Here is a 57,156-nt window from a genome sequence, read left to right as displayed (position 1 = left end):
ATTTCGTAAAGTCTCTTGTTTAATAACTTTATGTAGCTAAAATCTACGGTCGGGAGAACATCCTTGGCTCCAAAAAACTTTTTAACATCCATTTGATTGGCAAAACCTAATTTTTGTCTGTATTGCTTAAAATATTTAGTTGTTATTTCTTTTGCCATAAAATTATTTAATCAAGTCCTCTTTTTATTGATGCTAAACTGAAGTATTATGTTTTGATTATACCAAAAATCCGCTCGTTTGAAAAGCCAAAAAAACAAATATTTGACCCTTTGGGTAATCTAAAGTAATATCTCAATAAGATATAAAACTAAATATTCCTCAAGTCGCTCCTCTTATTAAGTCCACTGAGGCGCACAAGACTACCATCGGACTGGCACAATTCAGTGCTGGGTTTTGATTAGTAGTCTTTTTTTATTTCTAAACCACCAGCCTGAATAGCGTTGGCGGCTTTTTTATTTTCACAATCATGGACTTCGATAATACAGATTACAAAAAAATTCTTGAAAAATATGGACTTGACCCCTCAGAAAAGGAGATTATTGAAATTGCAAAAAATATCCAAGACATAGCCAATGTCTTTGTCCAGTTCGCTAAAAATAAAAATCAGACAAATTTAGAATCAACAGAAAACAGCCAGTTAGAACACAAAAAAAAGAATATGAAGATTTAAAGTTTAGCCAGATTGTTAATAATCAGTTTTTTACTAGCAACATCGTTTAGATTCAATAGCAGGTTCGCCTTGACGATGTTGTTGGTAAAAAATTGTTTAATTACAATAGAGCTCTAATAAAACTCTTAAAAACCTAATGGGGTGTGGTAAGGCGAACCCAGGATGCCGCCCATTAGTGCCACTAAGTATAGCTACCTGTTAGCTACTGTCTTAATAAAAGACAGCTGGGATAAAGGAATACGGACACTACTGACGATAAGGGGGTAGCATCGTAATTTCCGCGCAGTAGAGCGTTATGGTCTACATTGCTTTATCGTTAAACCGTAAAAAGATTGGGCGATAAAGAATTCGGGTTGGTGGGTGATGGATGAAAGTTTAACAGCTGGACATCATATTCCAACTACAGTCAATCAAGACCCTACCACGAAATAATGGATTCCTAGGGATTGCGGTACTCCAGGCTAATAGACAGGCTTTGGAAGCCGTTGCTATTCTAAACGGGGGTTGGTGTGTAAGGGAAGATGAAGAGAGGTTAGCCAACTAACTAGGGAAAATGGTAAAAGATGGTAGATGAATGCCCAGGTTGATCAGCAAGGAGCCTGACCACAGATAGTGCCTTAGCCCCTCGGTTAGCCCTTCAATATCAAACAAACCCATATAAAATTAACTATGCGATCTATTTATCGAGTATTCAATACAATATCAAACCAAAACCCATATTGGTCTAGTTTTACTTGTTTTGCCGAAACCGTCAAAGACAGAAACTTTGGTCGTCCGGCTATTGCTCAATGGTTCAACCGACTCATTGATAAGGGCGATTATGGCAAAAAACATCGATCAACGCTGGTCGAACAACTCTATCGGTTGTCCAACCCAGAAGAAAAGTAGCTGAGGAAGGCGATTTTTGATATAAAAACAGCCATATAAGGGGTTTTTCGATCCAAGATGACCTAATTCATACGATCCCAGACTGACTAGCGTAGAACGCCAAAATGGGATAGTTTAATATTCTGAAGATATATCCCCGTTCATCGCTCAAACGGTATAAACTACGTACTTGCCTGGCGTTTTTGGAGATCGTGTCGCAGATGCCTTTGAACGCTAAGTGTCCTCTTATGCTTCGGTCTTTTTTTTCTGGCTCAAAACACCTCAAAACCAACATTATAGCTAATCTCATAATGCCGATTATGTGAACCCAACTTCAATCCTCAAAAACGCTATAAAGCGTTTACCAGTGCGTGTTTATCCCCATTCGGACCTATTGACTCTCATCCGAAAATCGCTTAAAATGGAGGTAGAAACTTAAAAAATCTTTACTTGAATATTTGCCTTTTGGGCGCGTTGTTCGCGCCGTTACAAAACTTAAGGTCTTTTCTATTTGCCAAACGCTCTTTGGTTTTGGTATGATAGAACCATCTCAACCTTTTTAAGGTTGGGTCTCAGCCTTTCGAGGTTGAGGGCCCCGGTCGATTTTGTACGGCCGGGGTTTTTGTTTTGCGTCCAAAATATAATTTAAATTTTAGAAAGGAGCCAAAACATGAGAATAAAAATAAGCGATAAAATAAGAAAAACAAAAATTAGCGATCCTAAAAAGATAGCTAAGATTTTGACAGAAGTCCTTAAGTCAGAAGAAAAAGACGACAGAATGAAGGAGCATTTTTGGGCAGTATATTTGAACGCCAGAAATGCCATAACACGGATTGAATTAATAGGTCTGGGAGTATTGAATGCTGGCTTAATCCACCCAAGAGAAACCTTTAGACCTGCCATAACGGCATCATCTGCTAGCTTGATCATTTTACATAATCACCCAAGCGGAGAAATTGAGCCGTCAGAGGACGACTTGAAGACAACAAAAAGGATAGCGGAAGCTGGCAAAATACTGGGAATCGAATTGTTCGACCACATAATAATTAATTTAAAGAACGATTACTTTTCTTTTAAGGAAAAAGGGTTAATAACGGATTAATTGCCAATAAGTTCGTTTTATAACGCGCGCGCGATACGCGCTCCTAAATTATGGAAACAATAAAATTAACACAATCCATTAAAAATTTTTTGGAATATCTAAAAATTAGAGGCAAAAGTCATCACACGCTAATTAGTTATAGCCGTGGCTTAGATCTTTTTAAAAAGCAACTTGGCAATATTCCAATTGACCAAATTACTAAAAGAAATTTAATTAATTATCAATTGTGGTTGAGCAAATTAAAAGGCAAATCAAGCCAAAATTTGAGTTTAGCCACCCAATCGCATTATTTAATAATAATCCGCAGTTTTATTGCCCATCTTCAAAAACAAGATTATAAAATAGCTATTACGCCTCAAATCATTGAATTGCCTAAAATTAGTGACAGAGAAGTAACTTTTTTAGATAGGTCCGAATTGAGGAAATTACTAAAAGCTCCACTTAGATACCAAGCCAAGCCAATAATCAATTTGCGAGATAAAGCAATTTTAGAACTTTTATTTTCAACTGGGCTCCGGCTTTTCGAACTAACTAATTTAAATAAGGAACAAATTAATTTTAAACAAAAAGAGCTCGCAATCATAGGCAAGGGAGGCAAGATTAGACTGGTTTTTCTGTCCGGAAATGCCATTGATGGTCTTGAAAATTACCTTAAGGCAAGAAAAGATAATTGTCCTGCCCTATTTGTCCGTCATGATAGGGATATAATAGCCCGGCTATCACCTCGGGGCGTTCAATTACTGATAACCAAATATAGCAAATTAGCCAAGATTGTCAAAAAAGTCACGCCTCATACAATGAGGAGGTCTTTCGCCGTGGATTTGCTCAACAACGGCTGTAATCTTTACTTTGTCCAAAAATTACTTGGACATAGCTCAATTTCCACAACCGAAAGATACTTAAGTGTCTCAAACAATTTTCTAAAAGAAGCCTATCACAAATTCCACGACAAGCGGTTGACTAAAAAGAATAAAAAAGATAATCTATAATCAGACAATTTAATTTGCCTAAGTCTCGTCTCATAGGGATATGGCATAAAACCCCAATCACGATATTAAGCTCCTCATTGAGTACTCGTGATTGGGTCAATGGTCGAAAGGCTATTGGATGGTCCGAAAGGACTATCACTCGTGGGGGGCTTTGTGTTTTTGGACATAATTAAAATATAAATAAAAAAATATGAACGAAGAAAAAAAGAAAAGCGAAAATTTATCAAAACAAGAAGAAATAGAAATGGAAGAAAAAATGCGAGTAGAGGCGAGGGTTAAAGCAGAAAAAGAGATTAAGAAAAAAGAGCAAGAAAAGCAAGGTTATGGCTGTTTGGCTGTTTTAGGGCTTATCGTCTTTGTCATTGTTATTATTATTTTTATTGATGGAGATGGAAGCAAAAAGAAAGAAACAACTCAATCTCTTGCTCCTGAAAAATCTCAGATTATTACAGTATATCTTAAAAAAGAAGCATGGTTAAAAAACTGTAAAATAATCGCATACGGCATATCTAAACATCAAGAATCTGACTCTTGGCGTCAGCCATCACTAGGTAATAAATATATTGCAATTGATATAGAACTTACCAATATCACAGATAATCCTAAATATTACAGTACATATGATTTTGAGCTTTATGATAACCAAGGACATATTTATGAGAGATCTATTTACGAAAAAGAACCAAAATTTGAAAGTATTGAATTAGCGCCAACAAGAAAAATGAGAGGATATATCACCTATGAAGTGCCCAACAATATAAATCTGGATACTTTAGAGTTGGTCTATCTTGATGATTCATGGCTTTCTTCTGATTTTGAAACGGTAGTTATTAAACTTGAAGAAAGATAAAAAAGAACTAAAATAATTATGTTTTTAAGTTATATATTTGAATCTTTCTTTATAGGCATAATCATCTTTGGCGTTATTTGGGGCATGATATGCTTTTTTATAGCTCAAAGAAAAGAAAGGAGCGCTGGTGTTGCTTTCTTTATGGGCTTAATATTTGGATTTTTTGCTTTTCTCTATTATATATTTTGTAAAAGCGGAGGGAAGGTTTGCCCAAAATGCCAAAAAAGAATTTCATTAAAAGCTGAAATTTGTCCTTATTGTAGAACAAAATTTAATGTTTGATTTAGTTATTCATGAAAACATATCAAAAAATCTTAATTGGTATCATTGTCGGACTTATAGTCTTCCCTACTGTCACGCTGGGCGGCTCTTTCGTGGTTAGCTTGATTCAGGGCAAGACCCCAGCTGAGGCGGTCCAAATTATAGCCGAGCAGATGGATATTTTGATTGGACGAGTGGAAGTTGTAGAAACTAAACAAACCGAACAAGAGCAGACTGTCTCAGAATTACAAAATATTATTAATCAGCAAGCAAATCTTATTTTGAAGGAACAATCATGTAATGAAGCGAGAAATTATCTATTAGATAGGGGTTATTCGGGTTATCAAAGCATACTTGATGAAATATCCCACCAACTTAATGAAGTCGCTCGCTGGCAGAAAAATTTAGACCAGGCTACCTCTGAAATTCAAAGAATCGAAAATGACGATATAACCGTGATTGACCCTACTCATTATTGGGATCCAGATTTTGAACAATTTGAAGCTACCAAAACTGAATTAGAAATTTTACGCAGTCAGCGAGGGAGTAATATGCCAATTCCATTCTCTAATATTTCATCTAGCGAGTTTGAAAATATCCCAAGTGGCTGCTATACAAATCTAACAGCTGAATGTAAAGGGGAACTTTATAGGCATTTAGAACTTGAAAAACTCTATGTTTCAAGGAAAAGCCAAATAGAAGATCAACAATCCAGATTAGAGGAGGCTTCGGAAAAAGTCAGTGAGGCTATTTCTATCAAAGAGCAATATTTATTATTAGAACAAAAATGCGATTCGTTGTCTCAATAGCCTTATTATTCGCACCGTACTAAAACCTTGACCTTTTTATTTTTTCAACTAAAATAGTAATTAGTAATTCCTAATTCTAATGTGCACCATGGTGCACGCCAATCTATGAACAAAAAACTTATTAAAATTGGACAATTAGCCAAAGAAGTCGGGTCTACCGTCTCGGAAATTAAATTTTATACTCAAAAGGGGCTGTTGAAGCCATCCGGACATACGCCGGGAAAACATCGGCTTTATGACCATGAAAAATCCTTGAAAGTTATCGAGAAAATAAAAGAACTTCAAAAAGAAGCTCAAAAATTTCAACTCAAAAATATTAAAAAATTACTTAAATAAAAACTATGATTAAAAAACGCCCAAATATTGTTGGAATAGCGGGAGAATATTTTGTGGCTGCGGAATTATCTCAAAGGGGTTTGATCGCCACAATTACTTTGAAAAATACGCCTAAAGTTGATTTATTGGTTACTAACCCCGACAATGGTAAATCAATTTCAATCCAAACCAAAACCATGTCGGTTGAGAACAATCAAGGATGGAACTTAGCAAAAAGCACCGAAGAAGATGCAGGACTAATTAATCATTATGTTGTTTTAGTAGACCTTTTGGGGCCAAACAAACTACCAGAATATTATATATTCCCTCAAAAAACATTTTGTAAATATCTTTATCAAAAACATCGCAAATGGCTAAGAACCCCGGGCCGTGGCGGTCGTCCTCGCAAAGACAATTCCGTTCGTTGTTTTGACCCGCAAAGAAATAATAAAGATGATTTAGAATTTGGCAAACCTTACAAAAATAATTGGAAAATCTTAAATATTTGGTAAATAAAAATTAAGAACTCCGTTACCGCTGAGTATAAACAAACAAAGAACAATCCCCTACTTTTTGCCTTAAGTATGACTTTATGACTATTAACATACAAACATGAACCAATATTTTCTTTATGTTCGCAAGTCTTCAGAAGAGGAAGATCGTCAAATACTCTCAATTGATTCTCAAATTAGGGAATTAACTCAGTTAGCGCAAAAGGAAGGATTAAACATTGTAGAGATATTCAAAGAATCCAGGTCAGCCAAAGATATTGGCAGACCTGTTTTTAATGAAATGATGGAAAAAATAGAAACTGGAAATTGCGGGATCATCGCTTGGAAATTAGACCGACTAGCTAGAAATGAACTTGATGGAGGCAGAATTATTTATTGGCTAGGCAAGGGCACTATTTCAAAAATTGTCACTGCTGAAAAAACTTACGAAGGCGTTAATGATAAATTTCTAATGCAAATTGAATTCGGCATGGCTACAAAATATGTTGATGATTTAAGTTTTAACACTAAAAGAGGTTTTAGGCATAAGCTAACTACTAAAAAGGAATGGCCAGGTTTAGCGCCGATAGGATATATTAATATGGACGGAAAAGGCGTTATCGCGGGCAAAAGTTATGACAAACACAAACAACGGCTTTTAGAAAAGGAAAACAAAGTATTAAAACGGATAGAAATTGATCCTATCCAAGGTTCGATAATTAAGAAAATTTTTGAGGAATATGCCACCGGAAACTTCAATTTGGAAACAATGGCAGAAAAATCTTACCAGCTTGACTTAAGGGGTAAATTAAAAAATAAAAAAGTTAGTAAAAGTGTTTTAGCCCGATTACTTCGAAATCCATTTTACTACGGAATGATGGTTATGAAAAACGAACAATACGAAGGAAATCATGAACCGCTTATCAGTAAAGTAATCTTTGATCGAATCCAAGAAGTCCTCCGCCAGAATAGCCGCCCCATTTCTCAACGCTGGCAATTCGCCTTCAGAGGAATCATCAAATGTAGTTATTGCGGATGCTCAATTACAGCCGAAGAGAAAAAAGGACATGTTTATTACCACTGCACCCAAAAAAGAGGAAAATGTGCTCAACCCTATTTAAGAGAAGAAGAAATTGAAAAACAATTAAGGTTGAAAATAAAGGAAATCACTATTGGCGACATGGTTAAAGAACTTTTAATGACGGCTGTCAAAAAAAGCCACAATAACGAAAAAGAATTATATTTAAATAGTATTAAGTATTGGCAAAATATATTTAACAAATGCGAGGACAGACTAGATAGATTGCTTAATCTTTATACTGACGGCTTAATTGAAAAAGAAGAGTACGGCAAGAAAAAAAGAGAAATTTTAGACGCCAAAATGGAAGCCAAAGAAAAATTGGAAGCCCATGATAAAACCAATCAAGCGTGGCATGATTATGCGGAAAACCTAATTATCCAAACCAACCATGCTTATAAAGTGTTTGAGGAGGGCAGTATTGAAGACAAAAAAGCCCTTCTAAGGGCTGTTGGCAAAAACTTTATACTAAGAGATGGGTTACTGAATTTTGACCTTAAAGAACCCTTTAATTTCGTGGCAGAACTTAATAAAACTAAAGGTTCTAACCTGACCCATTGGCAGGCGCGGCAGGACTCGAACCTGCAGGACCGGTTTTGGAGACCAGCCGTTTAACCAATTAACGGACGCGCCCTTATTTCTTCAACTCTTTATGAATCGTATGCTTCCTACACCAATTACAAAACTTTTTCAGTTCTAATTTCTTTTGAACTGACTTTTTATTTTTGCGCGAGTAATAGTTAATTCTCTTACACTCGTCACATTGAAATTTGATTAAGTGATCTTGTGGCATATTTTTTATTTTATTTACTACTCAGAAGGCCTAACTTCCTCCTTGAGCCGATGCTCGGATTTGAACCGAGGACCATCTCCTTCTCGTACGCCCCTATTTTTTATAAGCACATATTAGAGGGATAGACTGTATCTTAAGCATACTTTGACACTGTGTCAAAGCTTAGCTTCCCTTGTCAGTCGTTCGGGCGTATCAATTTTGATTGACGCCACGGTCTTAACCCTGTACTGGGCTTTTAACCGTAATTCGGGATTCATTCCAGCGTTTCCGCTAAAATGGGCAAAATTTGAGATTTACCATGGAGGTGCTCTACCAACTGAGCTACATCGGCTTATTAAATTATTAAACTACAATACTTGTTCTAACATTTTTATAATCTCTTTCTTAAGTTTTTTATTGTGGCAATAAACTATTAAGACACCCGTTTGATTTTTATTTCTGTATGTGCCATCCCCTCTTGGTGGATGATTGATTATTTGTGTAAAATCATCTTTTCTTATTCCTAATTCTTTCATCCAAAATTTAATCGCCTTTTGCTGGTCAGCATCATTAAATATTTGGAGTTCATACTTTAGTTTTTCTTTCTTAACGCCGCATATTTGAATTAAAAACTCTATAAATTTCTTAATCAATCGTGAATCGGTATTTCCTAATCTAACAGATGAATAATCGCTTTTGTCCCCCTCGCCCCAATACAATCCTAACCCCATGCTCTTTAATTCTTTTTCTCTCAAACTTAATTTTTGTTTAATTTTAAAAGGATCTCCGTTTGGATTTTTCTTTACATAAGTGGCTTCGCTTCTTGTTCTTCTTAAAATACCATACTTGCTCATCCAATAAACTACCTTTTTGTATCCCCAATCCATTTTCTCCGATATTTCTTGCATAGACAATCCGTCCGCGTATAATTTTTTTAATTTCTGCTCGTTTATCATATTATTAAATTACCCCTTCAAAACTGTTTCTAATTCCTCCAGCATTTCTTTTGGCTTGCCTTTGCTGAAGCGGTCTCTGATTGGCTTGAGCAAATCAGATAAATATTCCGCGACAAATTTTTTGAGGTCTTGGGGGTGAAGTTCGCCTTTTTGGAAAAGTTCTTTTAATTCTTCAATATCTTTAATTTCCAAATTCCCTCCATGCGCTTCCTCTCGCCTTATGGTTATACTCTTTTCTCGCGTAAAAATCAAATATTCCGCCCAATCAATAATCGGATTGAAGTCAGTTTCCTTTTCTGGGCAAAAGGCCTTCATGACTTTTCGTTTTATCTCATCCTCGGAATCGTGAATAAAAACGGCGCTATCGGGCTTTGATTTGCTCATTTTCATTGATGACCAAAGTTCATGCTTGTCAATTTCCGAAGGAATGGGCCAAATCGCTGGCTTTTGCAGTCCTAAAATTAAATGATGATGGACAGCCGCCGGCTTAACGATTTCTTCCCCCGCCTTAAGCGGCATAATTGTCAGTTTTTTCGCGACATCGCGCGCGATTACTTGCGCCTTTCTTTGGTCCGACCCGGCGTGCGGAAAATGAATCTGCATCGCGAAAATATCAGCCACCTGCATTGCTGGATAAATCAATTTAGCGAAATCAACCGCCTGTCCTTCTTTCCGCCCTAAAATGTCAATACTCCTTTGCATTCTGCTCAAACTCGTGTGTTTGCTCACTTCAATCATCGTCTTCCAATAATCATCATTGCCGTGATACAATTCCGAGCCAAGAATAAAATTCAAATCTTCAGGATTGCCGCCAAGACATTCATAAGCGGCGCTCATTCCTTCCTTAAAATATCCAACCGCGACTCTTCCGATCGCCTCTCTGTCCCCGCCAAGTTTGTCGTTAATCCAAGTATGCCAGTCAGCCAAAAAAATATGGCACTTTACGCCCGCGTCATGGAAATCTTTAACTTTCTGCATGCACATTAAACCCGTCCCAAGGTGGATTTTTCCGGAAATTTCAAATCCGATGTAGTGATTAAGAGAAACATTCTTAGACAGAAGTTCCGCCAAATCATCCGGCGTCATAACCTCTTCCGTAAAGCGGGAAATAAGTTTTGTTTTTTCTTCTGTATTCATTTTATCCTGTCCAGCGGGTAGGGGTCGAACCTACTTAAACTGGTTTTACAGACCAGCGCATAAACCGTTCTGCCACCGCTGGGAACCCAGAGCCCATGGACGGATTCGAACCGCCGACCGACTGTTTACAAAACAGTTGCTCTACCCCTGAGCTACATGGGCCGATTCTTCCTCCGCCTCTTTCATCTCCCTTAAAATTTCTTTTACTTTTTTGTCCTTGGAGCCCAACTTGACCGCCATCTCCAACGACGCTTTCGCATCGGCGTGATTGTGCTGTTTCCAATAGAACAATCCCAAAAACTTATACGCGGTAATATTTTTAGGATTTTCAATAATCAGGTCAATCCATTTTTGCTCTTCCTTAATCGGTTTTTTTAAATCATCAAGAGCCATTTCGTCCATTTTCTTCTCAAACTGCGAATCGTCTTCTTTTTTATCGTTTATTCTAATAGAAACCTCATCGTTTGTCTTGTCGGACGAAACCGTTTGCTTTTCTCTCCGCTTCATCTCTCTTTGCCTGATCCACTCTTTGGACTTCTGGGCCATAATTTGCGACTGCGTCCTCAATCCCTTAATCCATTTGTTAAGCAAATTTTCTATTTTCAAAAACACGATTTTGATTCGCCTTAAAAGTTTTTCTAAAAAAATCATCAAATTAAATCCATGCTGTTTATAATCTATCCCCCGAAATCGTTCAATTACTCCCTTCTTTCTGGACAAAATCATAATCTCCTCCTCTGAAAGATTCGCCAAAACAGGGATTTTACGGTAAAGAATAACCCCTAAACCAATTAAACTAAAAGTAATGAGAAAATAAAGAATAATTGTGAGCATAACGAAAATTATATCTCCAACCTTGAAAATTCCCCTATTCTAATATTTTCTCCCAATTTAGCAATCGCGCCATTTATCAAGTCCTCAATTTTTTGCTTTTCGTCCTTAATAAAGGGTTGCTGTAAAAGTTCCTCCTTGTCTTTTGGGGCAATCGCCGCGATATGCATCGCAATATCGTGCGCCAGCGCTTTAAAGTCCTCGTTTCTAGCGACAAAATCTGTTTCGCAGTTTAACTCCAAAACAACGCCGATTTTGCCATTGTTGTGAATATACGCTTCAACTAAACCTTGTTTCGCTTCCCGACCCGCCTTCTTTAACGCTTTTGCTTTGCCTTTTTCTTTCAAAATCTCCAGCGCTTTTTTCATGTCGCCGCCCGCCTCTTCTAAGGCGTTCTTGCACTCCATAACAGAAACATTGGTTTCTTCGCGCAATTGTTTAATTTGTTCCATTGAAATCATAGTTTTATTTTAAGACCTTCTCGATCGCGCCTAAAATTAATTTCAAAGACGAAATCGCGTCATCGTTCGCGGGAATTGGATAATCCACCAGCGTTGGATCGGCGTCTGTGTCACACAATCCAACCGTCAAAATCCCCTTCGCCCTCGCTTCTTTTAACGCTAATTGCTCTTTGTGGGTGTCAATAATCAAAAGCGCGTCTGGCATTTTGGTTAAATTTTTGATGCCGCCAAACTGCAGGTCAAGCCGTTGTAATTGAACTCCGAAATCATGCTGTTCTTTCTTGGTGTATTTTTTCAACTCCCCTGTTTTCTGGTCATTTTCTAAATCACGGTAATGCTTGAGTCGTTTTGAAATAACCTTAAAGTTAGTCAGCGTTCCCCCGATCCATCTTTCCGTCACGAAAGGCATCGCGCATTCCTCGGCCGTCTTTTTAACAATATCTTTCGCGGCGATTTTTGTTCCGACGAAAATAATCGTTCCATTTTGCTTTTTGATTTGGCGCAAAAATTCCAATGCCTTCTCAAACTTCGCCGCCGTCTTTTCTAAATCAATAATGTGAACATTGCTGCGAGTAGTAAAAACATACGGCTTCATTTTTGGATTCCACTTGGACGCCCGATGACCGAAATGGACTCCCGCGCCAAGCATATCTTCCAAACTCGGAAGAGCGCTTTTGACCGTCTTGTCGGTCACCTTAACAACTTTTTTCTCAACAATCTTTTTTACAATCTTTTTTTTCATAAATTTAACAACCCCCTTTTGAAGTTTTTTTATAAGAGGCCTGCGGAAAGTATATCATAATTTAAAATTAAGGCAAGCACTTGCTCCCGTCCTCAGCTCTTGCTCAATCCATCTTTATCTGATATATTACCCGTAATATGAAAAAAGATATACATCCTAAATATTATCCCAAAGCAAAAGTCAAATGCGTTTGCGGCGCTAAGTTTGAATTTGGCTCAACTGTTCCTGAAATGGAAGTGGAAATCTGTTCCGCTTGTCATCCTTTCTATACAGGCAAAGAACGAGTCATTGAAACAGGCCAAATAGAAAAATTCAAACAAAGAATGGCCCAAAAGGATAAGAAAGCAGGACTCAAACTCAAAAAATAAAAAATGAGCAAAGGCATCATCATTGAAATCAGAGCTGGCGCCGGCGGAGAGGAAGCGGCGTTTTTCGCGTCCGATCTTTTTCGGATGTATTCCCGTTTCGCGGAAAAACAAGGTTGGAAAACCAATTTAATTGAAAGACACATTAAAGAAGCAGGCGGCTGCCGCGAAATCATTTTTGGAATAAAGGGCGATGATGTGTATGATAAACTTAAGCAAGAAGCTGGCGTTCATCGCGTCCAGCGAATTCCGACCACGGAAAAATCGGGAAGAATTCACACCTCAACTGCTTCGGTCGCTATTATGCCCGAAGTCGCCGAAACAGAATTAAAAATTGACCCGCGCGATTTAAGGATTGATGTTCTGCGTTCCTCGGGACCAGGCGGACAGCATGTCAATAAAACCGAATCCGCCGTCAGAATTATCCACAAGCCGACAGGTATTATGGTTAACTGCCAAGAAGGAAGGTCTCAACAACACAACAAAGAAATAGCAATGAATGTTTTGCGGGCTCGCCTTTTGGCGAAAAAGCAATCAGAAGAAATGGCAAAGGAAAGCGCCGAACGACGCGAGCAAATCGGTTCCGCGATGCGAGCCGAAAAAATCCGCACCTACAACTTCCCCCAAAACCGCGTCACCGACCATCGCATTAATAAATCCTGGCATAATTTGGAAAAAATCATAGAAGGCGACCTGAAACCAATTATCAAGGCCTTTCAAAAAAAATGAAAAAAACCATCTTCAGCGGCGTTCAGCCAACTGGCATCGCCCATATCGGCAACTACCTGGGCGCCATCAAAAACTGGGTTGAACTCCAAAACGAATATAATTCTATTTTTTGCGTCGTTGATTTGCACGCTATAACCGTTCCCCAAGACCCTCAAAAATTAAGAAAAGCCGTTTTAGAAATGGCAGCGATCTATTTAGCGGCTGGAATTGACCATAAAAAAAGTGTTGTTTTCGTCCAGTCCCATCTTTCCGAACACTCCGAATTGGCATGGCTTTTAAACACAATCACGAAAATCCCCGAATTAGAATGGATGACGCAATTCAAGGACAAATCCGAACAGCATAAAAACAAAGTTAATGTCGGACTTTTTGATTACCCTGTCCTCATGGCAGCCGACATTTTGCTTTACCAAACCGACGCCGTTCCTGTTGGCGAAGACCAAAAACAGCACATTGAACTGGCGCGATCGTTGGCGCGACGCTTTAACCATCTCTACGGAAAATCGTTCACCGTCCCCCAGCCGCTCATCAACAAAGAAACCGCCAGAATTATGGGACTTGATAATCCATTAAAGAAGATGTCAAAAAGCGCCGCCAATTCAAACAATTATATCTCCCTAACTGACTCCCCCGCCGTTATTGAGCAAAAAATAAAGAAAGCGGTCACGGATTCTGGAACTACCATAGAATATGATTTAAAAAGGCCAGCCATCGCCAACCTTATGACTATTTACAAACATTTTTCCGATTTATCTTTTGACGATATTGAGAAAAAATACAAAAACAAAGGATACGCCCAATTCAAAGAGGGCTTGGCTGAAACAATCATTCTGGGACTAAAATCATTCCAAGAAAAGAAAGCCGCCTTAGAAAAAAATCCTAAAAAATTAGAAAAAATCCTCCAAGAAGGCGCCAAACAAGCAAAAGTAAAAGCCCAAAAAACCCTCAAAGAAGCAAAACAAAAAATGGGCCTAATTTAGGGGACAGTCCCCGTTTTTCTAAAAGGTTAGACCTTTTCTGGTTGAAATATTAAAAAAGTCCCAAGGGGGCAGTCCCCCGTCCTCGGGGGCTGCCCCCGTCTTAGTTACTCAAAATACTCCAGCAGAAACTCCGCCAGCAACTCTCCGCCCAATTTTTCTCCTTTAATAAAATACTCGCCCTCAACTCTTTCCGGAAGAACCGAAACGCCTTTGCCTATCTTTAACATCTCCGCGTCGTTGTAATTATTCCCCGTCGTCATAATCTGCTTCGGTCCGACTCCAAGTTGCTCTGCCAAACTGGCAATCGCCACGCCCTTTGACATTTCTTTGCTTCCAATATCGTATCCCTCATTTGTCCAAAGGCAATACAAATCATCTCCGCCCATCTTCTTAACTAAAGCAGGTATTTCCTCTATCTTATCGCAATGAACCGTCAGAATAAAAAGTTTTGGTTCAAACCCTCTAATTCTCGTATCCCCCGCCATTATCTCCTTTATCTTCTCCTTAATATCCCGCAATTTGCCAAAGTATTCATCGGGATAAACTGGATGAACAATCTTATTCTCTAAAAATGTAATATTTCCATTCTCCGCTTGTAAAATAACCCGATTATCAAAAATCTCATTCGTTAAACTTTTCAAATAAAGAATATTCCTCCCCGAAGAAAAACCAATTTTCAAATACTTCTTCAATTTTTTTAAATTCTCAATAAACTCCCGCGACAATTGTTTTGATTTCATTAACAACTCCGTCCCGTCCTGATTCTCCCTCAACTCCGTCCCCACTGGAACAACAACCCCGTCAATATCAAAAACAACAACCTTCAACTCCCCCAACTCCTCCTTAGTAATTTCATTAATATTTTTCATATTTTTATTGTATCACAAAAACCAAATTTCCCAAATAAAAAACCTCCGCTTTGCGAAGGTGGTCGGGAGGAGCAGGGTGTCATTTATATGTAACAAAAAAAACCAAATTGAAGTTATTAATCGCTCCTCCCGAAAAGATATTACACGAAAGACAAAAACAAGTCAAGCGTTTACCCAAACATTAAAAAGTCCGGCTTGAAAATCAGCAAAAGCCCCATGGCGAAAATAACAAGCCCTCCGATTAGAGCGCTGTATTTCGCGTACTTATCCGTAAAGCCAAGTTTGCTTAAAGTGACGGCCGCGATTGTAAAAATAATAACATCGTCAAGCATAAAGACAAAAGTATAAAGCAAGAGATATAGATAATAATTTACTGAACTTAAATTATTCAAAGACAAGACCTGCGTATAAATCGCGGGCAATCCAGCTGAACAAAAAAACTCAACTAAATTCACCCCAAACGCCAAAACGACTATTCCTAAAAACGCGGCTGGCAAAGCAGTTGAATTAACCACCTGATTTGCTTTTTGGGTGATTTTTTCGTTCCACTTGCTTCCAATGGGCGCGATCTCGCAAACGCCCGGCTTAAAGGTAATAAAATGTTTAATTTGCCAAACCCCCGCCCCCAAAGCCAAAACCCCAATAATCGTCCTAATTAAATTAACATAACTAATCGCCAAAAATAAATTTAGCCAAGCGGACAAAAGAAGATAATAAACAACGCCCGAAGCGAGAATAAACGCGCCGCCAATCCAAATCATTCTTTTCCGCGAACGAACGCTAATCAGTAAAGCTAAAAGAAAAAGCAAAACCCACATCGCGCAAGGATTAAATCCATCAATCGCGGCAAGCGCGATCGTTAAGACAGGCAAAGACAATTTAGAAAGATTTAATTTCCCGATAAAAGGATAATCAATAATTTGCTCTTCCGCGCTGACCTGAACGGAACATTTTTCTCTATCCACTTTTTCCATTAGGTCAGAACACCCCTGCGCCGAACAATTTTCAACCGCCCTCAAAATCTTCCCGCCCGTCGTTTCATCGCTCAAATAACCAATCATTACCTCCTCGCCGATAAAAATAGCCGGCACTCTCACAGTCGCCTCCTTGCCGCACGACTTAAGAAATTCAACCAATAATTGAGCGTTCCCCTTATCCCCAAAAACCTCATAAGAATGAATCTCAAGCCCCGGATAATCCACCGCTACCCCCTCCAAAAAAACTTCCGCCTTCTTGCAATGCGGGCATGTCTCCCCATAAAAAAAATACAAATCAACCGCCTTCGCGCTCTCATCAGCCAACGCAAAACCACCCATCCCCAAAACCCCAAACAAAATTAAAACAAAAATTAGAATCTTTTTCATAAATTCAACATTCTCTTATTCATCGCCCGTCTAAACCTACCAACAAACCTCCGCCTCCCGCCAAGTCCCGACCTTTGAAAAACACCCTATTCGGCTTTCGGATAGCCGAATTGTTTTTGATCTACTATTGACAAGCAGTTTTCTCTTTGTTATATTTGAAATAGAATACACATAAAAAACACCTCTACTGGTTCCGTCCTTTAGCGGTGTTTTTTCTTTTTATAGTCCAATTTCCAGCCCAAACTCTGTATCCCTAAATTCAAATTCTGGTTATCTATAAAAGCGTAATTTTTTTCTTTTTTAACCATATTTCTTGATGTTAGACCTCCGAGGTCTTAACAAATCGCTCCACCACCTAAACAAACATTCCCTTTATAAAAAACCGCGAACTGTCCCGGTGTCGCCGCTTTTTGCGGTTTTTCAAAAATCAATTTCGCTTTGTTCCCGACAACGCTTAATCTCGCGCGCGACGCCTTTTGGTTAAATCTGATTTTCGCCATAACCTTTATTTCCCCTTTTGGCTTAACGCCGGAAATAAAATGACATCGAGCAAGAGAAATTGTTTTGCGGAAAAGCGCCGGGTCGTTTTCTTTATTAGTTATTATAATCCGATTCTTCTTTTTATCCAAATCAACCACCCGCCAAGGACCACCCGAAACATTAATCCCTTTTCGTTGCCCAATCGTATAATGAAACAATCCCTTATGTCGCCCCAGAACATTCCCCTTTTTATCAACAATATCGCCTGGTTGAACGCCTAATTTTTCATCCAAATAAAAGGGTAAAGCTTTTTTGCCCACAAAACATAAATCTTGGCTTTGTTTGATTTCAGAAAAAAATTTAAAGCCCTCTTGCGCGGCTATCTGATAAACCTCTTTTTTAGTGTATTCCCCTAGAGGAAAAATTATCTTCCCCAACTGCTCCTGCTCCAAAAGGGAAAGAAAATAACTTTGGTCTTTCATCTTATCAACCCCTTTTAATAATTCATACTCTCCCGTCTTTTCATTTTTTTTAATCCGCGCATAATGCCCCGTGGCTACATATTCAATCCCCTCTGCTCGTGCGAAATCAAACAAGCCCTGAAATTTAACAAACCGATTGCAAATTAAACAAGGACTGGGCGTCCTGTTATCTTTCAACTCGGACAGAAAATAGCCAATTACTTTTTCGTTAAAATCAAGCCGCGCGTCAATAATATGATATGGAACTTTAAGTTTTTGGCAAATTTTTTTGGCAATCGCAAAATTATTTTCCGAACAAACGGAATGTCTAAAAGAAACCCCAATCGGCTTGAGCCCCTGCTTTTTTAAAATCGCCAAAGCAACCGAAGAATCAACTCCCCCAGATAGTCCGACTAAAACAGTTTTCTTACTATCAATATTCATTTTTAAAATGGGGACTGTCCCCTCTTGGGGACAGTCCCCATTTACTGGCTACTTTAAAAACTTCTTCAAAATCCCAAAGTCCTTTTTCAAAACATCCTTCGTATTAGCGTTGTAAACCGATACCGCGGGATGATAGAGAGGAATAATTTTAATTTTGCCAAAACTCGTTTTCACTTCAAAAATTTTTCCGTGCATTTTACTAATGCCCGCGACTTCATCCGCAAGCCCAAATTCCGCCAAAAGAAACGAAGCCGCATGATTGCCCATTGGACAAATCACTTTTGGTTTAATCGCCTCTATCTGCTTGATTAAATAAGGAACGCAAGCCGCCTTCTCTGCTGGCAAAGGGTCGCGATTACTGGGCGGACGGCATTTAAGAATGTTGCAAATGTAAGCGTCTTCTCTTTTGTATCCGATTGAAACAAAAAGTTCATCCAAAATCTTGCCCGAATTCCCACAAAAAGGAAGACCCGTTTTATCCTCATTCGCCCCAGGCGCTTCGCCCACAAAAACTGCTTTTGCCTTATGGCTCCCCTGCCCAACCACGGGTAAAATCCGCGTCTTGCAAAGCGCGCATTTCTTGCACTTTACTACCTCGTCTTTTATTTTTTTAAGTTGTTTAGTCACTTGATTCATAATTACTCTTTCCTCATCGCCTCAATCGGACTTAATCGCGCCGCTTTTTGAGCGGGGTAAATCCCAAAAACCAAACCAATCATCATAGACACAAAAAAAGCAATTATAATCGCCAACCAAGAAACCGTCAAAGGCCAAGATAGTCCGTAAGCCCGCGCGCCAACAGCGCTGATTAAAGACACGCCGATGCCAAACAAAATCCCAATTAATCCGCCCAAACCAGTCACTGTCAAACTCTCAATTAAAAATTGCCAAAGAATATCTCGCCTACTCGCCCCCAGCGACTTGCGCAATCCAATCTCATGCGTTCGTTCAGAGACAGAGACAAGCATAATATTCATAATTCCAATTCCGCCAACCAACAAAGAAATCGCTGCTAAAAATCCCAAAAGCAAATTTAAAATAACCATCATGTCGTTAATTTGATCCAAAATTTCCTCCATAGTCGTAATTTGAAAATCGTCCTTTTCGGGGTCTTTAATATTGTGGTTGCGCCTCAACATTTGAGAAATTTCTGGAATTGCCCGGGTGAGATAGCTCGCGTCCGTAACGGTTAATATTATTTCTGACAGATAGTTAATCCCCAAAACCTCTTTCAGGGCTGTTTCTACTGGGATATAGGCGAAATCATTCATATCAATCCCGCCGACAGAAATTATATTCTGCTCTTCCAAAACGCCGACAACTTTAAAATTCTGTCCCTTGATTTTTATTTTCTCCCCAATCGGTTCGCTTTGCCCAAAAAATGTTTCAGCCAAACCGCTTCCTAAAACAACAACCTTCGCTAAACTCTCGTCCTCGCTCTCCGTAAAAAACCTCCCCTGTTTAGTTTGAGCCGTTTTCATGACCAAGGGAAAATCGGCGTTGCAGCCATAAACAATTGTTTTCTTTTCCTTGTCTTTGTAATTCGCCCACTCCTGCCCGAACGCTTGTCCCGTCACCGCTTCAATATATGGAAATTTTTGTTTATCCTCTAACGCCTTAATATCTTTTGTTTTAAGTGTGGTTATTTTAATCCCTTGCGCCATTGAGATAACGCTTCCAACTTGACCCGCGCCAGGAATCTTAACCGCGATATCAATCATATTTGGCCCGAACGCCTCAACCTCGCCTGTCACCAGCCCCTTCAACCCTTGTCCCAAAGAAAGAATAATTACGACCGCCGCCACGCCAATAACAATCCCCAAAATAGAAAAAATACTGCGCAATTTATTCGCCCTCAAAGCAATCACCGATTGTTTAGCCGCGACAGTTAAATTCATATTTCATCCCTTATTCATATCTCAACGCCTGAATCGGATTTAATTTAGAAGCGCGATTGGCCGGCCATAAACCGAAGATTAAACCAATACTCACGGCCATAAAAGAAGAAACAAAAACTGAAAGAGGCGTAACAATAAATTTCCAATCATATCCAAAATAATTCACGCCGACAGTCACAGTATAAGCGATTAAAATTCCTAAAACAATTCCAATCACCCCGCCAAGCAATGTCATTGTCGCGCTTTCTATTAAAAATTGAAAAAGGATGCTTTTTCTTTTAGCGCCCAACGCTTTGCGCAAACCAATTTCCCTTGTCCTTTCATTCACGACCACAAACATAATGTTCATAATCCCAATCCCGCCGACAATCAAGGAAATCGCCGCCACCATCGCCAAAAACATTTTAAGCGCCTGCGTGATCGCGCCTAAAATATCAAGGGCTTGCGCGGCGTTCATAACAGTAAAGTCATCTTTAAGCGGGTCTTTAATGTGATGGCGGAAACGAAGAATATTTTCAACTTGAGAAATAACCAAATCAATATTATCCGCCCCAGAAACCTTGGCGCGGATAAGGGCAACATGGTCAATCCCTAAAAGTATTTTTTGAGCCGTTTTGACAGGGACAAAGACCTGTTCGTCTTGATTTTGAAAAGCCGCCGTTCCTCTTTCTTTCATCACCCCGATGACTCTAAAACTAACCTGATTGATTTTAATCCTTTGGTCAATCGGATTGTCCTCGCCAAACAATTCTTCTTTGACCCGGCTCCCTAAAACCGCGACTCTCGCCAAGCCGTTAACTTCATCCTGTTTAATAAACCGCCCTTGCGCGATAGAAGTATCTTCAACTTCTAAATAATTAGAAGAAATACCCGTATAATCAAAATCGTGTATTTCATTTAGAAAACTCATTGTCCCTCGCCCTTTAACATAAGAGCAAGCGGCAACTACGCGCGGCAACTCTTCAATCGCCAAAGCGTCTTCATAAGTGAGAGTTGTTATTTCAATCCCAAACACAGCCGCCGGCGGTCCGCCTTCTTCGGACATGCCTGGTAGAACACCGATTAAATCACTCCCCATCGCCCTTACCTGCGCCAAAAGCAAGTCCTGCGCGCTCGCCCCCACCGCCATAATTGAAATAACAGCGGCAACTCCGATAATAATGCCCAGCATCGTCAAAAAAGAACGGCTCTTTCTCAAGAGCAGATTCTGAAAAGTAAGTTTTAGAACATTAAAGAAATACATGTTATTTCTCTATCCCATTCTTCGCGATATGTCTTTCGTTCACTTTTGTGTCGGTGAGAACTCTGCCATCCTTCAAATCTATAATTCTTTTCGCGCATTCAGCGACATATTTTTCATGGGTTACCATTAAAATCGTGTGCCCCTCTTCATTCAAATCCTGTAAAACTTCCATTACTTCCTGTCCTGATTTGCTATCCAAATTTCCCGTCGGCTCGTCGGCAAGAATCAGTCGCGGACGGTTAATTAACGCGCGAACAATCGCCACCCTTTGCTGTTCCCCACCCGAAAGTTGATTCGGACGATGATTGACGCGATGAGAAAGACCCACTTTTTCTAAAAGATAGCGCGCCCTGTTTTCGGTCTCTTTTTTATCTAATCGCGGCGTATAAATAGTCGGCAATAAAACATTGTCTAAAACAGAAGTCCGCGGCAAAAGATTATACGATTGAAAAACAAAACCAACTTTTTGATTTCTAATTTCAGCCAATTTATCGTCATCAAAATGGCTCGCATTTTCCCCGTCAAAAAAATATTCTCCGCTCGTCAACTTATCCAAAAAACCGATAATATGCATCAAAGTTGATTTGCCTGAACCCGAAGAGCCTGTCACCGCGACAAACGCGCCTTCTTTAATCTCAAAAGAAACCCCGCGCAAAGCCGGGGTCACCAATTCATCGTCCACATAATTTTTAACCACATTCTCAAGTTGAATCAGCATATTTTTATCGCGCCTCCATTACCACTTCTTCCCCCTCTTCCAGCCCCTCAACAATTTCAATTCTATTCTCGCCTTCCAAACCGGTTTTGATAATTAGCTCAACAACTTCCCCATCTTTCAGAAGATTAACAAATTTATCGCCGTTTATACCTTTAACAACATAATACGGCAAATAAAGAACATTCTCTTTTTTGTCGGTCTGAATATCAAGATTAACCGTCATCCCCGACTTAATTCTTCCATCCTCTACATCAAAAACAGAAGTAATTTTATAATAAATCACGCCCGAAATAATTGTTTCCGCCGGGTCAATTTTAATAATCTCTCCGACAAATTTTTCCGCAGGACCCAAAGCGTCCAATGTCATTTCCACTTTGTCGCCCAAATCAACCTTGGCGATTTCCGTTTCTGAAATATTCGCTTCAATTTGAAATCGTCCCGAATTAATCATAGAGACAACCGTTGAGTTTGCCGCAGCTATCTCCCCTTCCTCTTTTGCGAGCGCGGTAATAGTTCCATCGGTCGGCGCTCTTAAAATATTTTTATTTATTTTTTCCTGAATTTGCAAAATATTCGCTCTCGCCTGTTTAATTTCCGCTTCTGCCAAATCAATATCGGTCTGGCGAGGATCCGCTTTTTTCAAAGCCAATTCGTCCTTGGCTTTTTGAAGAACCGACTCCGCCGTCACTAAATCGGCGCGCGCGGCATTAATGTTTATTTGGTTCGTGATCGCGACCGACTTAATCCCCTGTTCAGCCGCAGTCAGAGCGACTATTTCTGTATCAATATTCGTCCTCTCTGTATCAACGCTTGTCTTATGCGTTGAAGAAACAGAACTTTTAACGCTTGCGTCATTCATCGCCAGCCGCAAATATGCCAAAGCGTCCCTAATCGTAGTCAACGCCGATTTCATCTCTTCCAAAACCGCCTCAATATTATTGTAGGTCTTTGCCGAACTTAAATCATTTTTAGCAATTTGCTCCCAACTCTTAACATTAGAGTCAATTTGGTCGTTGCCGTTAAAATATTCTTCCTTTATTTCGGCAAAAGTAATTAAAAGCGCCTTGTCGGCTTTCGTGTATGATGTTTTTACGGCATCCAACGCGTCCTCGTATGCTTCTTCTAAATCATTCTCAGCGTCAATTTCCACATCGTCCAAGGCCTGTTCTTTATTGACAATATCAACTTCAGCATTCGAAACGGCCGTTTGGTAAATTCGAATATCTTCTTCCCTGTTGCCCGCTAAAATCTGCGCCAACTTCGCCTGCGCGATATTCAAAGCGGCGTAATACGACTGAATTTGAGCGCTTAATTCCGCGACATTGAGTCGAACCAAAACCTGCCCCGCGACTACCTTGTCGCCAATCCCGACTTCAACCTTGTTAATCTTTCCCGAATTTTCAAATTGTAAATCAATCTGCTTCGCGGGCACAACCGTCCCCGTAGCCGAAACATTCTGAATAATCTCTCCGCGCGCGACAGCAACTGTTTCATAAGCGGAATCCCCCTCGCCAAAAAAACCTTGATAAGCAAAATACCCCCCAGTCAAAATAATGATAATACTAATAATGATAATAATTTTTTTCATTAATTAATCTCATAAACAACACTCACCGTCGTCTCCACCTTATTCTCCCCCGTCTCTATCTGCGGAACCTCTCCCCCTCCGCCCATGGCCTCCGCCTTCAAAGCGTAATCATAACGAACCGCCGCCAAGTTTTCGCTAAACCCAACAATACGAACTAAGCTCACTCCAAGTTCATCGGCTATTTTCTCCGCCTTCGCGCGCGCCGATTTAATCGCCTCTTCCCTTACTTGCGCCTTTAGCGCGTCTTGGTCATCAATCGTAAATTGTAAATTTCCAACCTGGTTCGCCCCCGCGTCAGTTGCCCCTTCAATAATTTGCCCGATTTTCCCTAAATCCCTAATCTTGACCTGAAGCGACTGCGAAACCTCATATCCAACTAAAACCCTATTCCCTGATGGATAAAGACTGCTCGTCCGATATTCATATCGCTGATAAATATTAAAAGATGTTGTTTTTAAATCCTTCTCCTCAACGCCCATCCCCTTCGCAGAATCAATCACCGCATTCATTTTAGAAGTGTTTTGCGTCATCGCCTGCGCGACCGTTTTCGCTTCTGTCACAACCGAAAAAACAACCAAAGCCAAATCCGGCTTGGCATAAACCTCCGCCTGCCCCGAAACAGTAATCGTATTTTTTGATTCTATTTCCTGCCCAATGTATCTCCCTTCTTTGATTTTATTGCTAATCCCAACCGCGGCCGAAACAGTCAAAACCCCCAAAAACAAAATCAAAACACCAGCCAGCGCGCATAAAACCTTATGCCCGCAATTTTTAAAATCTTCCCTACAAAAGTTTTTCATATTTTTATTAATTATCTAATGGGGGCAGCCCCCGCAACGGGGGCTGCCCCCATCTTAATTTATTGCCTTAAAAAACGGTCCGACAACCTTTTGAACAAATTCCAAACAACTCTCCTTATCCGCGTAAAACCAACCAATAAACCCAAGAACCATCGCCAAAATCAAAATCCCCAAAAAAGAACGACTAATAAACATCCTTAAAATTTTGCTCGTCCAAAGATTTTTCCTCGCTATCTTCTGCTTATTCAACTCCTTATCCAAATCAAAATCGTAATATTTATAAAATTCCGTTTTCTCTATTAAAAACTTTTTTAAATTATCCTGATGAAAACGACTTTCGGCGTCCCTCTCCAAAAGCAATAAAAACCCTGAAAACTTCAAAGCGTCCGCCTTATCTAGTCCCTTCAAAACCATTCTCATCTGCGAGACCCACTGAAACCACTCCGTCTTATCCCCTTCCAAAGAAGCAAAAAGCGCGCCTCTCCCCTTCGGCTCAATAAACCGCCCCGTCAACCCCTCCAACTCCTTAACCAATTTTTTCTTAGAAGCCATATAAAAATTCTACCACAAAACCCAACCAAAAACAACAAATTATCCCCAGTATTAGTCCTCAAAAGTCGCTCTCAGCAATTAAAGGTCAGACCTTTCGAGTAGCGACATTTCCGAAGGTCGCGCTCAGAAGGTCTGACCTTGAATTGTGATTTAAACCCCTCAAAAAACAAAAAAGCGGCCAAGTCATTCAGACCCAGCCGCAAATAATTCGGCTATCCTATAGCCGAATTAATCTCAAACCATCGCCGACAGAACAACCAAAATACCAAAACCCAAGACGAACCAGCCGAATTCAAATTTTTTGGCTATTTTTAGAAGTAGGTCAATGGTTAAAATCCCGAAAAGAAAAGCGAAAAATAATCCGACTGCCGCTTCTTTTGAAAAGGCGAAGTCGTTAAAATTTAAAACAAGATTGCCGACCAAAACAATCGGCAAACTCATTAGAAAACTCAACTTTAAAGCGCTTGCCCCGCTAAATTTTCTCAAAAGCAGAACCGAGACGGTTAGCCCTGAACGCGACAACCCAGGCAACGCCGCGAACCCCTGAACCAACCCAAGCAAAATCCCGTCCCTTCCGCTTAATTCTTTAACTTTTTTAACTCCGTCTTTTTTCGTTTTTATTTGGAGCCAGCCCGTAATCAGTAAAAGTAAACCGACCGCCGCGGTAACCGCTTGCGCTGATAAAACCAATTGCTCTTCTAACACGATAAACGCTTTAACTAAAACAAAACCTAAAAAACCGCTAATCAGAGTAGCGGTCAAAAGAAAATTAAAAATCTTCTTCGTTTCTAAATCAGATGATTTGTAATTAAATAACGCCTTAAATAATGAGGCGACATCTTTGCGGAAATAAACCAAGGCGGCGAGAAAAGTGCCTAAGTGAAGAAAAAGGGCGCGATGAATAATCGCGCCCATTCCTGCCTCTGCGTCAAAAAAATTCTTAATGACCAAAAAGATAACGCCCTCCGAACTAACCGGCAACCACTCAACAACCCCTTGAACAATGCCCAAAACAATCTGTTCCCACATAAAATTTAATCAATTTTTAATCTCGGCTCGCCTATAATATCTGTCTCTCTGATTTTCCGCTCAAAACATTGACGACCCGCGTCATGCCTCCACTCTTTGCCGTAAATGTCATGAGAAATATCCGATTCGTCTTCATTGGATATTCTAAAATTAGCGCAAAGTTCAAAAGTTTTTTCTTCCTTAACTATATATTCAAACCTTTCGCCAGTCGCAGAATTCTCAAAATCTTTATCGCCCAAATAGCCCAAATAACTAAACTCCGCCATCAATTCTCCAAAATCAACAGGCAATTTCTCGTTTTCAAGATAATAATTTCTAATAGAATTATCTAAACTCTGTAATTTTGACAAAACCTCATTGTCCATTTTTCTATCCCTTGTTGCTGTCGGCGATTCCACGATAAAAAGAGACGAAGCAAAAACAGCAATCACAATTGCCAACGAACCGTAAAAATACGCCCGAATCACATTATCTTTCGCTCCCATCACATTTTCCCGTTTAATATCGTAAAGATAAAATGTAAAAACAATCGCCGCGATGCCAATAGCCGTCAAGGCCTTCAAGATAAATTTAAGAGTTAATTCGCCGTCCAAAAAAGCATTAACAACCGCGATAAGCCACCCTGTCATCACGACCGAAGAAATTAGCAAGATAAAATAAGTCAGCCATTTGCGAATTTGAGAATCTTTGTCTAAAGCGCCTGAAAATAAATTCTTGAAAATCTGCCTCGCGGTGATATAGAAAATAGGAGCCGAAACTATTAAAGCCGAAATCGCGAATTTTAACTGGTCCGACGAAAATTGACCGCGGGACTGGATTACATCCACTATTTTTTTATTGATAATCTGAAAAACAATCATCCCCGTCGCCAAGGACATAAAAATCAAAGACACCAAAGACAGCATATAGAAGAAAGCATATTTCGCCGCGTTATTTTGTTGAGTCATATTTTTTACCTCCCAAACCTAAAAATATTCTTCATCCAACCAAATAATCCTTTTTTCGCTTTCTCGCCAGCAGCTAATTCCTCTAATCTAATCTGCTCTTGTTCAGTATTCATTATCTGCTCCTGTATTGTGTTTCTAACTTCTTCATCACATTCACATTGTGTCATTAATTGCTTAAGCGTCATAATTCTTGCGTGATTCGCGTTCACTTCTTGCTCTATTTCATCTGCCGCCTCATCATCCCCGCCCATAAATAACTTGACCAATCTGCTTCTTGAATTAATTTTCTCCTCCGCCAGAATTGTCGCCTGAACCGAATTATTAAACCCGCGCGCGACTTCGGAAACTTGTGGACCAATACCACCCACCAATTCCTCGGAGGCAAGCAAAGAATGAACCATTAATTTAACTTGATTTTGATTTTGATAAACTCCTTTAATATCTTCCTCTGTTTCGTCCATCTCTTGATCCATTTCCTGTTTTCTCTCTTGTATCATTTGATTTAACTCAACCTTTGTTTGAGCTTTAATCTGTTGTCTTTCTTGGGTCATTATCATTATGCCTTCTCCGTCTTGAGTTTGAGTTTGATCTTGTGTTTGGGTTTGATCTTGATTTTGAGTTTGATCTCCTTGATTTGTGTTCGCTCCATAAACCACCGAGCAAAGAGCGACAAAAACAAACGAACTAATAACTGTATAGATAAATATTTTTTTCATATTTTTGTTTATTTATTTTATTTTTTTATTTTTTTATTTATTAAATTTAGTACGACCTTATTAAATTATACACCATTTTAAGTTTTACAACAAATCCAAAAAATAATTCGCCTCTCTTTGAATTATCTTTTCTAAATCATTATAGCTCTTACCTCTAATCTCCTCAACAAAAACATTCCTCCTCGCGAAAAACAGCGCTCTTAACAATTTTAATACCGCCTTTTTATCCGCGCCATCCCTAAAAGCGCCCAACAAACAATAAACCGATTTCGCCCAAAGTTCGCCGTCTATCCCAAAAGATTTTTCCTCAAAAAACTCTCGCTCTAAACCAACGCGAATTTCTTCGGGAATAAACGACTTCAAAACGCTATAATTCTCCTTAAACTCCACCGCTATTTTCTCGTTAATTTCCTCTTTTTCGCGAGCCGTACTTTCTTTTTGGTTAAAATCATCCAAAGAAAAACCCTCTTCATCGCTAATACTACAAACCAAGGGAGGTTTTTGAATTTCCGCCGCTCTCTCTTTGGGTAAAAACGAAAAAAGAGAACTCGCGACTTCTAAAAACATATTATCCAATTTCGGAGCGCTGGTTTTATGAATTTTAAATCCCAAATCAACCTGTCCTAACTTCGCGCCAAACTTAATCGCGTTCATAGTCATAAAAATATCAATTCCAAACTTCCCAACTTCCTCTGTCCATTCTTGCTCCAGCCAGTAATCAGCCATCCTCCCCGAAAACCCAAAATCCCCGCCAATCGGTTGGCGAATATCATATCCCAAAAGTCCATAAACTATAGGATAGCAAAGATGATTCGTAATAGACCCGTCATATTTATCGCGCGCGTAAATCGGCGTGATGTAATCATAGCCGTCCATCATCGGCTCTATTAAACATTTTACCCATTCTGGAGTAATGCTTTTCAAATCAGCGTCAACAACCATCGTCGCGTCCGCGCCCAATTCTTTCATTTTCAAAAATAAATTTCTAAAATTATTTCCCTTTCCTTTAACGCCCGGCGGCGTGGAAATATATATTTTAGGCGTCTTCGTTTTAACCCCTAAAAAAACTTCGCTCGTTCCATCCGAAGAATTATTATCGCTGTTAATAATCACCGCCCGCCGACCGCTAAAATATTTAACAAGCCCCTCATCAACCACCTTCACGACATTAGAAATGGAATCCGCCTCGTTATATGAAGGAATTCCAACCACAATCTCGCAACTTTTGTAATGTCCCAAGGGGGCTGCCCCCGCAACGGGGGCAGCCCCCTGTATTAACTCTAAAAATTGTTTCGCGACCTCCGACACTTCATAAATATTTTTAGCCGCCTCCAAATTCTCCTTAATGATTTTCTCCCGTCGCGTCCTATCCCGCAAAACTTCAACTTGCTTCAAAACATCATCTTTATTTAACTCCAATATCCGCTCCTTCAGCTCCTTGTCCCTAAAAATTTCCAAAACCCTTTTTGCCCTCTTAAAACTTTTCTCATCTTCGGCGTTTACGACATCTCTATTATTAAGCAAAAAATTATCATAAAGCCATTCAAAAGAAAGTCCGCTTTTTTCAAAATCGTCAACAATATTTTGTATTCTTCGCCCAACAACAATTTTCCCCGCGAACCAACATTCTAAAAATGGATAACCAAACCCCTCTCTTAAACTAGTCATGACCGTAGCAAAAGACGCTTGATATAAATCACCAACGCTATACTCTTCAACTGCCCCTGACGCGCTGTATCTTCTTTTCAAAGGCAAAGGCTTTTTTGTAAAAATAATCGGAAAGCCGGCCACCAAGACAATTTTTTCCAAAACATCATAATAACCTTGGCTCAAGGGGTCATACTTATCAACTTTTCCTGGAACAACTAAAATATAGTTTTCGCCCGTAATTTGACGAACATAATTAACAAGCAGAATCGCCTCTTCAATATTTTTTCTCGGCACGACTCGCACAGGATAAAGTAAAATCTTCGCCTCTTTGTCTGAAATTCCCAGCCCCGCGCGAATTGCTTCGGTCTCCTCGCTTTCTAATCGTTGATTAAATTTTTCTCCATCAACGCCATTTGAAAGATAAAATATTTTTTCTGCCGCAACTCCTTCCTGAATTAATTTTTCCTTCAGTTCGTGATTAATGATTAAAAAACCATCAACTCCTTCGCCCCTAACAATATTTTCAATTTCCGAAGAAGAAAAAGATTTCCACGCTCCGTCGCGATAATGCGGACTATCAACATACAAATCGTGAATTCTAAAAAATATTTTTGTTCCAGACGGCTTAAATTGCTTCGCGTAAATAGAAAAACCAAGCATTGCCGACAAATGATATTCACCGACAAAAGGATTTTCAATTACTACGACATCAGACCCCTCTGTCGCTTCGGCAATTTTTTGAGCAATCGCCAATCCCCTTTTTTCAATTTCGCTTTTATTTAAATCATCTTCTACTGGCAAAAGTTCGGGAATTTCTATATAATCAGCCCCTTCCAAAAATCGCTCTTTCACTTCTCCTCCAATAAAACGAAACCCAAGCCGCGGATTCTCCTCCTGAATTCCATCAACCAAGGTCTTAATAACTGTATTCACCCCATCTCTCCAACCAATCCCATAGTGGACAAAACAAATTGTCTTCTTATTATTTTGCGGCATTATCTCTTATACTTATCCTCTAACCTCTCCTCGTCCTCCTCATCAAACTCCCCAAAAGAAATTTCCAAAATCTCAATTCCTTTTTCTCCCGCTTTAACCCTATGCTTCGCTTTTTTCTCAATAAAAAATTCTTCTCCTTTTTCCGCTTTTTTAACCGCCTCGCCAACCGTTATTTCTCCCCCGCCGCGAATAACTCTCCAAAACTCGCTCCTCTTATTATGCCTCTGTAAACTCAACTCTTCCCCCGGCAAAACAAAAATCATCTTCACTGTGCAAAGTTGATTCAAACAAAACCTCTCAAACCTCCCCCAAGGCCTTTTTTCTATATACTTTTCCATATTCTTATTTTACTGATTAAGTCCGATAAACGGACTTGCTTGCCCCCAGTATTGAGGGACTTCGCCATTCCATTTTTCTATCCATCGCAACTCAACCACTTTGGCGTTCTGTAAAAGCGCTTGCGCTTCAATTCTAATCGCAATCGCCTTTCCTTCCGCTTCAGCAATTTTCTGGTCCGCCTCAATCTTAATTCTCTCCAAATCTCTTTCTGCCTTCAACTTCAACTGCTCCGCGGTCACCTTCGCTTCAATCGCGTCGTTAAACGCCGCTGAAAAACTAAAATCAATAATATTGAATTCGTCAACTATAATAGAATTCTCTAATAATCTTTCTGCGAGATTTGCTTTAATCTGCTCTTTGACTATTTCTCTTTTCGTAATCAACTCCTCCGCCGTAAATTTGGCTGTTTCCGCTTTAACCGCTTCCTGAATAGATGGCGCGATAATCCGAGCGTTATAATTCTTCCCCACTTCTTGCCAAACCCTATTAACCGATGCTGGATCTAAATGATAATTCAAAGCGATTTTTGATGTCACAATCTGCAAGTCCTTAGAAGAAGCGCTCGCCGGAATTTCATCTTTCTGAAGTTTGACATCCATTGTAACCACCTGCTGGACAAAAGGAATTTTAATATACAACCCTTCGCCAAAAACTTTATCTTTAACCGCTCCAAATTGAAGCAAAACCCCTCGCTCCCCCGCGCCAATCGTCCCAAAAGCGCCAAAGAAAAGCATAAAAAGAAACAGCCCGATAATAATCCGAGAAACAATCTTCTTCCCGTCCACCTTCCTAATTTTCTCATTAATCTCAACAATTTTATCTATATTCATATTTTTTATTTATTTATATTTATATCCCCCTCCCCGACCTTTAATTGCCCGATGGGGGCAGCCCCCGTTGCGGGGGCTGCCCCCATCTTTAATCTCTCCCTTTTTTTGTTTTGTCTACTCCACCGCTTCCACTAACTCAATCACCTGTTCGGTTATTTTATCCTCTTTATCAAAGACAAATTTTCCTCTCAATTTTTTGTTTTCTAAAACATAGGGTAGCCAATGTTTATCGTCCTCCCACATTTTATCAAAAGGAATTTCTTCCATGCCAAACCACTTAGGCGCCATCTCCTCACTTTCCGTCGGCTCCCCTTCCCAATCCCTGACTAAAAAAATATGAACCTGCTGGTCAAAGCCCTTCTCTTTTGGAACCTCTGGAAAATGAAAATCTATTATGGCGACTTTTTCCGGATTTTTTATCTTAACCCCTATTTCCTCCTCCGTCTCACGCAAAGCCGAATCCAGAACATTCTTGTCTCCTTTTTCTATATCTATTTTCCCGCCGCATCCATTCCACCGCCCCTCGCCAAATCCCCTTTTCTTCATCGCCAAAAGTATCTCTCTTTTATCCTGATTTTCTTTTAATAACAAACAAAGCGATACCTGCCTCATATTATTTTAAAACTGCCTTAATTCTCCGAACGCCAGCCGAAGAACTTTGCTCTTTTGCTATTTTAAATCCTCCCAATTCGCCTGTTCGCTCTATATGCGGACCTCCGCAAATTTCTTTTGAGAAATCTCCGATTTTATAAACCTTAACTTTTTCTCCATATTTGGATTCGAAAACGCCGACCGCGCCAGATTTTTTCGCTTCCTCCAAAGACATTTCTTCGCAAACTACCGGTAAATCTTTTTTAATCGCTTCGTTGACTAAATCCTCAACTTCTTTTTTCTGCTCGTCCGTCATTTTATCCGAATACGAAAAATCAAACCGCAATCGTTCCGCCGTGATATTGCTTCCCTTTTGCTCCACGCCCTCACCTAAGACCTTCCTCAAGGCCGCTAAAAGCAAATGCGCCGCCGTGTGTAGTTTTTTAGTTTCCTCGCCCGCGTCCGCCAGCCCGCCTTTGAATTCGCCCGCCGAAGCAGTTCGCGACAGTTCTTGGTGTTTTTTAAGTTCCTCGCCAAATCCATTTTCATCCACTTCCAGCCCTTTTTCTTCCGCCAACTCGCGCGTCATTTCAATCGGAAAACCATAACTCTGATACAAATTAAAAGCGTCCATTCCGCTGATTTTGCCCCCCGCCACTTTTTCAAATTCTTTCAACCCTCTCTCTATCGTCCTGCTGAATTTTTCTTCTTCTTCTACTATATTTTTAATCACAAATTCCCTTTTCTTGTCTAATTCAGGATAAACATCTTTGTAGTCGTCCAAAACAACCGCTGCCAATTTTTTCATCCAGTCGCCTCCGTCAATTCCCAATAATCTACCATACCTAATCGCGCGGCGAATCAACCGCCTAACGACATATCCTTGCCCGAGATTTGACGGTAAAACGCCTCGCGTATCACCGATAATAAAGACGGCCGCTTTAATGTGGTCGGCAATCACCTCAAACGACTTCATATTATCCCTGTATTTTTTGCCCCCCGAAAGTTCCTCAATTTTATTCAAAATATTAACAAACAAATCTGTTTCAAAAACATTATCCTTCCCTTGCGCCACCATTGCCATTCTTTCCAGTCCCCCGCCGAAATCAACATTTCTTTGTTTTAATTTTTCAAAGCCCTTTTCCGTCTTGATATATTCCATAAAAACACTATTCCCAACTTCAATAAACCGCCCGCAATCGCAATTAATATGGCAGGGCTGATTTTTCCAAACAGAATTTTCATGCCGCTTCAAATGAGCGCCCAAATCGTAAAATAATTCGCTATCGGGTCCTCCTGGCTCGCCGACAGGCATCTTAACTGGAACGCCCGAACGCGACCACCAATTTTTCTCGTCGCCGTAATAGAAAATCCTCTCTCCTTCAAACAATTTCTTCCAAATCTCAACCGACTCCAAATCCTTCGGAACGCCAATTTCCTCATTCCCTCCATAAACCGAAACATAAATCCGCGACGGGTCAAACCCTAATTCATCAACTAAAAATTCAAAAAGCCATCCCAATTGCTCCTCTTTAAAATAGTCGCCCAAAGACCAATTACCAAGCATTTCAAAAAAAGTATTGTGGCGATTATCCCCCACCTCCTCCATGTCCTCCGCCCGAAAACATTTCTGCGAATTAACCAACCGCGTCCCGCTCGGATGTTTTTCGCCAAGCAAATACGGTATAAGCGGCTGCATCCCCGAACCGATAAAAAGCGTGGAAGAATCATTTTCAGGAATCAAAGAAGCCCCGCCAATAACGCGATGCCCCCTCGCCTCAAAAAATTCCAAATACCTCCGCCTAATTTCCTTTGAGTTCATATTTATTTTACAAATTCAATTCTCAACTCGCGACCAAGAGCCGAAGCGATTCTCTGAAGCGTCTCAGTCGTAAAATTTTGCTGACCTTTTTCCATTCTAGCGATATTGCTTTGTTTTGTCCCTATTTTCTTAGCCAATTCCGCTTGAGACATTTTGCTCTTTTTCCTTAATTGCAAAATTTGATAAGCAATCTCCAACTGCTTGCCGTATTCATTATAATACTTCTTAAATTCAGGATTTTTTAATTCCTCGGCAAGATGCTTATCAAAAGACAAATATGTAATTTTTTTAATTTTATTTTTCATATTCAATTAAACTTTTATTTACTTTATAATCTTCAAAATTATTTAATGCCCTAATAATTTCTTGTTTTGGCGTTTTAGATGTTTTCTTGAAAAAGGCGCTTAAAAGAATAATTCTCTTTTCTATCACAACCACATAAAAAACACGATGCCTGTTTCGAGAAAAATCTACCCTCAACTCTCTAATCTTGTCTTTGATATGTTTAGAGTATGGCTCATCTAACACTCCCTTGTTGTCTCTAAGAAAATCAATATACTTAAAAACTTTTGCTCTATCTTTCGACGACAATTTTTTAATATATTCAAAAACCGGCGCCCGTTTATTTCGTCCATTACAGTAATAAAAAACTTTATACTTATTATTGTATATCATGTATGATATATGTCAATAGCCCTTGCTTTTAAGTTTATATCCTATATTTTACCCCCTCCCCGCCCAAAAATCAATCCTCCAACCATTCGGCTTTACCAAAGCCGAATTAAAAAATGGCGGAACTTATTTGTCCCGCCATTTATTTTAATATTCTACCTCCGCTTCGTCAAAGGCCGCTTTAATCGCCTTCATAAATTCCGGATTTTCAATCGGAGCAACGACAGCATATCTGATATATGGGTCAAAATGAACCCCAACGATACCCGTCCGCTCAATCATCATAAAGTTAAAATGCTTCGCGTCTCGGACCTCCTCGCCAAATGCCCTTTTGGGACATTTCCAAAGGGTAAAAAATCCCGCCTTTGGTTCCACCGCTAATTGCATCCCTCTTTGAGTTAAAAGAAGCATAAGACGATTGATTCGCTCTTTGTATTTTAACCCAACCAAACGCACGGTTCCTATATCTTCCTTGATTGCCCGCAAAACGCCCGTTGCCAACGCCGCATTAAACCCACTGTCAGTATTCCCCTTAATCGTCGCAATGTCTCCAATAAAATCAGGCGAACCAACCATTGCTCCAATCCGCCAGCCGGTCCCATTGCCAATCATCTTGGAAGCGGAAAAGGCCTCTGCCCATGAAAGACTTGGAAAACCAACGGCCACCTCAGTTAAAGTGCAGGCCTCCGATGAATGAGCCAGCATGGCATATGCCGCATCATTGAATATGCGGATACCGCGCCTATAGCAAAATATACACAAATCATTCCACCAATCTTTCGTCGCAATTTGCCCAGATGGATTATGAGGATAGTTAAGCATTAACAAATTAGTTACATCAGAACAAACCTTCCTGTTGGGGTCAAATCTAAAATTGCTCCATGAGGCAAAATAAATTGGTTCATTTGGAAGATTAAGATAATCACACCAAACACCTGGCGTGGGATAGCCCGGTTTCGTCATTGTTTGAACAACAACTTTCTCCCCACACGCCATCGGAATCAGCCCAAGCATCGGTTTAATGCCAGGAATTGGCAAATACGCGATATCGTCAATAGACGATAAATCAAAATCCCCCACATTTGCCTGGACAAACGCTTTGCTAAAACCGGGAACTCCCGGCTCGCCATTATCCTGATACTCATGCATTGACTCTTCATCGCTCATAATCGCCTCTGCCGCGCCTTCTCTCGCGCTCAATAAAGCCGGACCCGTCGGCTGTCCAATAGAAAGCCGAAACAATTTTACGCCCTTCGCTTCCGCTTCCAAACACACTCTTTTTATTTCCTGAAAAAGATTTTCTCCGCCTTTCGGCAATCTGCTTTCTCTCGCCATTTTATCCTCCTATAATTTCCATGGTTTAAAAATCGCTCCGACACTGCCTCCTGACAGTGTGGAAAAATAGTCATCAAAGGAATCACGCCTTCAAAGTTTTCAAACACTTTTCTAAATCCATTTCGGATTCCTTTCTCGTCATAAAGGATAAAAGGCGTCTTGAAAATTCTAATTATCTCCGGCAAAATTCCCCGCAATCTCTCTCTAAAATCATCTGACATTGGCATATTATACCCCCTTTATTTTAATGTTAATGTGCTTATAAACCCATACAACAAACTACAATCTTTCACCCAAAAAGTCAATTAAAAAAGATGTAACTGCTCACTGGGAATAAATTAGGGAACTTGCTTGGGGGCTGCCCCCGCGGCGGGGGCAGCCCCCGTTATACACCCAGCGCGCAATTACAAAAGCTAAAACTACTCCTGTTCTTTAGAAGTAGTTTTTGGTTTGTTTGCCCGTCAAAATTACAAACAGCGCGGCTATTTCTTGTGGTTTATAAAACCAAATCGTTATCAAACATATCGCTGATTACAGGTGTCTGTCTAAACTTTAATAAATAAGAAGGCATATTTTCTTTAGCATAATCAAACGCTTCTTCCACAGCCACATTGCCATCTGTTGTTTGAATTTGATTATACCCGTCTGCTAAACCCTGCAACATTCCTTCGTTAACAAAATGGCGGCTAAACATCCCTTCTCCAAAATCTCCGTATGAAAACACATAAGAAGATTGAGTTTCTTCAGACGACATAACAATAATCCGATTGCTATAAATTTCATTATTCTCATCACGAGTCACATCATTCATCCCGCCCGCAAGACAAGTATCAAATATAAAAACAATTCTTTCTGTGCCGAAATCGTAAAACCAACTTCTTAGTTCCCCATCCCAAATAAAATCTAATGTTGAATAGCCATCTCCGTCCATTTCTCCGTCGCTGTCATGAACCACAATTCCTTCGTCTATAATTTCTCCGTCATTTTCATATTCTACAGTGCCATCGTTAACTGTTCCGCTTACTCCGTGTCCGCTGAAGAAAAACACCACTTCGTCATTTGGACTTATTTTATTTTTTATTTCCATCACGGCTTTTCCGATATTCTCATGAGTAGGAATCCCATAGCTAATATTAACATTATTAACATCAATCTTGCCGCCCATATCTCTAAACCAATAAATATTCTCTGGATCATATCCATAATTTTCAATAAGCGCTGTTACCATATTGTAAGAATCGCCGTCTGAAAGACAAATATCGCTAATTTCTCCTCCTTCTGGATAATCACAAATCCCGATCACCACGGCGTATTTATTGCCTATTGCTATCGGTCCCAAAACTCCCGTTGCCACTCTTTCTGAAAAATCGGGCTTATTATATTCCCTTGGAATAACTTCTGACACACCCCTTACATCTTCTCCCACCAAGGAAGCGGGAATTTTTTTAGCTATTTTTATATTAGTGGCATGTATGGGTTTTGGCGCTTCTTGATAAGAATCCTGATTCTTATCAACCGACGCCGCCTCAGAAAACATAACCATGCCAAGCAAACCTGCGGTTAATCCAACCATAACCATACCAACCGCCAAGATATTAAATTGTTTTTTCATAATTTGTATTTCTAATTCCTCAAACGCGGGAGCAGGTCCAAAAAACCCACCCCCGCATAGGAAAAACTATTCTTAGTTATTTCCGTACAATGCCTGAATTCCTGCGATATCGCCTACTTCTAAATCTCGCTTTTTGGTTTCTCCATATCCGCTATATCCATACATTGTCTGCTCCACGGATGGACGATTATACAAATCAAGCAAGCCAAAAGCGTGACCAATTTCATGCGTCGCGATATTCTGCAAATCCATTACTGTTGAATCATCTGTCGCATCTCCCCATGCAAAATCATCATCAAACATAATATCATATTCAATGATTTCGCCAGCTGCATTCCACCATGTTCTACAAACCGCTATTACGCCTGATAGTGGATAATTTCCGTAAGTGTAGGAATTAAATCCATCAGTTATTAATTTTCCGTCTTCATCAAACGCTTCAAAGGGGATGTCTGCATTAACACTTCCAACGCCAAGCAAACCAAATTCAGTTGCATTATTCCATGTTGTTATAGAAGCTGTTGCTGCTATAACAAGCAAGTCACTCTGCGCCACATAATCTGGCGTACTTGCCCATTTTACCCCCATCAATTTGTAAAGAGTCGGACCTTGTGTAACTGCTTTCTTTGGAGCCTTTTCCGGTTTTATCTCATCTTTTCTTAACAAATGTGTAGTGCTGTAAATACCATTGCCGTGGTATGTCGTATATGACGCGCTTTCAGAATCCTGATTCATCATTGAGTTCTGTTTTTGTTTTTTCGCAGAAGTTTTTGTCGGTACAATATTCACCGTATCTGTGCCACGGAAAGATTGTGTCAGGATTTCATTATAAGAATAATCACCACAAAGAGTGGCTTCAGTGCTATTCTCATCTAAACCCAAATCTTGTGTCCTAAAATGAAATACCATATCCAAATCACCATCTCCATCCCTGTCCTCCAAAATCACCTTCACTTGTGGAGCACCAGCAAATGTTACTGTAGCCTCATTAATGGTGCTAACATCAAAGTAATTTGTAGTTAATACTGCCACAGATACAACGCCCTTACTACCAAGATTTATACTGTTTGTATCACTTCCTGGTTTAATATCTATTTTGACAACTTCCTCATTACTAACATTCCACCATGGAGTAAAATCCACATTATCGCTAACCGCATCACCTATTCCAGATGGATTTGTAGAGTGAGTTGGACCACTATCATCTCCCCACCAGTTGAATTCTGCATTGATTATATCAGTGCTGTAATAATTAGAGACACCCATTCCATTTCCATGAATGGCATTAAAGTTTATTACAGTTCCGGTTATTGACCCCACAACATCTACCCCCGTTCCACAACCAGAAATATTATTATATGTAACAGTTGCATCTGTACAATCACCCCTTACATTTATTCCCGCATATACTGTATCGAAAATCTGGTTGTTACTTACAGTACTCTCGTCAGCAGCAGCATCCAACCATATTCCATCATACATAGTTCCTTCACCGACAATCATGTTATGAGTTATAATAGCTCCTGAACCACCCCAGTACTGTATGGCATTCTTGTCAACAATACCTGAAATGTGGTTGTAGCTGATTTCATTATCACTTCCTGAATGTCCCATAAATTGTATCGCATGTTGTCCAGAGTTGGAAATGTAATTGTGAGTAATCACAGCATTTGAAGCGCCATAACTTGCGATAGCTTCCCATGCAGTATTTGAGAATGTATTATATTCAACCAAAGCATTGTCTGCTCCTGAATAGATATAAACTCCATGACCAGAAGATGTGCTTGGCGTGTTCTGAATAATACAATTTCTTATTATTGCATTATCTGCTACATCAGAAATTATTAATCGTCCGCCAGTATTCGCATCTGAACTACCAATCATAAACCCATCAATAGTTATATCAGAAGCATATAATGAATACTGAACACCGTTAGTCCTGACAAGAATTGTTTCTTCGCCTCTACTTGTAAGTCCGTTAGGGTCAACACCTGCTTGAGCGCCGAGCAATGTGACACTTTTTTTAATTCTATATCTATCGTTTCCTGTTAACAAACCATCCCAAATATCATTCGTATAAGTCCCAGCCGCGACCTCAATCGTGTCGCCAGTAGTTGCAGCAACAAGCGCATCATTAATGGTGCAATAAGGATTATCTATTGTGCCGTCTTGTGTTGTTCCACAATCGTCATCAACATAAATTGGCGTCACCGCGCCGACGCCGCCAACCAAACCAACAACTAACGCTACTCCCAAAACTAAACTAAAAATTAAAATTTTTTTCATATTTTGTTTCTTAATAATAAATTAAATTAACTCAACTAAAACTCGACCTTTTGTTTTTATTCTATTATAAATTATCAAAAAAAAATTACAACCCCGTATAACTTTAAAAAGTCGGCTATCGGATAGCCGAACATCTATTTTCCCGCCAATTGTCCGCAGGCGGCTTTGATTTCTTCGCCTAAACTTTTTCTTACGGTTGCGCTGATTTTATTTTTGCCTAAGTAATCCTTAAACCAATCCACTTTCGCCTCGTTTGACGGCTTCAGCCCGCCCGCCGCCGTATTATAGCGGATTAAATTAACATGCAAAAGTCTCGGCTTTAAATTTGAATTGATAAATTCTATCAAATTATCCGCGTCCTCGCGCTTGTCGTTCACATCCTCCAGCATAATATATTCAAGAAAAACTTTGCGGTTGTTTTTTTCAAAATAATAATCCAAGGCCCTTCTTATTTCCGACAATTTATATCTTTTATTAATCGGCATAATATCGGACCGCTTCTTATCATCAGCCGCCGTCAACGAAATCGCTAAATTGACTTGTGGAAAATCTTTAGCAAATCTCTTGATGCCTTTGGGCAATCCCGCGGTAGATATGGAAATATGCCTTGCTCCGAAATTAAATAATCCTGCGTCAATTAATTTTTTTACGCTCTTGCTTACCTCTTCGTAATTCATAAACGGCTCGCCCATGCCCATAAAAACAATACTTTGAAAACTACCGGCTAAATGATTCTTTCTGATGTACTGTTTCCAAAACAAAACCTGGTCGGTTATCTCTTCGCTTTTTAAATTTCTTTTAAATCCCAATTTTCCTGTCGCGCAAAACCTGCAGCCCAAAGCGCAGCCCGCTTGAGATGAGACGCAAGCCGACCAATGATTTTTGACAGCGCTCAATAAGACCGTTTCAATTTGATTGCCGTCCGCCAATTTTAATAACGCCTTAAAAGATTTTTTATCGCGCGATTCCAAAACCTTCTTAACTTCAAAAGAAAGCATTTTTATCTCCCGTCCCATCTTTTCCCTCAACTCTTTGGAAATGGTCGTAATTTCAGAAAAATCAGAAACGCCGTCCTGATAAACGGCCTTAATAATCTGCCCTAATCTATAATCAGGGACTTGATTGCTCTTCAAAAATTCGCTTACTTCTTTTATTTTCATAAAATTATTTATATTATGTTTTGATTATACCACACACGCGAGGTCTTTACAAAAAATAAAAAAGAATGTAGTATATCCTGGTTCAAACAGTTCCTTGTCAATAATCAATTTTTTAAATTAAACGCTCAAAAAGGAGGTTGAAATGAAAAATTTTTTTGTTATTTTTCTCTCGCTCGTTATGTTGTCAGTTATCGCAAGTGCGGCTTGCGCGTTTGATGTTAAGCCGTATTTCAAATTAGGAACAATTGATGCTTCCGAAGAAGACCATCAGATGGCTACGGGCCACAAAATCATGATGGGAGTCGGAGTAAATGTAATCTCCGACGGCAAATTGCGAAAGGAGCTTATCGCGGAATGTTGGGCAATGACAGAGCCAACAGATGAAGACCGAGAAATACCGCACGATGGGATTGATGTTTCGGGAAAATTAAGTTACCGCTTTTACCCTAATCCAGAGACCGAGATCTATCCGTTTGCGGGATTGGGATTTGAAAGATGGAGAAGAAATTCTCCTGACGACGGAGACCAAGACAGATTTTATGGAGATCTTAACTTTATAAAAACATTTTTCGGGCTTGGCGCGAAATACAAAAATTATTATTTGGAAGCCGGAGGTCTCTTGCCTTTTTGGTCAGACACAGACAGCGGCCAGGAACCTGATGGAAAATTAGGAATAGCCATAAACGCCGGGATGACGCGAGGAAAAATTGATTTCGAATTGTTTTACACTCAAAAAGAATTTGGAGGAGATGGAAGCCAAACTGATTTCCAATTGGAACAGTATGGAATCATAATTAAGTATAAGATTTAATCAAAAAGCAGCCCGCGAACATAGGGCTGCTTTTTTTGGCCGCGCGATTTTTTTACCGGTGAAATCTTGATAACGGTTTCGGTCAAACTTCCAAAAATCAAGCGGGACTGGAATTTTTCCTTCTCCGCCAGCGATATCAATCACATAAGAAGGAAAAGCCAACCCGCTCAACCGCGCGCGAAGTTTGCTCATAATCTCAATTTCTTTGTTAAAATCAACAATAAAATGTTCGGCTCCTTCAACATAATCGCAGCGATAGATATAATACGGCTTGACGCCGATCTCAACCAATTTGGAAAACAATTCAGATAAGACATAAACATCATCATTGACCCCCTTCAAAAAGACCGATTGGGAAAACATCATGCTTGAAACCTGTTTTAATTTTTTGACCGCCTTGATTGTCGCCGGCGTAATTTCGTCTGGGTGCTCAAAATGGAGCATCAGATAAAGGGGTTGGTTTTTGACGACGCTCAAAGCCGACAAAACTTTTCTGTTCACCATCTTAGGGTCGGAGACAGGCAAGCGCGTCCCGACGCGAATGATTTTTATCTGCGGCAATTTAGTGAATTTTCGCAACGCCTTTTCCAAAATTTGAGGCGTGGTTAAAGGATCTCCGCCCGATAAAATTAACTCCTTTATCTTAGGATTTTTTTTAAGATAATTGACCATCTGGTCCAAATCATAGTCGGAAATTACGCCTTTTTGAATGTCGGAAACGCTCCGTCGGCGCGTGCAAAAACGGCAATAAGCCGCGCAATTCATCGTTAGCAAAATCAAAGCGCGATTGGAATATTTATGCACCAAACCCCTGACCGCTGTATGCTCATCTTCCAACAGCGGGTCGGCGACCGTTATCTTCCCCTTCTTTTCTTCTTCTCGAGAAGGAATGAATTGTCGCGCGATCGCCTGGCTATGTTCAGCCAATTCTTTTAAATGTTGAGATAACCGCTTAGAAAACAAAAACTTGCCAGAAGGCGGCGGCTCGTCGCCAGCAATAAATACTTGTTTCATTTAATTATTATCTTGAGACAAATTAATTACATTATTGATTAAACCATTAGAAATATAAAATGTTTTTCCTTCGTCATCGCGCAAGACGGTGGAACGCATCGTGATTTTAACAACCCGTCCTTCAAAAGTCCCGATTTTTACCCTATCGCCCATGTCGTATTGATTCTCAATTAAAATAAACAAGCCCGAAACAAAATCTTTAACTAACGACTGCGCTCCAAAACCAATCGCCAACCCAATCACGCCCGCGCCCGCCAAAATCGGCGTAATGTCCAACCCGAACAAACTTAAAACCATCAGTAAGATAATGACATAGATCACAACATTCCCAGTCGCCACAATAATCCGCCCCAGTGTCATCGCTCTTTTATCATCAACTATCCGAACCAACCGCTTAACAATCAACTTTAAAACCACCCTGCCAAAAAAGAACAGGACAATTATCCAAACCAAATCCATCCCCCTCTGCTGAATAAAATTAACCACAAATTCTTGTATAGTATCCATAAATATATACTACCACAAAAAGCCATTTTTTTAAACAGCAATTTTCCGCTTAATCAAATCGCGCAGGATTTTTTCAACTTGCTTGATGCTCTTGTTATCAATGATGGAAATGGGAATTGCTTTTTTGCCTATCTTTTTAAGTTCGTTAAGTTTTTTCTTAATTTCGTCTTGGTTAATCTCGTCCGACTTGCTCAAAAAAACATATTCCGTTTTATTTAAAAGCTCTTGATTATAAGATTCTAACTCGTTTCTAATAACTTTATAATCTCGCGCTGGCTCGGGCGACTCCGCGGAAATAAAATGAAAAATTGTTTTTGTCCGTTCAATGTGTCGTAGAAACTTAATGCCCAACCCTTTGTTATCCGAAGCGCCCTCAATCAAACCTGGAATGTCAGCTAAAATCAATCCGTAATAGTCGCCCAAATTTGGGTTAAGGGTCGTAAAAAGATAGTTGGCGACTTTGCTTTTGGCGTTAGTCAACTCGTTCAACAAACTGGATTTGCCGACATTTGGCAAACCAACAAACCCGACATCAGCGATTAATTTAAGTTCCAACCGAAATTCATACTCTTCGCCCGGCAACCCTTCCTGAAATTCCTTCGGACTCGTGTTGGTTGAGGAACGGAACTTAAAATTTCCCTTCCCACCATGGCCACCTTTGGCAATTAACATCCTTTGGCCAACAGAAGTAATTTCCTCATCTTTTTGAGTAGATAAATTATGCGCGATCGTTCCAACTGGAACTTTCAAAATAAGGTCCGCGCCATCTTCTCCGTCATTGCATTGGACTTTCCCAATCTTGCCATTTTCCGCCTCAACCTCTTTTTTGTGGCGAAAACAAATGAGCGCGCCTATGTCCGACACGCCTTCCAAATAAATACTGCCGCCATTGCCTCCGTCGCCCCCCGTCGGCCCAAGACTCATTTTCGTCTTGCTGAATTTCACGGCGCCGCGTCCTCCATCGCCCGCCTTTATTCTAATGTTTACATCATCAATTAACATAATTTTATCACAAACCCAAATCCTGATATGTATTCAGCAAATTGGGAATCGCGAAAGCCAGCCCGATAAGGGGAAGAATAATGACGACGGCGGAGATGATAAGAGTCCAAAGAAAATAGAGACGCAACAATCTTAACTGCCGCGCGCTCTCATCTATCTTCTTCTCTAACTCGTCTATTTTTTTGATTAATTCAGAATCCATGTTTATATTTCTAGCCATTGTTTTTCTTATTCAAATCTAAAACTATCAATCATTCTTCCGTCATAGCTTTGATAAGGCGGTGTGCCAGGGTCGGTTTGAAAGGTGGGTTCTTGACCAAGCTTTACCGACATAAATTTATTTTTTTCAGGAATATATAAAACTTTGTATTTATAATTCACGGGACAGTCAGTAGTGCCTAAGTTTTCCCATTGATCCCAACCTCCTATCCTAATCTCATAAACTCCGTCTTGCCCCCATGATTTTTTATCTCCCGCAAAACACCCCGAACCATAATTTTCCTTTATAAATTCATCTAATTCTTCGTCATTTTTCACGGTTCTAATTGAAATAGCCCAACCGCCTAAAAATGAATTAAGAGAGTTTGCAATTTTTTCACATTCTCCCACATATTTACGCAACTCATTATCATATTCAGATATGTAATAATATTCCTGCGAAATATAGACTATGCCGTTTTTATTATCCTCAAATACTTTTACTGGAACCCGAATTACCTTTTTTGGATCACATCCATAATAACCATATATTTTGTCGGGAACATCTATTGAAAAACCCAATTCATCATTAACATATTTGCTCCAGGTTGCTTCTGGCCAAACACCCTCTTGAAATTCTTCTTTCTCTGTCGGCTCTGGGTAATCATAACTCCAAACTATCACCCCAGTCAAAGCTAAAATTGCAGCAATTAAAATAAGTTTTTGTTTTGTGTTTATCATATATATAATTAAATCGCCGCCGTTTAATCTTCTCGCGTATCATCGCCAACCGCGTACCAGTCAACTTTTCTTGATAAATACATTACAACCGCCAGTATTGAAAATAACAGCGCGCTTCCTATGAGCAAGGCGTAATCTTCCAACTGCAGGATGATGTACACAAAAAGGTAAAGAAAAACAAGAATAGAACCTTGTATCAACGCCATTTTAGCATTTGCCAAAACACTCTTTGAATAAAGCGTAATCAAACCAATTGTCGCGACGCTTGAAATTAAATACGCCCAGCCGAAACCGGCTATTTCAGATATTGAAACAAGTAACGCGTAAAATAAAACCATTGCGAGACCAACCAAAATATATTGGATGGGATGTATTCTTTTTCTATTGAAGACCTCGGCAAAGAAAAATACAAGAAAAGTAAGAACGATAATAAGTATAGCGTACTTAACGCTCCGTGTTGATTTTGCATAGCCGTCAATTCCCGCTAAAAGCTTCACACCCGATGCGGATGAATAGATATTATATGCGCTACCAAGCCATGATTGTGGATATCCTCTGTTTAAATCAAGGATTTTCCATGATGCTTCAAAACCGTCATCTGTAACTGTCCGCGTATCAGGCAAAAACGCGCCTCCAAAACTCGGCTTATCCCAGTCTGATCTCAAAGAAATCTCAGTTGTTCTTCCAACCGGAATAAAATGCAAATCCCTGCTTCCGTTAAGATTTAATTTGAAAGAAAATTCATAACCATCTACTTTTTTGTTTTTTATGCTTGCTGGCAATGAAGCGCTAATACCCAAACCTTGTTCAATATCTATTCTTGTTGATTGGTCAGACACAGATAATGCTTTCGTTTCCAAACGATTTCCTTCGTATGGTATTATTTCATAATTATTCCCAACAGACCGAATAACATCGCTGGTCTGAACTCCGGGCTTAAACTCTATTTCTGTGTTATCCCAATTCAATTTTAATTCATTTTCAATGCCACGCGCGTCAGAAATGCCTACGGATATAAACGCGTTATCCCAATCCGCTTCAATGTTTTCAATGCCAAGATTAAGAATATTCGGTTGCGCGAATTTTCCCGAGAAATTTATTTCTGATGAATAAACAACCGCATCAAAAATCCCACGGGACCGTATTTGAGGTCTAATTGCACCGTCGATCAAAAGAGTTTCAGGCAGAAAATGAGCGTATTGAGTTACGCCAACACGTTCTCCTTTTTCATTTATAACGTATTCTTTATATGGGACAGAAAGTATTGGGCCAGCGATTGTCTGTTGTTCTCCCCATTTTTGGCTTATTTCAGACACTGCCACTCTTTTTGTGGATTCTCGTTCATAAATAAGGTTTTTAACCATACTAATCGGAATCAAAAGAAGCAATGCCAATATTCCAATTATGGCAATACGAAAAGTGACAGAATATCGTATCCAACGCGTAAAATTTATATTATTCATAGTGATTTTTTTATGCGGATTATTATCGGCGGCGACTGTTATCGCGCCGTCCGCGAAACGGTCTTTGATTTCTTCTCGCGGGATACCGTCTTCCTCTCTGAACCTGAATTTGTTCTTCTTCGTGATATACTTTTTTTCTTTCTGGAGGAAGCGCTGGCAATGATAATATCGGCAATGATTTGCGAATCAAATGTTCAATTTTTCTAATATCCGCTTTTTCGGATGAAGTGACGAAAGAAATGGCTTTCCCGTAACATCCCACTCTCCCCGTCCTGCCAATGCGATGGACATAATCCTCTGAACTGTTTGGAAAATCGAAGTTAACCACCAACGAAATGTCTTTAACATCAATCCCTCGAGAAGCGATATCCGTCGCGACCAAAACGCGGAACTTCCCGCTGATAAATCCTTCAAGCGCCGTTTTCCGTTGCGATTGAGAACGATTAGAATGAATTTCTGTCGCCGTATGCCCCATATCGCGGATGTCGCGAGCAATGCGTTTCGCGCCATATTTAGTTCGCGAGAAAATGAGCGTTTTGTCTTTTTGATATTTCTGCAAGATAGAATCAAGCAAACGCATCTTATCAATCTTTGAAATAACGAAAACCTCTTGAACCACGGTCTCCGACAATGTCCCTTGAGGCGCAATTTCAATTTTTAACGGCAATCTCATAAACGCGCTCGCCAGCGATGAAATAGATTGTGGCATCGTCGCGGAAAACAACATCGTTTGCCGTTCTTTTGGCGCGAATTGCAAAATCCTTTTAATCTGCGGCAAAAACCCAATATCAAGCATGCGGTCAGCTTCATCAAGAATAATCATATTAACTTGCTTTAGGTTATAAACTCTTTGATTGATTAAATCGGCCAGACGACCCGGTGTGGCGACAACAATGTGGGGACTATGCTTTAAAGCGTTTATTTGCGAATATTTAGACGCTCCTCCAATCACAACAACGCAACGCAATCCCAAGGAAGCGCCAACTTGTTTGATTGCTTGTTCTACCTGAAGCGCGAGTTCGCGCGTCGGGACCAAAATCAATCCCTGTCCCTTGCGCTGAAGAATGCGTTGAATCATCGGAATGCCAAAAGCCAAGGTCTTCCCTGTGCCAGTTTGAGCAATGCCAACAATATCTTTTTTTTCCAAAGCGCCTGGAATCACCTGATGCTGAATCGGCGTAGGAATATCAAATCCCTGTTTCGCAAGCGCCGCAAGAAGTTTTTCCTCTATCCCAAGGTCGCGAAAATGACCAAGGCATGTTTTTGATTGTTTCATAAAAATCATAATACCAAAAACATTCTATTCTGTCAATTTTATTAAACCCGCGGCCGCGCCTGCTGCGTAACCGGTGGTCCAGCAAATCTGAAGATTGTAGCCGCCCGTCGGACCGTCTAAATCAACAACTTCGCCGGCAAAATATAAATTTTCAATTATCTTTGACTTCATTGTCTTGGAATCAATTTCCTTCAAATCCACGCCGCCGCTCGTGATAATCGCCCAGTCAAAACCGACTAAATTTTTGACCGTCAGAGCCAAACCCTTGAGCGTCTCAATAATTTTTTTGCGTTCGTCTTTGGTAATGGAATTCAATTTTTTATTCTTATCAATGCCCGTCAAACGAAGCGCCAAATCGCCCATTTTTTTAGGCAAAAGTTCGGGCAGATAATTTTTAAAATCTTTATTGCCCTTGAAATCCCTCTGCAATCTTTTGTCCAAGGTCTCCACATCCAAAGCCGGCTTTAAATCAATTTTTAAGATGACTTCCCCTGTCTTCAATAACTCGCCTATTTTTTTGCTCAAATCAATAATGATCGGACCGCTGACTCCAAAATGAGTAAAAAGCATTTCCCCAAATCGCGTGTCTTTTTTTTTATTATTTTGGAAAACAGATACGCGCGCGTTTTTCAAACTCAATCCCTGTAAACCGCGAGGCCAATCTTCTTTGGTTCTAATGGGCGTCAACGCCGGCTTCAGGTCTATGATTTTATGGCCCATCTTTTGAACCCATTGACAACCCTTGCCGTCTGAACCAGTTCCGGGATAAGATTTTCCGCCCGTGGTTAAAATGTATGAACGAGCGAATATCTCTTTATCTTTCAACCTTACGCTTTTTATTTTCCCGCCCTCTACTTTAAAGCCAACCACCTCCTGCCCTAAAAATATCTTAACTTTATTTTTATCTAAATATCCAAGCAAAGCGTTCAAAACATCTTCCGCCCTGTCCGAAACGGGAAAAATTCGCTTGCCTCTCTCGGTTTTAGTTTTTAATCCCCTCTTTTCAAAAAATTCAATCGTTTCTTCTGGCCCAAAAACCGAAAGCGCGGATAACAAAAACTGTCCGTTTTTGCCTAATTTGTTAGCAAAGGCCTTGTCGTTAAATTCGGCCTGCGCGAGATTACACCGACCACCGCCCGTAATCAATAACTTCCTCCCTAAACTCTGGTTTTTTTCAATTAAAACCACCCGGGCGCCTAATTCAGCCGCCCGACCAGCCGCCATCATTCCAGCCGGCCCCCCGCCAATCACCGCGACATCAAAATCATATTCCTTAATCATTATTCCATTCTACCAAAAAACCGCCCAAAAGGCGATTTTTTTGATTAAAATAAAAATTCCTCGCAGAAGTACTTTTCCGCGAGGAATTAATTTTTATTGACTCAACTTCATTTCATCTGCTGGGATAAAGCCTCCGATGATATCCCACTCCAAATCTTCTTTTAAGTTTTTTCTTTTGAATGCTTTAATAATCTTGAAAACTTCCTTCTTGTCGGTCGAACGCACCCAAAGATGAGGCATAGGATTTCTTTTGCGGTCGCACGACTCTGGTTTTGTTTCTACAACCGAAGTTATCGCGTCATCCTGAAGACCCAATTCTTCCATCGTGTCATCAATAACCTTTTTTAGATTCTCGGCTTTTTCTTTGCTGTACCCGCAAATAAAAATATTCGGCATATTCATCCCTCCTTAAATTATTCGAAGATAATCTCGATATTTTTATTGATTAAAAAACAAAGTTACATTGTTCTCTTAAAATTCTTTCAGATAACTTTTGATCATCAATCTCTAAATCAATCTTATTTCCTTTATAGCATATTACTATTCCCTTTTCTTCTAGATGCCTTATTCTTACTGGTCCTACAAATTCTTGCGGTATGTCCTGAATAATTACTTTCATTTCTTTCCCTCCTTTTTTATTAATTAAAGAACTAAAAACAGAATAGCATAAGGATACTATTCTGTCAACACAATTCGCGCTCTGCCTTATTATGCTTCACTATACCCTACTATGCTCCGCGGGTGGAACAAAGTTAGAACTTGGTATTTTGAAATTAAACACGCGCAAATTATTGCTTTTTAATTAAGACCGTAAAAATCCCATGTTCGTGTTTCCCGAGAGGAGGATGGCTATCCTCTACTACCGCATCCGTCATCTCTAAAACCTCATGCCCCTTAAAAAGTTTCAAAAATTCATCTTCGGAAAAGAAATGCGTAAAACTTTTAGTTTTATTGCTATAAAAAGTGTTTTTCTCTTTTGTTTTTTGGGCAATAGACGCGAACCTTTGATAAGAAGGATCTTTGGTGGAAAAAACTTTAAGATAAAGAAAACCGCCCTTTTTTAATGATCCGATCGCATCGCTTATTATCCTCGCTACTTCTTTAAATTTAAATAAATGCAAAACATTCAACATTAAAACTAAATCATATTCATTTTGAGAAAAAACAAAATCCGAAATATCGCTTGATAAAACATTAATCTTTGGATAATCTTCTTTTATTTTTTTAAATACTTGCTCATCTTTATCAAGACAAACAACCTTAAACCCCTGTTCAGATAAAAAAATACTATTAGCCCCCAATCCAGAACCCAAATCCAAAACTCTACCGCCCTTCGGCAAATTTCCCACTATCTCTTTTATTTTTTTATCTATCGTCCCGCCAAATTTAAACATAAAAATAAGGAGAGCAAGGTTTTCCCTACTCTCCTTTAATTATAGAATCCAACCTTGATTTAATCAAGGTCTTGCCAACATTGGGGATCGGCATCAAAAAATGACCCCGAAACGCCATAAGCCACCGCCCCGCATCCTCGACACACATACAGCAAAGGACAATTTTTGCATTTTTTATACTGCCCTAAGTCCCTATATTTATTTAATTGTTTAGAATTAATAAACAAGTCAATTAAACTTTGATTTGGGACTTTGCCTATAGGACTCGGGAAACGACGACAGGCATATACCGCGCCGTCAGAAAGAATCGATAAACTAGCAACTCCTAAGCCGCAACCACCAGCCACAATTTTGTCTTTTCTAATTTGATCCAATTCGGTTTTTTGCTCATTAGAATATTTTTCGTAGAAGAAAAGTTCCCACAGGTGGTCTTTGAACACAAATCTAGTATTAGGATGAGTTATAGCCAACTCTTGATGGGCATTATATATTTCTGTTAATAGTTTTTTATATTCCGATGGACTAAACATCTGTTCCTTGTATTTATCCAATGACCAATTGCTGGGACGACAAAATCTGGCAAAAGCAAAAGCATCAAACTTTTCTTCTGCTATCTTTTTCATAATCTCTATAAGATCAGGAGCATTGAACCTAGATAAAGTAAACATGCAAGTTGACCTAATCTCCGCTTTCCTTAAAACCCGAGCTGCTCTCAATGTTTCCTGATATCCACCATCGCTCCTTAAAAAATTATGCTTTTCCTCTAGTCCGTCTAAACTAAGTTGATATTTGCGAACCCCGTATTTTTTCATTCTTGAAGCAGTTGTAGAATTCACATAAAAAGGATTTCCTAAAATATCTACAGCGCATTCAACTTGAAATTTGTCATTAAAGATATTAATAATTTCCAAAAGACGCCAAAAATCAGGATGCAGTATGGGGTCTCCGCCAGTTAACACAAAAACAGCATTAGCCCCCAACATTTCGGCTGTTTTGAAAATATCTTCAACTACTAATGATAAATCATCAAACTTAAGTTCTTTTGACTGCTGATGAGAATATCTTTTTGACTGGAAAAGATAACAATGCCTGCATCTCTGGGAACATCTATCAGTTATATGCCATTGAACATAAAAGTTAGGACTAGAATTTTCCATACCTATTATCTCATCTCCTTTCTGTAAAATTGGGTCTGGCCAATAAATCGACCAGACCCATGTTTCTGCCTAACTTAATCAAAATCACAAGTCGGATCCGCCTGGCATGGATCGCTATGGCAAGCGACCTGACAATTAGATCCAACAAGCAATTTACGCCGCGGGAGAAAAGATAACTTTAAGGCCTTTCTCCAGTAATTATACTTCTTCAAAACCTTTTTAATCTTTGTTTTCTTCGCATTATTCACTTTTCTCACCTCCTCCCAATCTTTTTATTTTTATTCACTTGTTAAAAAACAGTCATAAAAAGTATTCTTGATACTTTTTTATTATAATACTTGTTATAATAAATTATGTCAATATCAACGGGAACAAAAAACAACCGCACAAACAAACGGTCATTTTATACTTTATTATACTTCACTATGCCCTACTATGCTCCGCGGGTGGAACAAAGTTAGAACTTGGTATTTTGAGAAATCCCCTATCATTGGCTGGGTAATGCCAATCAGACATTCAATAAATAGACACCTATAAACATTATTAAAATCGCTATAACCTTTTGAGCTAAATGTTTTTTTAATAAATTTTCTTTACTGAAATGCGGGGAAAACAAAGTAATGATAATTCCGAAAAACAAAACAAAGAATGGCTGAAATCCATTGACAACCCAGACCAAAGCCAATGGCGCGAGCAATGTAGCGAAATTCATTATTATTTTCGCAATAATATTTAATACTTCGTTTGTTGTATTCCATCCCAAGACAGCCCTTTTATTGTTTTTAACCACCAATAAAAACTGTTCCCTGTATGATCTAACAAAAAGCAATAAAATAATAGACAAAACTGCAAAGCCAATATACTCCCAAAAACTTGTCGTCCAAAAATTTTCTTGAATAGCAACATATTTAAAAATCAACCCATTGAGCGCTATTAAGAAAGATGCCAAAAACATCAACCAAAAGACCTTTTTCTTAAACTTTATCTTTTTCTGATTTAGATCTAAGGACAAAGTTATGGCCCCTAATATAATCAACAAAGAAGCGACAATTTGAATGCTTGCCAATCTCTCGCCTAAAACAAAAAAAGCCAATACATAGCTGAAAACAGGAATAGTTTGAAACAAAGGAACAACAATTGAGGCCTCATCTTCAGCTAAAGCATAAAGATATGGCAATAAACCCAGAACATATAGCGAACCATTGGCTATAATGAGCAACGCGAGAATTGGATTAATGGAAAAAACCGCCGGATGAATTATCAAAATAAAAGGCAGCACAAATATTCCTATCAAAGACGAAAAAATAATCAAAGAGCCAACCCCTCCATTTCTAAAATACTTATTTATTAAATACTTATCTATGTGGTTTGTCGCAGCCCACAAAATAGGGGCTACTAACGCAATCATGAACCAATTCATAATTCAATTTTATCACAAAAAAATTCCAACATCCAGCGCATTAAAACAAAAAAACAACCGCATAAACAAACAGTCGTTTTATACTTCACTATGCCTCACTATACCCTACTATGCTCTCCGTGATACGCGAGTTTAGAACCGCTATTAAAGAGTATTCTGGCTACTGGAAGTTTTATATTGTGCGAGAATGGCCTGAAGTTCTGGCTAATTCAAATACCAAATAAAATAATTTAACAGGCTGGCGAAACTTACCCAAAGCAAATACGGAATTAAGAGATAAGTCGCCCATCGATTGATCTTCCAAAATTTAATCATTAAAGCGATGATCAAAAGCCAAATGATAATAATATTTACAAAGGCCAGGCCAGGGTTTTGAAGCCCAAAAAATATTATTGACCAGATAGCGTTGAAAAACAAATGAATCCAAAACAGCCGAATCGCACCTCTGGCTGTTTTGTTTTTCTCAACTTTCTGCCAGATTAAATAAACACTAATGCCCATTAAGATATAAAGCGTAATCCAAGCCGGGCCGAATATCCAATTAGGAGGACTGAAGCTCGGTCTTTGTAATGTGGCATACCAAGTCGGAATGGCCGAAGTAGTAAAAAGCGAACCAACTATGCCGGCCAATTGCGGTAATGCCAGAGAGATTATAAGACGTTTGTAATTCATAGGTTTTGTTAAAATTTTTACCCACCCACCACGCTAAGAAATATAGTTTAAAATTTATTCCAGCGTGGCGAGCGGATATCCGAATCCATATTCGGCGTTTATTTAGCCAAAAAGTTATTTTCTGGCTAATTTGCCCAGACTGGCTAAAACATAAACAGCGGACAAGCCAACCAAGACATAAACAATGCGGGATAAAACAGACATATCTCCAAATATCGTCGCTACTAAATCAAAACTAAATAAACCGACCAAAGCCCAGTTTAAGCCGCCGACAATAACCAACACTAAAGCAACCCAGTCTAAAGTATTTAATTTATTCATATTTTTTTATTTTTAATATTTAATTTTAACAATAAAGCCCGACCTTTAAAATGTTTTATTGTGAGTGCAAACCCCCCTTGAATAATAATTTTATTATAAAGGACAGTCGCAGTTCTTATGTTTTAAAATTATTTTTTGTTCGGCTTTGGTATTAACAAACTCATCTTGTTTAATTTTACCACAAGAAAGGTTTTTATTTAAGGGTGAATTATGATGATATCCTCGTCTTTTGATTTCTTTAACTAACTGTTCGTGTCTTACAAATAAAGCTTTATTTTTACCAACCCAGCGTTTTGTTTCTGGATGATTTCTATATCCTTTTTTGTCATTAGTTAAAATACTCCAAATAGCATGAAGCTCTCGATGCTCACCAAACAAATGCTTGTTGCACAACTTTTTTGGATTAATATCCCAGATACGCATATTTATCTTAAATAACAATTTATCACCTCGTTTCTGCCACCTGTTTGCCCCTGCCTGCCCCGTAGCGAGCTTGCTTCGGCAAAGAAAATGCGAACACCCTAAAATCATTCCTCTCCGCCCTCTCTCGGAAAAAAGGGATTGAAAGAAACCTCTTGATTAAAAAATTTCTGAAAGAAATTATCTATTCCCCCGAAAATGTTAAGATTCGGTTCTTTTATTCAGAGATTTCAGAGAATTTTCCGGATTTTGCCTCCGAAGAAACGCCTGCCTTGCGAAAGCAAGGCGGCGCGAAAAAAATAAAGAGAAAAACAGAAAATGATATTTTCTCTGACAAATCAGAGTTCGCCTCGTCAAACTCGGCTCCGCGGGTGGAACAAAGTTAGAACCTGGTATTTTGAGAAATCCCCAATTCTCTGCTCTGCCCTATAAATTAAATAAAAAAAACTACAAGTCTAATCAGTATTAGATTATGTTAACTATCGCCTCATCCAAAGATCTTCCGGCGTCTAAAAACTTTTTAACTTGGGGCCAAATTTCTTTTGCCATTATCATTTTAGGTTCCTTAACTTTGCTTAAATCCAACATTCCAATCCGCCTTAATTCTTGAATAGAATATAAATCTATCCCCGCAACATGAAGCAATTTTGATAGCCCTTTTTCTTTTAAAACATCAACTACTAATTCCTGTTCTATATACTGCATTTGTTTTGAATCTGGTAAAAACCCAGTTCTATCATTAAGCGGAGTATTCATCCTAAAAATTCGCAGGGTTCTTGGATAAACATGGTCAAATATTTCTCTGTATCTTTCATCCTTAAGCGCTTCTTCCAGTGATAAGTCATACTTTTTTTTAGCATAAGCTTCAAAAAACACATGAAAACACTCTTTAAAACTACCCCCATTTCTCTTCTCAAGTAAAACAAGATAATAATAGGACAAGGCCTCTTTTCTTACTCCGGCCACCGCCTGTTTAGTATTGTCCTCTATCCTCATTGCCGCGGCTTCAGACAAAACACTAGACCTTCCTGTGGAAAATTCATCTATCAACCGTAGTCCATCACCAAAGCTCTCTTCTCTGTTTTTATATCTTAAAACATGACCTTCTACTTCATGAGCCAGGACAGCAACAGTATCAACCAAACCCCTTCTAAAAGATTTGGGAATTCTTATTTCTCTTTTTTTTCTATTTACCCCCAATGTCCCTTTTCTTTCCAAAACTACCGCCTCCCATATCTTATCTCCCTTTGCAAGTCCATATCTTTGCAAAATCGCTTCGCATAAAACCTTGGCTTGCTGGGCATTGACCTTATAACTGTTATACTTTTTATATTCTTCGGTATCTTCAAGAGAAAGTTCATCAGCTCGAGCTTGCGCGTACTCTGATAATCTCTCTGGGATAGTCATAAATAATCCATTGTCTCCTACTTTTACCCCGGTACCCTGTAAAAAGTGGTCTATCCGTTCTATCGTGCGAGATGCTTGTCCCGAAGAAAACCTGTCAGCTTTTGCAATACGGTCAGTTCCTTTTACTAAACCCAATGCGACTTCTTCTTTTTCCGTCTTTTTAGATTGAGCTGCTAAAACTCGCCCCAAAGAATATTTTTGAGCAATCAAAACATTTAAGTATCTTCTGTAAATACCGATAACTATTCTTTTTGTCTCCGCTAAAGCGCTATCTTCGGTTCCAAGTTCTTGAATTTCTTTCTTTAACTGCTTTTTGAAATTTCTCAATCCTTTTATTTTTTCTATTAACTTGTCAACATTAACTATTTTTGTAATTCTTTCAGGATTTGAAAGTTGCTCTACTTTCCCATTAGCATTTCGGAAAGTTTGAATAAATTGTTCTTTTGTCCAATCAGAAGAATAACGATCAATTCGTGTTCTTAACTGCTTGGGGATATTAATTAAGTCAATTTCTGTAAAAAATTTTTCCTCTACTTCTATTTTTGTCAACTCGCCTATTTCTGGCGCGTCCCCTCTAAAAACAGCTATTTTTTCGTTTCTGCCTCCTATCTCGTTTAAAACTCTGCTTAAATTCACAAATTCGACCCCTTCTTTTCTGTATCTCTTAAAATTATCAATGGAACCCGCAACGCCATCAAGGTCATCAAAGAAAGCATCATAAATCTCCCGCTTAACCTTTGCGCTTTTTAATTCAACGCCTCGCTCGCTCGCCAAAGTTTCTAATCTGCTTTTTAACCCTTTATCCAAATAAATTATTGAAAAAAGCCTACTTCCTTCTTTGTCCGCAAAAGCTTCAGGATAAATTGTGTGGTTAGAAATAGTGATATCCTCTAACTTGCGAAGCTCGCTAAAAAATGGTTCCTCAAATTTTAAAACTTCTGCTTCCTCCTCTTTTTCAAGAGACAACTGCTCAATATCCTCCAAAAAATCAGGCTGGCGAACAACCTCGGAAGCTCTTAGGGGATATAAAAAATTACCACTTTTTTCTCTTAAATTTTCCATCTTAATTTATATTTTACTTTGTCAGAACCTCTGTCTTACTATGCTTCACTATACCCTACTCTGCTCCCGAACAAAATCCGCAACAAACTTTCACAATCATTCTGCCGAATTTGATTCATAAATCAAAGAAAAGAATGCCCAGAAATTAAATGCTATTTTTATTCTTTCTTGTCGGTTGCGAAAATTGGCTCTATCGACCATCG

General features: G+C 39.3%; 64 protein-coding genes, 3 tRNA genes and 2 pseudogenes (1 of these 69 only partly in view). 16 read left to right on the top strand and 53 right to left on the bottom strand.

The genetic code is table 11. From position 1 onward, the window contains the following. A protein-coding gene (locus KKF19_02965; protein ID MBU2579886.1) for a restriction endonuclease crosses the window boundary here: on the bottom strand, window positions 1-158 show its 5' portion. The gene continues 631 nt to the left of window position 1, outside the view; only the first 158 of its 789 coding nucleotides appear in the window; the start codon lies at window positions 156-158; its stop codon lies off the left edge, out of view. Between the two features lie 308 nt (window positions 159-466). Here KKF19_02965 and KKF19_02960 point away from each other — a divergent pair, with 308 nt between their 5' ends. From KKF19_02960 to KKF19_02910, 11 genes and pseudogenes are all read left to right on the top strand, one after another. Further along, window positions 467-670, top strand: coding sequence for a hypothetical protein (locus KKF19_02960; protein MBU2579885.1), 204 nt, complete (start codon window positions 467-469; stop codon window positions 668-670). Between the two features lie 669 nt (window positions 671-1,339). Beyond that, a complete protein-coding gene (locus tag KKF19_02955) occupies window positions 1,340-1,558 on the top strand; it encodes a hypothetical protein (protein ID MBU2579884.1) in 219 nt (72 codons plus the stop codon). A gap of 649 nt (window positions 1,559-2,207) precedes the next feature. Next, window positions 2,208-2,639, top strand: coding sequence for a hypothetical protein (locus KKF19_02950; GenBank protein ID MBU2579883.1), 432 nt, complete (start codon window positions 2,208-2,210; stop codon window positions 2,637-2,639). Window positions 2,640-2,689: 50 nt separating this feature from the next. Then, window positions 2,690-3,628, top strand: a complete 939-nt coding sequence (locus KKF19_02945; protein ID MBU2579882.1) for a tyrosine-type recombinase/integrase — start codon at window positions 2,690-2,692, stop codon at window positions 3,626-3,628. A 190-nt stretch (window positions 3,629-3,818) separates the two neighbouring features. Continuing rightward, window positions 3,819-4,478, top strand: a complete 660-nt coding sequence (locus tag KKF19_02940; protein MBU2579881.1) for a DUF4352 domain-containing protein — start codon at window positions 3,819-3,821, stop codon at window positions 4,476-4,478. Between the two features lie 18 nt (window positions 4,479-4,496). Further along, window positions 4,497-4,760, top strand: coding sequence for a hypothetical protein (locus KKF19_02935; protein ID MBU2579880.1), 264 nt, complete (start codon window positions 4,497-4,499; stop codon window positions 4,758-4,760). Between the two features lie 11 nt (window positions 4,761-4,771). Continuing rightward, the gene (locus tag KKF19_02930) at window positions 4,772-5,548 is read left to right on the top strand and encodes a hypothetical protein (GenBank protein MBU2579879.1); all 777 of its coding nucleotides are present in this window, start codon (window positions 4,772-4,774) and stop codon (window positions 5,546-5,548) included. A 105-nt stretch (window positions 5,549-5,653) separates the two neighbouring features. After that, window positions 5,654-5,884: a MerR family transcriptional regulator gene (locus KKF19_02925; protein MBU2579878.1), complete on the top strand. Its 231-nt coding sequence runs from the start codon at window positions 5,654-5,656 to the stop codon at window positions 5,882-5,884. 5 nt (window positions 5,885-5,889) lie between these two features. Next, window positions 5,890-6,375 (top strand): aspartate ammonia-lyase, encoded by a 486-nt coding sequence (locus tag KKF19_02920; protein ID MBU2579877.1) that lies wholly within the window; start codon window positions 5,890-5,892, stop codon window positions 6,373-6,375. Between the two features lie 100 nt (window positions 6,376-6,475). After that, window positions 6,476-6,904: pseudogene (locus tag KKF19_02915) on the top strand (recombinase family protein). Window positions 6,905-7,228: 324 nt separating this feature from the next. Then, window positions 7,229-7,498, top strand: a pseudogene (locus tag KKF19_02910) (recombinase family protein). Window positions 7,499-7,990: 492 nt separating this feature from the next. Here KKF19_02910 and KKF19_02905 read toward each other — a convergent pair. The 9 genes from KKF19_02905 to rpsB all read right to left on the bottom strand — a co-directional run bounded on the left by KKF19_02905 (window position 7,991) and on the right by rpsB (window position 12,331). After that, a tRNA-Trp gene (locus KKF19_02905) sits at window positions 7,991-8,066 on the bottom strand. Next, window positions 8,067-8,225 (bottom strand): 50S ribosomal protein L33, encoded by a 159-nt coding sequence (rpmG, locus tag KKF19_02900; GenBank protein MBU2579876.1) that lies wholly within the window; start codon window positions 8,223-8,225, stop codon window positions 8,067-8,069. Window positions 8,226-8,572: 347 nt separating this feature from the next. Then, window positions 8,573-9,160: a hypothetical protein gene (locus KKF19_02895; GenBank protein MBU2579875.1), complete on the bottom strand. Its 588-nt coding sequence runs from the start codon at window positions 9,158-9,160 to the stop codon at window positions 8,573-8,575. 9 nt (window positions 9,161-9,169) lie between these two features. Then, window positions 9,170-10,297, bottom strand: coding sequence for a tyrosine--tRNA ligase (locus tag KKF19_02890; GenBank protein ID MBU2579874.1), 1,128 nt, complete (start codon window positions 10,295-10,297; stop codon window positions 9,170-9,172). 9 nt (window positions 10,298-10,306) lie between these two features. Then, a tRNA-Tyr gene (locus KKF19_02885) sits at window positions 10,307-10,379 on the bottom strand. Window positions 10,380-10,387: 8 nt separating this feature from the next. After that, window positions 10,388-10,459 (bottom strand) — tRNA-Thr (locus KKF19_02880). Next, window positions 10,439-11,131, bottom strand: a complete 693-nt coding sequence (locus tag KKF19_02875) for a hypothetical protein (protein ID MBU2579873.1) — start codon at window positions 11,129-11,131, stop codon at window positions 10,439-10,441. The genes KKF19_02880 and KKF19_02875 overlap by 21 nt, the downstream gene beginning before the upstream one ends. 8 nt (window positions 11,132-11,139) lie before the next feature. Beyond that, a complete protein-coding gene (tsf, locus tag KKF19_02870; protein MBU2579872.1) occupies window positions 11,140-11,589 on the bottom strand; it encodes a translation elongation factor Ts in 450 nt (149 codons plus the stop codon). A 4-nt stretch (window positions 11,590-11,593) separates the two neighbouring features. Beyond that, window positions 11,594-12,331, bottom strand: coding sequence for a 30S ribosomal protein S2 (rpsB, locus tag KKF19_02865; GenBank protein ID MBU2579871.1), 738 nt, complete (start codon window positions 12,329-12,331; stop codon window positions 11,594-11,596). Window positions 12,332-12,468: 137 nt separating this feature from the next. Here rpsB and rpmE point away from each other — a divergent pair, with 137 nt between their 5' ends. From rpmE to trpS, 3 genes are read left to right on the top strand one after another with little or no spacing between them, the layout of a single operon-like run. Further along, the gene (gene rpmE / locus KKF19_02860; protein MBU2579870.1) at window positions 12,469-12,699 is read left to right on the top strand and encodes a 50S ribosomal protein L31; all 231 of its coding nucleotides are present in this window, start codon (window positions 12,469-12,471) and stop codon (window positions 12,697-12,699) included. 3 nt (window positions 12,700-12,702) lie between these two features. Further along, a complete protein-coding gene (locus tag KKF19_02855) occupies window positions 12,703-13,425 on the top strand; it encodes a PCRF domain-containing protein (protein ID MBU2579869.1) in 723 nt (240 codons plus the stop codon). Further along, the gene (trpS, locus tag KKF19_02850) at window positions 13,422-14,405 is read left to right on the top strand and encodes a tryptophan--tRNA ligase (GenBank protein MBU2579868.1); all 984 of its coding nucleotides are present in this window, start codon (window positions 13,422-13,424) and stop codon (window positions 14,403-14,405) included. The genes KKF19_02855 and trpS overlap by 4 nt, the downstream gene beginning before the upstream one ends. 104 nt (window positions 14,406-14,509) lie before the next feature. Here the strand turns inward: trpS and KKF19_02845 are convergent, their stop codons facing one another. The 25 genes from KKF19_02845 to rlmN all read right to left on the bottom strand — a co-directional run bounded on the left by KKF19_02845 (window position 14,510) and on the right by rlmN (window position 40,807). Further along, entirely contained in the window at window positions 14,510-15,274 is a 765-nt protein-coding gene (locus KKF19_02845) for an HAD hydrolase family protein (GenBank protein ID MBU2579867.1), read from the bottom strand. 170 nt (window positions 15,275-15,444) lie between these two features. Next, a complete protein-coding gene (locus tag KKF19_02840; protein ID MBU2579866.1) occupies window positions 15,445-16,638 on the bottom strand; it encodes a hypothetical protein in 1,194 nt (397 codons plus the stop codon). 335 nt (window positions 16,639-16,973) lie between these two features. Continuing rightward, window positions 16,974-18,023 (bottom strand): tRNA 2-thiouridine(34) synthase MnmA, encoded by a 1,050-nt coding sequence (gene mnmA, locus KKF19_02835; protein ID MBU2579865.1) that lies wholly within the window; start codon window positions 18,021-18,023, stop codon window positions 16,974-16,976. 48 nt (window positions 18,024-18,071) lie between these two features. Next, window positions 18,072-18,659 (bottom strand): uracil-DNA glycosylase, encoded by a 588-nt coding sequence (locus KKF19_02830; GenBank protein ID MBU2579864.1) that lies wholly within the window; start codon window positions 18,657-18,659, stop codon window positions 18,072-18,074. A 2-nt stretch (window positions 18,660-18,661) separates the two neighbouring features. Further along, entirely contained in the window at window positions 18,662-19,921 is a 1,260-nt protein-coding gene (locus KKF19_02825) for an ABC transporter permease (GenBank protein ID MBU2579863.1), read from the bottom strand. A 10-nt stretch (window positions 19,922-19,931) separates the two neighbouring features. Then, entirely contained in the window at window positions 19,932-21,164 is a 1,233-nt protein-coding gene (locus KKF19_02820) for an ABC transporter permease (GenBank protein ID MBU2579862.1), read from the bottom strand. A gap of 1 nt (window position 21,165) precedes the next feature. Next, on the bottom strand, window positions 21,166-21,882 hold the full coding sequence (locus KKF19_02815; protein ID MBU2579861.1) for an ABC transporter ATP-binding protein: 717 nt from the start codon (window positions 21,880-21,882) through the stop codon (window positions 21,166-21,168). A 4-nt stretch (window positions 21,883-21,886) separates the two neighbouring features. Beyond that, the gene (locus KKF19_02810; GenBank protein ID MBU2579860.1) at window positions 21,887-23,470 is read right to left on the bottom strand and encodes an efflux RND transporter periplasmic adaptor subunit; all 1,584 of its coding nucleotides are present in this window, start codon (window positions 23,468-23,470) and stop codon (window positions 21,887-21,889) included. Next, window positions 23,470-24,270 (bottom strand): SIMPL domain-containing protein, encoded by an 801-nt coding sequence (locus tag KKF19_02805; protein ID MBU2579859.1) that lies wholly within the window; start codon window positions 24,268-24,270, stop codon window positions 23,470-23,472. The genes KKF19_02810 and KKF19_02805 overlap by 1 nt, the downstream gene beginning before the upstream one ends. 54 nt (window positions 24,271-24,324) lie before the next feature. Next, on the bottom strand, window positions 24,325-24,822 hold the full coding sequence (locus KKF19_02800; protein MBU2579858.1) for a hypothetical protein: 498 nt from the start codon (window positions 24,820-24,822) through the stop codon (window positions 24,325-24,327). A 234-nt stretch (window positions 24,823-25,056) separates the two neighbouring features. After that, window positions 25,057-25,851, bottom strand: coding sequence for an undecaprenyl-diphosphate phosphatase (locus tag KKF19_02795; GenBank protein MBU2579857.1), 795 nt, complete (start codon window positions 25,849-25,851; stop codon window positions 25,057-25,059). A 5-nt stretch (window positions 25,852-25,856) separates the two neighbouring features. Continuing rightward, entirely contained in the window at window positions 25,857-26,798 is a 942-nt protein-coding gene (locus tag KKF19_02790; protein ID MBU2579856.1) for a hypothetical protein, read from the bottom strand. A gap of 5 nt (window positions 26,799-26,803) precedes the next feature. After that, window positions 26,804-27,514, bottom strand: a complete 711-nt coding sequence (locus KKF19_02785; GenBank protein MBU2579855.1) for a hypothetical protein — start codon at window positions 27,512-27,514, stop codon at window positions 26,804-26,806. An 84-nt stretch (window positions 27,515-27,598) separates the two neighbouring features. Beyond that, window positions 27,599-30,160 carry a glycosyltransferase gene (locus tag KKF19_02780; protein ID MBU2579854.1) on the bottom strand — a complete coding sequence of 854 codons (2,562 nt, stop codon included), beginning with the start codon at window positions 30,158-30,160 and terminating at the stop codon, window positions 27,599-27,601. After that, on the bottom strand, window positions 30,160-30,498 hold the full coding sequence (locus KKF19_02775; protein MBU2579853.1) for a phosphomannose isomerase type II C-terminal cupin domain: 339 nt from the start codon (window positions 30,496-30,498) through the stop codon (window positions 30,160-30,162). The genes KKF19_02780 and KKF19_02775 overlap by 1 nt, the downstream gene beginning before the upstream one ends. A gap of 9 nt (window positions 30,499-30,507) precedes the next feature. Beyond that, the gene (locus tag KKF19_02770) at window positions 30,508-31,329 is read right to left on the bottom strand and encodes a prohibitin family protein (GenBank protein ID MBU2579852.1); all 822 of its coding nucleotides are present in this window, start codon (window positions 31,327-31,329) and stop codon (window positions 30,508-30,510) included. 114 nt (window positions 31,330-31,443) lie between these two features. Continuing rightward, window positions 31,444-31,941, bottom strand: a complete 498-nt coding sequence (locus KKF19_02765) for an 8-oxo-dGTP diphosphatase (protein ID MBU2579851.1) — start codon at window positions 31,939-31,941, stop codon at window positions 31,444-31,446. A 1-nt stretch (window position 31,942) separates the two neighbouring features. After that, window positions 31,943-33,742, bottom strand: coding sequence for an alanine--tRNA ligase (locus KKF19_02760; GenBank protein ID MBU2579850.1), 1,800 nt, complete (start codon window positions 33,740-33,742; stop codon window positions 31,943-31,945). 2 nt (window positions 33,743-33,744) lie between these two features. Continuing rightward, entirely contained in the window at window positions 33,745-34,047 is a 303-nt protein-coding gene (locus KKF19_02755) for a helix-turn-helix transcriptional regulator (GenBank protein ID MBU2579849.1), read from the bottom strand. Continuing rightward, entirely contained in the window at window positions 34,037-34,417 is a 381-nt protein-coding gene (locus KKF19_02750) for a type II toxin-antitoxin system RelE/ParE family toxin (protein MBU2579848.1), read from the bottom strand. The genes KKF19_02755 and KKF19_02750 overlap by 11 nt, the downstream gene beginning before the upstream one ends. Before the next feature lie 144 nt (window positions 34,418-34,561). Continuing rightward, window positions 34,562-35,749, bottom strand: coding sequence for an aminotransferase class I/II-fold pyridoxal phosphate-dependent enzyme (locus KKF19_02745; GenBank protein MBU2579847.1), 1,188 nt, complete (start codon window positions 35,747-35,749; stop codon window positions 34,562-34,564). After that, on the bottom strand, window positions 35,695-35,976 hold the full coding sequence (locus KKF19_02740; GenBank protein MBU2579846.1) for a hypothetical protein: 282 nt from the start codon (window positions 35,974-35,976) through the stop codon (window positions 35,695-35,697). The genes KKF19_02745 and KKF19_02740 overlap by 55 nt, the downstream gene beginning before the upstream one ends. 269 nt (window positions 35,977-36,245) lie before the next feature. Beyond that, window positions 36,246-37,361, bottom strand: a complete 1,116-nt coding sequence (locus KKF19_02735) for a caspase family protein (GenBank protein MBU2579845.1) — start codon at window positions 37,359-37,361, stop codon at window positions 36,246-36,248. Window positions 37,362-37,433: 72 nt separating this feature from the next. Next, window positions 37,434-39,647, bottom strand: a complete 2,214-nt coding sequence (locus tag KKF19_02730; GenBank protein ID MBU2579844.1) for a right-handed parallel beta-helix repeat-containing protein — start codon at window positions 39,645-39,647, stop codon at window positions 37,434-37,436. Between the two features lie 134 nt (window positions 39,648-39,781). Further along, window positions 39,782-40,807, bottom strand: coding sequence for a 23S rRNA (adenine(2503)-C(2))-methyltransferase RlmN (gene rlmN / locus KKF19_02725; protein ID MBU2579843.1), 1,026 nt, complete (start codon window positions 40,805-40,807; stop codon window positions 39,782-39,784). A 142-nt stretch (window positions 40,808-40,949) separates the two neighbouring features. On the opposite strand from rlmN, the gene KKF19_02720 reads away from it, so the two are divergent. Beyond that, entirely contained in the window at window positions 40,950-41,618 is a 669-nt protein-coding gene (locus tag KKF19_02720; protein MBU2579842.1) for a hypothetical protein, read from the top strand. Here KKF19_02720 and KKF19_02715 read toward each other — a convergent pair whose 3' ends face one another. The 17 genes from KKF19_02715 to KKF19_02635 form a co-directional block, all read right to left on the bottom strand. Beyond that, window positions 41,619-42,632, bottom strand: a complete 1,014-nt coding sequence (locus tag KKF19_02715; protein ID MBU2579841.1) for a KamA family radical SAM protein — start codon at window positions 42,630-42,632, stop codon at window positions 41,619-41,621. After that, window positions 42,633-43,139: a mechanosensitive ion channel family protein gene (locus KKF19_02710; protein MBU2579840.1), complete on the bottom strand. Its 507-nt coding sequence runs from the start codon at window positions 43,137-43,139 to the stop codon at window positions 42,633-42,635. Window positions 43,140-43,169: 30 nt separating this feature from the next. After that, window positions 43,170-44,144, bottom strand: a complete 975-nt coding sequence (obgE, locus tag KKF19_02705; protein ID MBU2579839.1) for a GTPase ObgE — start codon at window positions 44,142-44,144, stop codon at window positions 43,170-43,172. Between the two features lie 4 nt (window positions 44,145-44,148). Continuing rightward, window positions 44,149-44,361 (bottom strand): hypothetical protein, encoded by a 213-nt coding sequence (locus tag KKF19_02700; GenBank protein ID MBU2579838.1) that lies wholly within the window; start codon window positions 44,359-44,361, stop codon window positions 44,149-44,151. A gap of 8 nt (window positions 44,362-44,369) precedes the next feature. Then, window positions 44,370-45,080 (bottom strand): hypothetical protein, encoded by a 711-nt coding sequence (locus KKF19_02695; protein ID MBU2579837.1) that lies wholly within the window; start codon window positions 45,078-45,080, stop codon window positions 44,370-44,372. 23 nt (window positions 45,081-45,103) lie between these two features. Then, entirely contained in the window at window positions 45,104-46,543 is a 1,440-nt protein-coding gene (gene creD, locus KKF19_02690) for a cell envelope integrity protein CreD (GenBank protein ID MBU2579836.1), read from the bottom strand. A gap of 22 nt (window positions 46,544-46,565) precedes the next feature. After that, a complete protein-coding gene (locus KKF19_02685) occupies window positions 46,566-47,819 on the bottom strand; it encodes a DEAD/DEAH box helicase (GenBank protein ID MBU2579835.1) in 1,254 nt (417 codons plus the stop codon). Window positions 47,820-47,843: 24 nt separating this feature from the next. Beyond that, complete coding sequence (locus KKF19_02680) at window positions 47,844-49,100, bottom strand: NAD(P)/FAD-dependent oxidoreductase (protein ID MBU2579834.1); 1,257 nt, start codon at window positions 49,098-49,100, stop codon at window positions 47,844-47,846. A gap of 93 nt (window positions 49,101-49,193) precedes the next feature. Then, window positions 49,194-49,496, bottom strand: coding sequence for a hypothetical protein (locus KKF19_02675; protein MBU2579833.1), 303 nt, complete (start codon window positions 49,494-49,496; stop codon window positions 49,194-49,196). A gap of 49 nt (window positions 49,497-49,545) precedes the next feature. Further along, complete coding sequence (locus KKF19_02670) at window positions 49,546-49,719, bottom strand: hypothetical protein (GenBank protein MBU2579832.1); 174 nt, start codon at window positions 49,717-49,719, stop codon at window positions 49,546-49,548. Between the two features lie 169 nt (window positions 49,720-49,888). Beyond that, the gene (locus tag KKF19_02665; protein ID MBU2579831.1) at window positions 49,889-50,494 is read right to left on the bottom strand and encodes a class I SAM-dependent methyltransferase; all 606 of its coding nucleotides are present in this window, start codon (window positions 50,492-50,494) and stop codon (window positions 49,889-49,891) included. A 59-nt stretch (window positions 50,495-50,553) separates the two neighbouring features. Next, window positions 50,554-51,651, bottom strand: coding sequence for a radical SAM protein (locus tag KKF19_02660; GenBank protein ID MBU2579830.1), 1,098 nt, complete (start codon window positions 51,649-51,651; stop codon window positions 50,554-50,556). 74 nt (window positions 51,652-51,725) lie between these two features. After that, window positions 51,726-51,899, bottom strand: a complete 174-nt coding sequence (locus tag KKF19_02655) for a hypothetical protein (protein MBU2579829.1) — start codon at window positions 51,897-51,899, stop codon at window positions 51,726-51,728. 260 nt (window positions 51,900-52,159) lie between these two features. Next, complete coding sequence (locus KKF19_02650; GenBank protein ID MBU2579828.1) at window positions 52,160-53,071, bottom strand: DMT family transporter; 912 nt, start codon at window positions 53,069-53,071, stop codon at window positions 52,160-52,162. 204 nt (window positions 53,072-53,275) lie between these two features. Next, entirely contained in the window at window positions 53,276-53,743 is a 468-nt protein-coding gene (locus tag KKF19_02645) for a tryptophan-rich sensory protein (GenBank protein MBU2579827.1), read from the bottom strand. A gap of 114 nt (window positions 53,744-53,857) precedes the next feature. Further along, window positions 53,858-54,064 carry a DUF378 domain-containing protein gene (locus tag KKF19_02640; protein ID MBU2579826.1) on the bottom strand — a complete coding sequence of 69 codons (207 nt, stop codon included), beginning with the start codon at window positions 54,062-54,064 and terminating at the stop codon, window positions 53,858-53,860. A 93-nt stretch (window positions 54,065-54,157) separates the two neighbouring features. Then, window positions 54,158-54,487, bottom strand: coding sequence for a pyrimidine dimer DNA glycosylase/endonuclease V (locus tag KKF19_02635; protein MBU2579825.1), 330 nt, complete (start codon window positions 54,485-54,487; stop codon window positions 54,158-54,160). A gap of 152 nt (window positions 54,488-54,639) precedes the next feature. On the opposite strand from KKF19_02635, the gene KKF19_02630 reads away from it, so the two are divergent. Next, entirely contained in the window at window positions 54,640-54,870 is a 231-nt protein-coding gene (locus KKF19_02630) for a hypothetical protein (GenBank protein MBU2579824.1), read from the top strand. 79 nt (window positions 54,871-54,949) lie between these two features. Here KKF19_02630 and KKF19_02625 read toward each other — a convergent pair whose 3' ends face one another. Next, window positions 54,950-56,953 carry a hypothetical protein gene (locus KKF19_02625; protein ID MBU2579823.1) on the bottom strand — a complete coding sequence of 668 codons (2,004 nt, stop codon included), beginning with the start codon at window positions 56,951-56,953 and terminating at the stop codon, window positions 54,950-54,952. Window positions 56,954-57,156 lie beyond the last annotated feature (203 nt).

The sequence above is a fragment of the Patescibacteria group bacterium genome (genome assembly GCA_018830295.1).
GTDB lineage: Bacteria > Patescibacteriota > Minisyncoccia > Portnoybacterales > UBA2143 > JAHJSM01.
This window is presented reverse-complemented; position numbering and strand designations above follow the sequence as displayed.

Bases quoted from the DNA above. Each gene is read 5' to 3' on its own strand.
- KKF19_02960 (MBU2579885.1), top strand. From the start codon at position 467: ATGGACTTCGATAATACAGATTACAAAAAAATTCTTGAAAAATATGGA.
- KKF19_02955 (MBU2579884.1), top strand. From the start codon at position 1,340: ATGCGATCTATTTATCGAGTATTCAATACAATATCAAACCAAAACCCA.
- KKF19_02950 (MBU2579883.1), top strand. From the start codon at position 2,208: ATGAGAATAAAAATAAGCGATAAAATAAGAAAAACAAAAATTAGCGAT.
- KKF19_02945 (MBU2579882.1), top strand. From the start codon at position 2,690: ATGGAAACAATAAAATTAACACAATCCATTAAAAATTTTTTGGAATAT.
- KKF19_02940 (MBU2579881.1), top strand. From the start codon at position 3,819: ATGAACGAAGAAAAAAAGAAAAGCGAAAATTTATCAAAACAAGAAGAA.
- KKF19_02935 (MBU2579880.1), top strand. From the start codon at position 4,497: ATGTTTTTAAGTTATATATTTGAATCTTTCTTTATAGGCATAATCATC.
- KKF19_02930 (MBU2579879.1), top strand. From the start codon at position 4,772: ATGAAAACATATCAAAAAATCTTAATTGGTATCATTGTCGGACTTATA.
- KKF19_02925 (MBU2579878.1), top strand. From the start codon at position 5,654: ATGAACAAAAAACTTATTAAAATTGGACAATTAGCCAAAGAAGTCGGG.
- KKF19_02920 (MBU2579877.1), top strand. From the start codon at position 5,890: ATGATTAAAAAACGCCCAAATATTGTTGGAATAGCGGGAGAATATTTT.
- rpmG (MBU2579876.1), bottom strand. From the start codon at position 8,225: ATGCCACAAGATCACTTAATCAAATTTCAATGTGACGAGTGTAAGAGA.
- KKF19_02895 (MBU2579875.1), bottom strand. From the start codon at position 9,160: ATGATAAACGAGCAGAAATTAAAAAAATTATACGCGGACGGATTGTCT.
- KKF19_02890 (MBU2579874.1), bottom strand. From the start codon at position 10,297: ATGAATACAGAAGAAAAAACAAAACTTATTTCCCGCTTTACGGAAGAG.
- KKF19_02875 (MBU2579873.1), bottom strand. From the start codon at position 11,131: ATGCTCACAATTATTCTTTATTTTCTCATTACTTTTAGTTTAATTGGT.
- tsf (MBU2579872.1), bottom strand. From the start codon at position 11,589: ATGATTTCAATGGAACAAATTAAACAATTGCGCGAAGAAACCAATGTT.
- rpsB (MBU2579871.1), bottom strand. From the start codon at position 12,331: ATGAAAAAAAAGATTGTAAAAAAGATTGTTGAGAAAAAAGTTGTTAAG.
- rpmE (MBU2579870.1), top strand. From the start codon at position 12,469: ATGAAAAAAGATATACATCCTAAATATTATCCCAAAGCAAAAGTCAAA.
- KKF19_02855 (MBU2579869.1), top strand. From the start codon at position 12,703: ATGAGCAAAGGCATCATCATTGAAATCAGAGCTGGCGCCGGCGGAGAG.
- trpS (MBU2579868.1), top strand. From the start codon at position 13,422: ATGAAAAAAACCATCTTCAGCGGCGTTCAGCCAACTGGCATCGCCCAT.
- KKF19_02845 (MBU2579867.1), bottom strand. From the start codon at position 15,274: ATGAAAAATATTAATGAAATTACTAAGGAGGAGTTGGGGGAGTTGAAG.
- KKF19_02840 (MBU2579866.1), bottom strand. From the start codon at position 16,638: ATGAAAAAGATTCTAATTTTTGTTTTAATTTTGTTTGGGGTTTTGGGG.
- mnmA (MBU2579865.1), bottom strand. From the start codon at position 18,023: ATGAATATTGATAGTAAGAAAACTGTTTTAGTCGGACTATCTGGGGGA.
- KKF19_02830 (MBU2579864.1), bottom strand. From the start codon at position 18,659: ATGAATCAAGTGACTAAACAACTTAAAAAAATAAAAGACGAGGTAGTA.
- KKF19_02825 (MBU2579863.1), bottom strand. From the start codon at position 19,921: ATGAATTTAACTGTCGCGGCTAAACAATCGGTGATTGCTTTGAGGGCG.
- KKF19_02820 (MBU2579862.1), bottom strand. From the start codon at position 21,164: ATGTATTTCTTTAATGTTCTAAAACTTACTTTTCAGAATCTGCTCTTG.
- KKF19_02815 (MBU2579861.1), bottom strand. From the start codon at position 21,882: ATGCTGATTCAACTTGAGAATGTGGTTAAAAATTATGTGGACGATGAA.
- KKF19_02810 (MBU2579860.1), bottom strand. From the start codon at position 23,470: ATGAAAAAAATTATTATCATTATTAGTATTATCATTATTTTGACTGGG.
- KKF19_02805 (MBU2579859.1), bottom strand. From the start codon at position 24,270: ATGAAAAACTTTTGTAGGGAAGATTTTAAAAATTGCGGGCATAAGGTT.
- KKF19_02800 (MBU2579858.1), bottom strand. From the start codon at position 24,822: ATGGCTTCTAAGAAAAAATTGGTTAAGGAGTTGGAGGGGTTGACGGGG.
- KKF19_02795 (MBU2579857.1), bottom strand. From the start codon at position 25,851: ATGTGGGAACAGATTGTTTTGGGCATTGTTCAAGGGGTTGTTGAGTGG.
- KKF19_02790 (MBU2579856.1), bottom strand. From the start codon at position 26,798: ATGACTCAACAAAATAACGCGGCGAAATATGCTTTCTTCTATATGCTG.
- KKF19_02785 (MBU2579855.1), bottom strand. From the start codon at position 27,514: ATGAAAAAAATATTTATCTATACAGTTATTAGTTCGTTTGTTTTTGTC.
- KKF19_02780 (MBU2579854.1), bottom strand. From the start codon at position 30,160: ATGCCGCAAAATAATAAGAAGACAATTTGTTTTGTCCACTATGGGATT.
- KKF19_02775 (MBU2579853.1), bottom strand. From the start codon at position 30,498: ATGGAAAAGTATATAGAAAAAAGGCCTTGGGGGAGGTTTGAGAGGTTT.
- KKF19_02770 (MBU2579852.1), bottom strand. From the start codon at position 31,329: ATGAATATAGATAAAATTGTTGAGATTAATGAGAAAATTAGGAAGGTG.
- KKF19_02765 (MBU2579851.1), bottom strand. From the start codon at position 31,941: ATGAGGCAGGTATCGCTTTGTTTGTTATTAAAAGAAAATCAGGATAAA.
- KKF19_02760 (MBU2579850.1), bottom strand. From the start codon at position 33,742: ATGAACTCAAAGGAAATTAGGCGGAGGTATTTGGAATTTTTTGAGGCG.
- KKF19_02755 (MBU2579849.1), bottom strand. From the start codon at position 34,047: ATGAAAAATAAAATTAAAAAAATTACATATTTGTCTTTTGATAAGCAT.
- KKF19_02750 (MBU2579848.1), bottom strand. From the start codon at position 34,417: ATGATATACAATAATAAGTATAAAGTTTTTTATTACTGTAATGGACGA.
- KKF19_02745 (MBU2579847.1), bottom strand. From the start codon at position 35,749: ATGGCGAGAGAAAGCAGATTGCCGAAAGGCGGAGAAAATCTTTTTCAG.
- KKF19_02740 (MBU2579846.1), bottom strand. From the start codon at position 35,976: ATGCCAATGTCAGATGATTTTAGAGAGAGATTGCGGGGAATTTTGCCG.
- KKF19_02735 (MBU2579845.1), bottom strand. From the start codon at position 37,361: ATGAAAAAACAATTTAATATCTTGGCGGTTGGTATGGTTATGGTTGGA.
- KKF19_02730 (MBU2579844.1), bottom strand. From the start codon at position 39,647: ATGAAAAAAATTTTAATTTTTAGTTTAGTTTTGGGAGTAGCGTTAGTT.
- rlmN (MBU2579843.1), bottom strand. From the start codon at position 40,807: ATGAAAATAAAAGAAGTAAGCGAATTTTTGAAGAGCAATCAAGTCCCT.
- KKF19_02720 (MBU2579842.1), top strand. From the start codon at position 40,950: ATGAAAAATTTTTTTGTTATTTTTCTCTCGCTCGTTATGTTGTCAGTT.
- KKF19_02715 (MBU2579841.1), bottom strand. From the start codon at position 42,632: ATGAAACAAGTATTTATTGCTGGCGACGAGCCGCCGCCTTCTGGCAAG.
- KKF19_02710 (MBU2579840.1), bottom strand. From the start codon at position 43,139: ATGGATACTATACAAGAATTTGTGGTTAATTTTATTCAGCAGAGGGGG.
- KKF19_02700 (MBU2579838.1), bottom strand. From the start codon at position 44,361: ATGGCTAGAAATATAAACATGGATTCTGAATTAATCAAAAAAATAGAC.
- KKF19_02695 (MBU2579837.1), bottom strand. From the start codon at position 45,080: ATGATAAACACAAAACAAAAACTTATTTTAATTGCTGCAATTTTAGCT.
- creD (MBU2579836.1), bottom strand. From the start codon at position 46,543: ATGAATAATATAAATTTTACGCGTTGGATACGATATTCTGTCACTTTT.
- KKF19_02685 (MBU2579835.1), bottom strand. From the start codon at position 47,819: ATGAAACAATCAAAAACATGCCTTGGTCATTTTCGCGACCTTGGGATA.
- KKF19_02680 (MBU2579834.1), bottom strand. From the start codon at position 49,100: ATGATTAAGGAATATGATTTTGATGTCGCGGTGATTGGCGGGGGGCCG.
- KKF19_02675 (MBU2579833.1), bottom strand. From the start codon at position 49,496: ATGCCGAATATTTTTATTTGCGGGTACAGCAAAGAAAAAGCCGAGAAT.
- KKF19_02670 (MBU2579832.1), bottom strand. From the start codon at position 49,719: ATGAAAGTAATTATTCAGGACATACCGCAAGAATTTGTAGGACCAGTA.
- KKF19_02665 (MBU2579831.1), bottom strand. From the start codon at position 50,494: ATGTTTAAATTTGGCGGGACGATAGATAAAAAAATAAAAGAGATAGTG.
- KKF19_02660 (MBU2579830.1), bottom strand. From the start codon at position 51,651: ATGGAAAATTCTAGTCCTAACTTTTATGTTCAATGGCATATAACTGAT.
- KKF19_02650 (MBU2579828.1), bottom strand. From the start codon at position 53,071: ATGAATTGGTTCATGATTGCGTTAGTAGCCCCTATTTTGTGGGCTGCG.
- KKF19_02645 (MBU2579827.1), bottom strand. From the start codon at position 53,743: ATGAATTACAAACGTCTTATAATCTCTCTGGCATTACCGCAATTGGCC.
- KKF19_02640 (MBU2579826.1), bottom strand. From the start codon at position 54,064: ATGAATAAATTAAATACTTTAGACTGGGTTGCTTTAGTGTTGGTTATT.
- KKF19_02635 (MBU2579825.1), bottom strand. From the start codon at position 54,487: ATGCGTATCTGGGATATTAATCCAAAAAAGTTGTGCAACAAGCATTTG.
- KKF19_02625 (MBU2579823.1), bottom strand. From the start codon at position 56,953: ATGGAAAATTTAAGAGAAAAAAGTGGTAATTTTTTATATCCCCTAAGA.